General features: G+C 70.7%; 49 protein-coding genes and 1 pseudogene (1 of these 50 running past the window's edge). 18 read left to right on the top strand and 32 right to left on the bottom strand.

Annotated features, from left to right (window positions below; all coding sequences use genetic code 11):
* From VKN16_05600 to VKN16_05565, 8 genes and pseudogenes are all read right to left on the bottom strand, one after another.
* A protein-coding gene (locus VKN16_05600; GenBank protein HME93670.1) for a paraquat-inducible protein A crosses the window boundary here: on the bottom strand, positions 1–317 show its 5' portion. 325 nt of this gene lie to the left of the window's left edge; 317 of the gene's 642 nt are visible here — the first part of the coding sequence; its start codon is at positions 315–317; its stop codon lies beyond the left edge, outside the window.
* Between the two features lie 12 nt (positions 318–329).
* Positions 330–794 carry a hypothetical protein gene (locus VKN16_05595; GenBank protein ID HME93669.1) on the bottom strand — a complete coding sequence of 155 codons (465 nt, stop codon included), beginning with the start codon at positions 792–794 and terminating at the stop codon, positions 330–332.
* Between the two features lie 174 nt (positions 795–968).
* Positions 969–1,174 (bottom strand): annotated as a pseudogene (locus VKN16_05590) (sulfatase-like hydrolase/transferase).
* Between the two features lie 96 nt (positions 1,175–1,270).
* Positions 1,271–2,851 carry an arylsulfatase gene (locus VKN16_05585; GenBank protein HME93668.1) on the bottom strand — a complete coding sequence of 527 codons (1,581 nt, stop codon included), beginning with the start codon at positions 2,849–2,851 and terminating at the stop codon, positions 1,271–1,273.
* 130 nt (positions 2,852–2,981) lie between these two features.
* A complete protein-coding gene (locus tag VKN16_05580; GenBank protein ID HME93667.1) occupies positions 2,982–4,235 on the bottom strand; it encodes a hypothetical protein in 1,254 nt (417 codons plus the stop codon).
* A gap of 119 nt (positions 4,236–4,354) precedes the next feature.
* A complete protein-coding gene (locus VKN16_05575) occupies positions 4,355–4,750 on the bottom strand; it encodes a response regulator transcription factor (GenBank protein HME93666.1) in 396 nt (131 codons plus the stop codon).
* Positions 4,751–4,864: 114 nt separating this feature from the next.
* Positions 4,865–5,512 carry a response regulator transcription factor gene (locus tag VKN16_05570; protein ID HME93665.1) on the bottom strand — a complete coding sequence of 216 codons (648 nt, stop codon included), beginning with the start codon at positions 5,510–5,512 and terminating at the stop codon, positions 4,865–4,867.
* Between the two features lie 33 nt (positions 5,513–5,545).
* Positions 5,546–7,783, bottom strand: coding sequence for an ATP-binding protein (locus VKN16_05565; GenBank protein ID HME93664.1), 2,238 nt, complete (start codon positions 7,781–7,783; stop codon positions 5,546–5,548).
* A gap of 476 nt (positions 7,784–8,259) precedes the next feature.
* Between VKN16_05565 and VKN16_05560 the strand changes: the two genes are divergently transcribed.
* Positions 8,260–10,560: a tetratricopeptide repeat protein gene (locus VKN16_05560; GenBank protein HME93663.1), complete on the top strand. Its 2,301-nt coding sequence runs from the start codon at positions 8,260–8,262 to the stop codon at positions 10,558–10,560.
* 3 nt (positions 10,561–10,563) lie between these two features.
* Here the strand turns inward: VKN16_05560 and VKN16_05555 are convergent, their stop codons facing one another.
* From VKN16_05555 to VKN16_05510, 10 genes are all read right to left on the bottom strand, one after another.
* On the bottom strand, positions 10,564–11,583 hold the full coding sequence (locus VKN16_05555) for an HAD family hydrolase (GenBank protein ID HME93662.1): 1,020 nt from the start codon (positions 11,581–11,583) through the stop codon (positions 10,564–10,566).
* A 74-nt stretch (positions 11,584–11,657) separates the two neighbouring features.
* The gene (locus VKN16_05550; GenBank protein ID HME93661.1) at positions 11,658–12,728 is read right to left on the bottom strand and encodes a hypothetical protein; all 1,071 of its coding nucleotides are present in this window, start codon (positions 12,726–12,728) and stop codon (positions 11,658–11,660) included.
* Between the two features lie 72 nt (positions 12,729–12,800).
* Positions 12,801–13,217 carry a hypothetical protein gene (locus VKN16_05545; protein HME93660.1) on the bottom strand — a complete coding sequence of 139 codons (417 nt, stop codon included), beginning with the start codon at positions 13,215–13,217 and terminating at the stop codon, positions 12,801–12,803.
* A gap of 17 nt (positions 13,218–13,234) precedes the next feature.
* Positions 13,235–13,711 carry a glycine zipper family protein gene (locus VKN16_05540; protein HME93659.1) on the bottom strand — a complete coding sequence of 159 codons (477 nt, stop codon included), beginning with the start codon at positions 13,709–13,711 and terminating at the stop codon, positions 13,235–13,237.
* Positions 13,712–13,734: 23 nt separating this feature from the next.
* Positions 13,735–15,615 (bottom strand): hypothetical protein, encoded by a 1,881-nt coding sequence (locus tag VKN16_05535; GenBank protein ID HME93658.1) that lies wholly within the window; start codon positions 15,613–15,615, stop codon positions 13,735–13,737.
* Positions 15,612–16,643: a DUF4105 domain-containing protein gene (locus VKN16_05530; GenBank protein HME93657.1), complete on the bottom strand. Its 1,032-nt coding sequence runs from the start codon at positions 16,641–16,643 to the stop codon at positions 15,612–15,614. Before VKN16_05530 ends, VKN16_05535 begins: the two co-directional genes overlap by 4 nt.
* 25 nt (positions 16,644–16,668) lie before the next feature.
* Positions 16,669–18,078 carry a carbohydrate porin gene (locus VKN16_05525; protein ID HME93656.1) on the bottom strand — a complete coding sequence of 470 codons (1,410 nt, stop codon included), beginning with the start codon at positions 18,076–18,078 and terminating at the stop codon, positions 16,669–16,671.
* A gap of 127 nt (positions 18,079–18,205) precedes the next feature.
* Entirely contained in the window at positions 18,206–19,066 is an 861-nt protein-coding gene (locus VKN16_05520; protein HME93655.1) for an amino acid ABC transporter substrate-binding protein, read from the bottom strand.
* A gap of 8 nt (positions 19,067–19,074) precedes the next feature.
* Positions 19,075–19,998, bottom strand: a complete 924-nt coding sequence (locus tag VKN16_05515; GenBank protein HME93654.1) for a DUF2950 domain-containing protein — start codon at positions 19,996–19,998, stop codon at positions 19,075–19,077.
* Entirely contained in the window at positions 19,995–21,539 is a 1,545-nt protein-coding gene (locus tag VKN16_05510) for a DUF3300 domain-containing protein (protein HME93653.1), read from the bottom strand. The genes VKN16_05515 and VKN16_05510 overlap by 4 nt, the downstream gene beginning before the upstream one ends.
* Before the next feature lie 442 nt (positions 21,540–21,981).
* Between VKN16_05510 and VKN16_05505 the strand changes: the two genes are divergently transcribed.
* Positions 21,982–22,569, top strand: a complete 588-nt coding sequence (locus VKN16_05505) for a DUF308 domain-containing protein (protein HME93652.1) — start codon at positions 21,982–21,984, stop codon at positions 22,567–22,569.
* 1 nt (position 22,570) lies between these two features.
* Here VKN16_05505 and VKN16_05500 read toward each other — a convergent pair whose 3' ends face one another.
* From VKN16_05500 to VKN16_05460, 9 genes are all read right to left on the bottom strand, one after another.
* Entirely contained in the window at positions 22,571–23,398 is an 828-nt protein-coding gene (locus VKN16_05500) for an SDR family oxidoreductase (GenBank protein ID HME93651.1), read from the bottom strand.
* Positions 23,395–24,618, bottom strand: a complete 1,224-nt coding sequence (locus VKN16_05495; GenBank protein ID HME93650.1) for a GNAT family N-acetyltransferase — start codon at positions 24,616–24,618, stop codon at positions 23,395–23,397. Before VKN16_05495 ends, VKN16_05500 begins: the two co-directional genes overlap by 4 nt.
* Position 24,619: 1 nt before the next feature.
* Positions 24,620–27,169: an aminotransferase class III-fold pyridoxal phosphate-dependent enzyme gene (locus tag VKN16_05490; GenBank protein HME93649.1), complete on the bottom strand. Its 2,550-nt coding sequence runs from the start codon at positions 27,167–27,169 to the stop codon at positions 24,620–24,622.
* Positions 27,170–27,315: 146 nt separating this feature from the next.
* Positions 27,316–28,461: an N-acetyltransferase gene (locus tag VKN16_05485; GenBank protein HME93648.1), complete on the bottom strand. Its 1,146-nt coding sequence runs from the start codon at positions 28,459–28,461 to the stop codon at positions 27,316–27,318.
* Positions 28,458–29,873 carry a hypothetical protein gene (locus VKN16_05480; GenBank protein ID HME93647.1) on the bottom strand — a complete coding sequence of 472 codons (1,416 nt, stop codon included), beginning with the start codon at positions 29,871–29,873 and terminating at the stop codon, positions 28,458–28,460. The genes VKN16_05485 and VKN16_05480 overlap by 4 nt, the downstream gene beginning before the upstream one ends.
* 7 nt (positions 29,874–29,880) lie before the next feature.
* Positions 29,881–31,854: a GMC family oxidoreductase N-terminal domain-containing protein gene (locus tag VKN16_05475; protein HME93646.1), complete on the bottom strand. Its 1,974-nt coding sequence runs from the start codon at positions 31,852–31,854 to the stop codon at positions 29,881–29,883.
* Entirely contained in the window at positions 31,851–32,606 is a 756-nt protein-coding gene (locus VKN16_05470; protein ID HME93645.1) for an inositol monophosphatase family protein, read from the bottom strand. Before VKN16_05470 ends, VKN16_05475 begins: the two co-directional genes overlap by 4 nt.
* A gap of 9 nt (positions 32,607–32,615) precedes the next feature.
* Positions 32,616–33,455: an SDR family NAD(P)-dependent oxidoreductase gene (locus VKN16_05465; protein HME93644.1), complete on the bottom strand. Its 840-nt coding sequence runs from the start codon at positions 33,453–33,455 to the stop codon at positions 32,616–32,618.
* Positions 33,456–33,459: 4 nt separating this feature from the next.
* Positions 33,460–34,284 (bottom strand): hypothetical protein, encoded by an 825-nt coding sequence (locus VKN16_05460; GenBank protein HME93643.1) that lies wholly within the window; start codon positions 34,282–34,284, stop codon positions 33,460–33,462.
* A gap of 116 nt (positions 34,285–34,400) precedes the next feature.
* Here VKN16_05460 and VKN16_05455 point away from each other — a divergent pair, with 116 nt between their 5' ends.
* The 12 genes from VKN16_05455 to VKN16_05400 all read left to right on the top strand — a co-directional run bounded on the left by VKN16_05455 (position 34,401) and on the right by VKN16_05400 (position 48,293).
* A complete protein-coding gene (locus VKN16_05455; protein ID HME93642.1) occupies positions 34,401–34,982 on the top strand; it encodes a carboxymuconolactone decarboxylase family protein in 582 nt (193 codons plus the stop codon).
* A 68-nt stretch (positions 34,983–35,050) separates the two neighbouring features.
* Entirely contained in the window at positions 35,051–35,968 is a 918-nt protein-coding gene (locus tag VKN16_05450) for a xanthine dehydrogenase family protein subunit M (protein ID HME93641.1), read from the top strand.
* Positions 35,969–35,972: 4 nt separating this feature from the next.
* Positions 35,973–36,443: a (2Fe-2S)-binding protein gene (locus VKN16_05445; GenBank protein HME93640.1), complete on the top strand. Its 471-nt coding sequence runs from the start codon at positions 35,973–35,975 to the stop codon at positions 36,441–36,443.
* Positions 36,440–38,809 (top strand): aerobic carbon-monoxide dehydrogenase large subunit, encoded by a 2,370-nt coding sequence (locus VKN16_05440; protein HME93639.1) that lies wholly within the window; start codon positions 36,440–36,442, stop codon positions 38,807–38,809. Before VKN16_05445 ends, VKN16_05440 begins: the two co-directional genes overlap by 4 nt.
* Positions 38,810–38,982: 173 nt before the next feature.
* Positions 38,983–39,951, top strand: coding sequence for an XdhC family protein (locus tag VKN16_05435; protein ID HME93638.1), 969 nt, complete (start codon positions 38,983–38,985; stop codon positions 39,949–39,951).
* A 43-nt stretch (positions 39,952–39,994) separates the two neighbouring features.
* Complete coding sequence (locus VKN16_05430; protein HME93637.1) at positions 39,995–40,915, top strand: CoA-transferase; 921 nt, start codon at positions 39,995–39,997, stop codon at positions 40,913–40,915.
* Positions 40,916–40,918: 3 nt separating this feature from the next.
* Positions 40,919–42,034: a mandelate racemase/muconate lactonizing enzyme family protein gene (locus VKN16_05425; protein ID HME93636.1), complete on the top strand. Its 1,116-nt coding sequence runs from the start codon at positions 40,919–40,921 to the stop codon at positions 42,032–42,034.
* Positions 42,035–42,326: 292 nt separating this feature from the next.
* Complete coding sequence (locus VKN16_05420; protein ID HME93635.1) at positions 42,327–43,949, top strand: ABC transporter substrate-binding protein; 1,623 nt, start codon at positions 42,327–42,329, stop codon at positions 43,947–43,949.
* A gap of 9 nt (positions 43,950–43,958) precedes the next feature.
* Positions 43,959–44,915 (top strand): ABC transporter permease, encoded by a 957-nt coding sequence (locus tag VKN16_05415; protein HME93634.1) that lies wholly within the window; start codon positions 43,959–43,961, stop codon positions 44,913–44,915.
* A gap of 1 nt (position 44,916) precedes the next feature.
* On the top strand, positions 44,917–45,819 hold the full coding sequence (locus VKN16_05410) for an ABC transporter permease (GenBank protein ID HME93633.1): 903 nt from the start codon (positions 44,917–44,919) through the stop codon (positions 45,817–45,819).
* 371 nt (positions 45,820–46,190) lie between these two features.
* The gene (locus VKN16_05405) at positions 46,191–46,967 is read left to right on the top strand and encodes a CoA-transferase (protein HME93632.1); all 777 of its coding nucleotides are present in this window, start codon (positions 46,191–46,193) and stop codon (positions 46,965–46,967) included.
* 3 nt (positions 46,968–46,970) lie between these two features.
* Positions 46,971–48,293, top strand: coding sequence for an MFS transporter (locus VKN16_05400; protein HME93631.1), 1,323 nt, complete (start codon positions 46,971–46,973; stop codon positions 48,291–48,293).
* 102 nt (positions 48,294–48,395) lie between these two features.
* Here the strand turns inward: VKN16_05400 and VKN16_05395 are convergent, their stop codons facing one another.
* From VKN16_05395 to VKN16_05385, 3 genes are read right to left on the bottom strand one after another with little or no spacing between them, the layout of a single operon-like run.
* Positions 48,396–49,130: an enoyl-CoA hydratase/isomerase family protein gene (locus VKN16_05395; protein HME93630.1), complete on the bottom strand. Its 735-nt coding sequence runs from the start codon at positions 49,128–49,130 to the stop codon at positions 48,396–48,398.
* Entirely contained in the window at positions 49,127–50,662 is a 1,536-nt protein-coding gene (locus VKN16_05390) for an indolepyruvate oxidoreductase subunit beta family protein (GenBank protein HME93629.1), read from the bottom strand. The genes VKN16_05395 and VKN16_05390 overlap by 4 nt, the downstream gene beginning before the upstream one ends.
* Positions 50,662–52,761: an indolepyruvate ferredoxin oxidoreductase subunit alpha gene (locus tag VKN16_05385; protein ID HME93628.1), complete on the bottom strand. Its 2,100-nt coding sequence runs from the start codon at positions 52,759–52,761 to the stop codon at positions 50,662–50,664. The genes VKN16_05390 and VKN16_05385 overlap by 1 nt, the downstream gene beginning before the upstream one ends.
* 38 nt (positions 52,762–52,799) lie before the next feature.
* Between VKN16_05385 and VKN16_05380 the strand changes: the two genes are divergently transcribed.
* Positions 52,800–53,615, top strand: coding sequence for an alpha/beta fold hydrolase (locus tag VKN16_05380; GenBank protein ID HME93627.1), 816 nt, complete (start codon positions 52,800–52,802; stop codon positions 53,613–53,615).
* Here the strand turns inward: VKN16_05380 and VKN16_05375 are convergent.
* The gene (locus VKN16_05375; GenBank protein ID HME93626.1) at positions 53,569–54,027 is read right to left on the bottom strand and encodes a helix-turn-helix domain-containing protein; all 459 of its coding nucleotides are present in this window, start codon (positions 54,025–54,027) and stop codon (positions 53,569–53,571) included. The two genes, VKN16_05380 and VKN16_05375, sit on opposite strands and share 47 nt — an antisense overlap.
* A gap of 99 nt (positions 54,028–54,126) precedes the next feature.
* Here VKN16_05375 and VKN16_05370 point away from each other — a divergent pair, with 99 nt between their 5' ends.
* Genes VKN16_05370 through VKN16_05360 form a run of 3 tightly spaced genes read left to right on the top strand, consistent with a single transcriptional unit; the run spans position 54,127 to position 57,215 of the window.
* Entirely contained in the window at positions 54,127–54,564 is a 438-nt protein-coding gene (locus VKN16_05370) for a PaaI family thioesterase (GenBank protein HME93625.1), read from the top strand.
* Between the two features lies 1 nt (position 54,565).
* Entirely contained in the window at positions 54,566–55,972 is a 1,407-nt protein-coding gene (locus tag VKN16_05365; GenBank protein ID HME93624.1) for an MATE family efflux transporter, read from the top strand.
* A 49-nt stretch (positions 55,973–56,021) separates the two neighbouring features.
* Complete coding sequence (locus VKN16_05360) at positions 56,022–57,215, top strand: MFS transporter (GenBank protein ID HME93623.1); 1,194 nt, start codon at positions 56,022–56,024, stop codon at positions 57,213–57,215.
* Positions 57,216–57,446: 231 nt separating this feature from the next.
* Here VKN16_05360 and VKN16_05355 read toward each other — a convergent pair.
* Positions 57,447–57,671 (bottom strand): hypothetical protein (locus VKN16_05355; protein HME93622.1); only part of this gene is annotated, 225 nt, incomplete at its 5' end.

Raw genomic sequence — 57,671 nt, 5'->3', positions numbered from 1 at the left:
ACGCAGAATGCCACCGTGACCGCGGTCCCCGGAAAGCCCTTGACCCACATCTCGTAGGCGCCGCCGATCACCGTCGTGCTGGCCGAGCGCCCGACCACCGCGAGGCTCATCAACGGGATCGAATTGGCCACGACAAACGCCACCGCCGCCGCGAGGGTGAGGGCGAGCGGACGATCGAGCGGATCGGCCGGACGCGTGGCCAGCGTCTCGCCACAGCGTCGGCAGCGCGCCTTGCCGCCGGGAGGCAGCCGCGGGATGCGCTGGAGCAGATCGCAGCCGTGGCAGGCCGCCGTCTCCAGATCTTGCGCGCGGCTCACAGATGACGCCTCCTACTTCATGCGCTGAAATGACACGAGGAACGTTTGCCCCAGGGCCGCCTGAAAGTATTCCCCACCGAGCTCGTCCCGCTTCGCGTTGTAGGACAGCGTGTAGGTGCTGCCGGGGTAGCCGGGAGCGCGGAGCTCGACGAGGAGCTTCACCGTCGACCCCTGGCGCGTCGCTTCGGCCCGGGCCACGTTGATCGGGCGGGGGTTGAGATACGTCGCCTCGACCGCGCCGTCGGCTACCCGGATCTCGAGGACGTACCCACCGTCGAGACGGAGCCACCGGCCGGTCAGCGCGGCGAGTCCGGGATCGGCGCCCGCGACTCGCTGGTCTCCCCCGCGAAGCGCGAAGAGGATGGCAAGAATTGCGACCGCCAGCACGATGCCCGCCGCGACGAGAACGCCTCGGCGCCCGATCGTCGGCGAGACGGAGCGGCGGTCGGAGCGCTTCAGGACCCTGGCCCTGCTCATATCACCTTTCTATTCCAGGCCGGCATAGGTCCGGAGTGTGGTCTTGTAAGGCCAGCGGGAGCCGACGCTCAAGGACTAGGACGGTCGACTCGTCCCGGCGGCATGGTGTCAAGAACGAGGGCCACGAGCTATGGGACCAAGGTCCAATACCGTCATGCGAAGACGCTCCTCCGGGAACATCTCCTTCTTGACCGTGCCGGGCTTGATGACGCCGGGCCAGCGCACGACCAGCGGCGCGCGCATGCCGCCTTCCCAGGTGGTCAGCTTTCCGCCCTTGAAGGGCGTGGTGCCACCGGCGGGAACGTGATCACCTCGGCGCCGTTGTCGGTGGTGAACGCGGTGAGCGTGTTGTCGAGCTGGCCCATGTCCTCCAGCTTCTTCCAGGCCCTTCGTGCGGGTCCCATCGCTTGCCTCCGCACTCTTTCTCGGTTCACTGCGTTCTCGGGCTTCGCCGTGGAGCCTCGCCCCTTCCCTGCCTACTGCCCTCGGGCCCTCCTGGCCGCCTCGATCTGCGCCTTCACCGCATCGAGATTGAAGCTGGCCCCTTTCTGCATCGGCGGAAACTCGACGGCCGTCATGGCGAGCTTCTCCACCTGCTGCTGGACGAACACGAACCGCCAGAATTCGTACTTGAACCAATCGAAGTATTGCTGCGCCCCGATCTTGCTTCCGCTTTCGGGCCAGCCCGTGCGCTCGAACGGATCGAGGCGAAGGTTGGTCAGGTAGGGCACGTCGACGTGGGTCTTGGCGCCGAGCCAGCCGCCGGGCTGGTCGATGAACCGGTACTTGAAATCGTCAACGCGCACGGCGCCGAGCGTGCTCTCGCCGAAGTAGAAGATCTCGTGCCGATTCGACGGGCCCTTGCCGGTGATCATGTTCGTCTGGTCGTACCCGTCCAGGTGCACCTTGTAGGTGCGGTCACCCATCTGCTTGCCCTTCTTCAGCTCTTCGATGATGTTCGGGTTGCCGGCGGCGGCCAGGAGCGTCGGGAACCAGTCGAGCCCGGACATGATGCCGTTCTCGACCGTGCCGGCGGGCACCTTGCCCGGCCAACGGATCAGCGCCGGCGCGCGGAACCCGCCTTCCATCACGGTGCCCTTGCTTTGGGCGAACGGGGTCTGCCCGCCGTCCGGCCACGTGAAGACCTCCGTGCCGTTATCGGTGGTGAACACGACGATCGTGTTGTCGTCCACTCCCATGTCCTTGAGCTTCTTCAGCACGAGGCCGATGTCATCGTCGAGCTGCGCCATGCCGGCTTCGTGGATCGACCAGCCGTTCTTGGAGTTGCGCATCGCCTGGTATTTCGGCGACAGGTGCGTGACGATGTGCATGCGGGTCGGATTGAGCCACAGGAAGAACGGCTTGCCGTCGGCCTTGGCCTTGTCGAGGAAGGCCAGCGCCTTGTCACGGATCTCGTCGTCCACCGTTTCCATGCGCTTCGGGCACAGCTCGCCGGCGTCCGTGATCCTCTGCTTGCCGACCTTACCCCAGCGCGGATCGACGGTGGCATCGTCGACGTTGGTCGCAAAGGAGTGGAGCATGTTGCGCGGCCCCACCTGCGGTCTCAGATCCTGAGGATAGTTTGGATGGCAGGGGTCCTCCATCGCGTCGAGGTGATAGAGGTAGCCGAAGAACTCGTCGAACCCGTGCACCGTGGGCAGGAACTCGTTACGATCGCCGAGGTGGTTCTTGCCGAACTGACCGGTGGCGTAACCCATCGCCTTGAGCGCGGTCGCGATGGTGGGCGCTGCGGCGGGGAGGCCGATGGTGGCGCCGGCCTGGCCGACGGTGGTCATTCCGGTGCGTATCGGCAACTGACCGGTGATGAAGTTCGCGCGGCCGGCCGTGCAGCTCGCCTCCGCGTAGTAGTCGGTGAACAGCATGCCCTCGGCGGCGATCTTGTCGAGGTTCGGCGTGCGGCCCGCCATCATGCCGCGGTGGTAGGCGCCGATGTTCCAGATGCCGATGTCGTCGCCCATGATGAAAAGGATGTTCGGCTTGCCCTGGGCCGCGGCGACGCCGGTCGACGCGAGCACCACCGCCAGGGTCAAGACCATCATCACCGTCACGCTTCGTCTTCCGCCGTACATCATGTCTGTTGCCTCCTGTCGGATCGGCCGGGGTTCTCAGCACGCCGCGAGGCTCGAGTTCCGCCGTTGTGCGTCTCGCCGGGGCTCATGCGGGGAGCTAGCGCTCGGCCCCGATGGAGTGGCTCTCGTCCACCGACCAGCCGCGCGCACGGAATTCCCGGGCCGCAAGATGCGACATCCGCCCGGACAGCCAGGCGCTGCGCCTCGGCGCCTTCAGGTCTTCACGCTCCACGATGCGGGCGGCGCGCTCGGTCCAGGCGATGTAGTCCACGGGGGCCGGCAGCACCAGCTTGCCGCCGGCCGTCCGCCCGATGATGGGCCCCGGGGCGCTGACCAGCGTGATCGGCTCCACCGTCTCGTGGTGCCGGGCCAGCATGTTGACGGCCGCGGTCACCCCGCGGGTCTCGTCCTGTGTGCGAGCGATCGCGGCGAAGCCCACCACCGACGCGACGCCGTTGACGCCCTGCAGGCGCTGGCAGCCCTGAGCCAGCGCGGCGAGCACGCTCAGCGAGTACTGGGGATTCTTCATCAGGGCGGTGACCGCCGCGTCGCTCGCGCCGGTCGCCACGAAGGTGACCTTCGCCTTGTTGATGAGATCGGCCGCCGGCGTCTCATAGACTGTCGAGTTGGTGATGGTCACCGCGGACATGACCGTCGAGTACGGCATCACCACGGACGTGGCGGCCTGAATGCCGAAGCGCCCGGAGAAGGCGACCCACGCCATGTCGTCGAGCTTCTTGGCCAGGACCGGGTTGGTGGTATAGGGATCGACCCCGAGCCCCTTGGCGAGATCCCGCCGCTCCTTCTCGTAGCCGAGCGCGGTCACCGCGATGCCGCCGACCCGCTTCGAGACGTCCGCCACCTGCTCGCCGCCGCTCGCGCCCGGCGCGGTGGCGGCCTGGTATACCTTCTCGCTTCCCAGCTCGATGCGATCGAACAGGCGCCCGACCCCGTCGGGTAGGCCCGTGATGGTTTCCACCGGGTTGACGAGCATGTTGACGGTCGACGTCACTGGCCGCGCGATCGCGTTTCCGGCGGCCTCGGCGAACTCTTTCGTCTTGCTCATGTCCTCGAGCTGGCCGAGAGCGTAGATCTCCCGCACCCGGATCTGGAGCATGTGGATGCCGTGCGCGTCGAGCGTCCCGAAATCGGACCGGATCGCGAACCGGTAGAGGAAGCCTTTCACGGGGACGCGGCTGTCCACCGTGTAGCGCGGCCCTCGGAGGATCTCCGGCCCGACCAGGTCGGCCGCCTTCAGCACTGGCTCGGCCTCGTAATGTGTCTCCGCCCATGCCCCTGCCGCCAGCACGGTCACGGCCAGCAGCCCCAGCGCGGCCATCTTGCGCGTCATCGCAACTCCCTCCTCATGTCGGTTGGGGTCGGTTCATGGCGCGGAACCTAGCTGAGAGTCGGAGACCTCACAATTCGGAGAATCACGGAAGGGATCGGGACATTTCCGGAGGTCCTGCTTCACGTGACGCCCCCGACATCGCTCCCGATGCCCGAGCCTACGTAGCGCTCGCCCCGAAGCGCGGCACGCACCGCCGGCAGGAGCTCGCGTCCGGCGCGGTGCTTCGACACGCAGGCCAGCGCGCCCGCCGCGTAGCCGCGCTCGGCGAGCTCCGGATCGTTGTGCACCGTGGCGAGCACGACCCGGGTGGTCGGGCGGCTGGCCAGGATCGCCGCGGTGGCCGCGATGCCGTCCAGGCCCGGCATGACGATATCCGCGACCACCACGTCGGGCTGGAGAGCGTTCACGGCGCGGACCAGCGCGAGCCCGTCCGCTACCGTGGCCACGACGTCGAACTCGGTCGCGAGCAGGTTCCGCAGCTGCTCGGCGACACCCGCGTGGTCCTCTGCCAGCACGACCCGAGGTAGATCCACGAAGGCGACTGTAGGAACCGGCGCGCCGGGTGACAATTCGGAGAACCCCGGAGGCCATCCGGAAAACTTCGGAGATTCGCCGATGGGACCAAGGTCCTATGGATCCGGGCGCCCGTGAGGCGCGAGGCCCTGCACGATCGCGTAGCGGATCAGCTCGGCCGTCGTCTGGAATCCGAGTGTCTGCATGGCCTGGTACTTGTGGGTCTCGACAGTCCGTGGTGACATTCCGAGCGCGACCGCGATCTCCTTCATCGTCTTGCCCGTCGCGATGAGCGAGACGACCTCGCGCTGCCGCGGCGTGAGCGGCCCTCCGCCGGCGGCTTCGCCCTCCGACAGCGTGGCGAGGATATCGTCCGCGAGGTGCGGCGGCAGGTATCGCCCGCCCCGCAGGACGGTGCGGATGGCCGCGATGAGCTCCTTGCTGGCGGCGTGCTTCACCACGAAGCCGACCGCCCCGGCCCGGAGAGCCTGGGCCGCCGTCGCGGCGTCGGCGTGCATGGTCAGGACGATGACCTTGGCCTGGATCGCCGCGTGCTTGAGTCGGCGCAGCACCTCGATGCCGCTCAGCCCCGGCATGGTCATGTCGGTCACGATGACGTCCGGCCTGAGCCGCTGCGCTTCTGCGAGCAGGCGATCCCCATCCGGCACGGCGCCGACGAGGGAGAACTCGGTGCGGAGCAGCCCGGCGAGGCCCTCGAGGACGATCGTGTGGTCGTCGGCCAGCAGGATGGTCGGGCGGGTCACAGGGGCCAGGCCGCGCGACCGTTCACCGACCGGTCAGGCCAGCGGGACCAGCACATGAATCGTCGCACCTCGATGAGGCCCGGTGTCGATGATGAGCCGACCTCCGGCGAGGCGGACTCGCTCGTCGATGCTCAGCAGGCCCAGGCCGCCTCCGCCCCGCGCTTCCTCGAGGTCGAAGCCGCGCCCGTCGTCTCGAATGGTGAGGGCCAGATCCGGCCCCGTTCGCTCCAAGCTCACCCAGACGTGATCGGCCTTTGCATGTCGCCCCGCATTCTTCAATGCCTCCTGGGTGACCCGATACAGGCACAGGGCAATGTCGTCAGGTATCGTTCCGAGCTCATCCTTCGCGGAGCACACCACGGCGAGACCTTGCTCGCGCCGGAACTCCCGGCAATAGCTTCGCAACGCGGCGGCCAGGCCGGCGTACTGCAAGATGCCCGGATGCAGCTCGTGCGAGAGATGCCGGATCGCGCCGGCCAGCTCGACCGCGCGGCCCTGGAGCCGCGCGAATTCCTCGCGACGTCCTTCCGAGGTGCCGGCAGGGAGTCCGTCCTGGAGCGCGCTGAGCGCGATCGACAGGGCCGCCAGATCCTGGTTCACGCCGTCATGGAGCTCGCGCGCGATGCGTCGCCGCTCATCCTCCTCCGCGGTCATGAGCCGGCTCCCGAGATCCCGGATGTCCCGTGCGCTGTCACGGGCTGCGCGGTCGGCCCGCTGGCGGGCCAGGGCGCCGGCGAAGATGTCGGCCAGGAGCCGGAGACGCGGCATCAGCTCGTCCGGCCATCGCCGCTCCTCCCGCACCGTGCCGACTGACAGCGTCCCCACGACCACCCCACCATCGACTAGGGGCGCCACTGCCGTCGAGAGGGTCTGGAGCTTCTGAAGGCTCTGGAGGTCCGTTGAGGTCCCCGAGGGCGCCTCGGAGACAGGGAGCCGGACCACTTCTCCCTTGTGGATCTGCTCGAAGAGCCAGGGAAACTGACTCTGATCGGTCACCGTGACCATCGGCTGGACGCCGGGACGGCTCCATGAGTGCGTGACCCGCGCCTCGCCGGCCCGAGCATGGGACCAGAGCGTCGCCCGGTCCGTCTCCAGATCATCGACGATGCGACGGAGGCCGGCGGAAATCTCCCGATCGACCTCGGCAACCGGACAGGACGCAAGCGCCTGCGAGATGTTCGAGAGGAGGGTCTCGAACCGCAGTCGCTCCCTGAGGTTGTGTTGCGCGCGGCGGCGCTGCGCGCGCTGCACCAGCAGGGTCGTGATCAGCCCGCTCTGGAGGAGGATCAATCCCGCCGCCGCGATCACGTACCCGCGGTACCGCTGCCATAGCGATGGCTCCTGGAATCGAACGACACTTCCCGCGGGCAGAAGACGACGGTCGATGCGCCACCGCGCCAACTGCCGGTCGTCGAAAACGGGGATCGTCGTGCCGGCGGTGGTAGGCGCCGGCCGCTCCCCTGCGATCACCCTCCGCGCCAGATCCGCAGCGACCCGGCCATGAGACTCGAAGTCCATCACGTGACCGCCCACGACCCCGCTGCCGACGACTCCGTCGGTGAGCGCGTAGACCGGGACGGTGGAAGCCGCGGCAATGCGTCGAGTCGCCTCGGTGGTGACGAAATCACGCCCGGTGCCATCCCGCAAGAATGGACCGGTGAGTACGACGGTATCCTTCGAGAGCGCGGCGACGGCGTCGAGGATGTCCTCCAATCTCCAGTCGACCAGGTAGCGAATCTCGACGGCACCGCCGACGTCCGCCAGCTGCTCCCGGGCCGACTCCAGCCACAGCCGCTCGGCTACCGACGATCCCACGAGCACGATCGCGCGCCGTGTGCCGGGGTGCAGACGACGGGCCAGATCCAGAGTGTTCCGCCAGCCCCGCTGGCGCCACGTGCCGGTGACACCAGACCCGGGTGAGAGATCAGCGAACGCGGACGCCTCGACCGCGACGAGCACCACTGGCGCGCGCGGGAAGAGCCCGTCCCGTATCTGAAGGGCCAACGGAACGGTCAGCTGCCCCTGCGATACGATCACATCGATCCGACGATTCTGATACTTGAGCCGAAGAAGCTCCCATAGCTCGGACCGTGGCATGTCGCCCTGAAACGCATTCAGGTCCAGGAACTCGGTGTAGAAGTAGATCCGCTCCGGCAAGCCGGTCGCGAGCGTCGATCGGAAAGCCTGATCCACGTTCACGACCGACGGGATCAGACGGGATTCCGAGTAGAGGAGCAGGATGCGGTGGGTCGGTTCGTCCGCCGACGGCACTGCTGGTTGGCCCCACGTCGGAGACGCGGGAGCCAGCAGCGCCAGCGCCAGCCCTACCCGGAACGCCGCTCGGCCAGGAGAGACGCAGCGGGTTCCGGGCCGTATCATCACGGTCGGCCCTCTGTCGGGCGTGGTCGGCTCATCCTCGTATGCCTCTGCGCACAGTGGGGCATGGCGACTGTGCCAGCGGCTAGGTCTCCACGTCCATAGGACCTTGGTCCTACCGCGCGAAGACCGGCCCCGGCCCACGGAATTCCGGTGGCCTCCGTGATATCGTCACCGGGCATCGTGGGACCGGATCGTGACACGAGTGTGACGTAGAGGGAGAAATGGGCCGGAAGAGAAGACCGCGGAGGAGGCATGCCGGCCCAGGCGCCGCGTCCTCACCACCACCGGCCGCGCCCACGGACCGCGCCGTGTCGGCCCCGAGGTCGTACAGACCGGGACCGTTCGCTTTGCTTGCCGGGATGTCGCTCGTGCTTCTCGTGTCACTCGGAGCCTGGTGGTGGCGGTCGGCACATCCGACGCCGACGTGGCTCGGCGGAGGTGCACCGTCGGGGCCGGTCGCCGCCACCTACGTCGGGCGTCGGGTCTGCGGCCAGTGCCACGCGCAGATCGAGCAGCGCTGGCGCGGATCTCATCACGATCTGGCCATGCAGCCGCCGACCGATGCGAGTGCGGCCGGCGACTTCAACGACGCGCGCTTCACCTACGCGGGGGTCACCTCGACCTTTTCCCGGCGCGACGGCAAGCTCGTGGTGCGCACCGACGGCCCCGATGGTCGAATCGCCGACTACGAGGTCAAGTACACGTTCGGGATCTCTCCGCTCCAGCAGTACCTCGTCGAGCTGCCGGGCGGGCGCCTGCAGGCGCTCGGCATCGCCTGGGACACCCGGCCTCGGGCGCAGGGCGGGCAGCGCTGGTTTCATCTCTACCCGGGTCAGAACGTCACGTACGCAGACGAGCTGCACTGGACGCGGCCCAGCCAGAACTGGAACTACATGTGCGCCGAGTGCCACTCAACCGGTGTCCGGAAGAACTACGATCCGAAGAGTCGAAGCTTTGCCACCGCATACGCGGAGGTCAACGTCGCCTGTGAGGCCTGCCACGGGCCCGGCTCGAACCACGTCGGGTGGGCCCAGAAGGAGACGGGGCGCACGGACGAGGCGACAAAGGGGCTCATGGTCACGCTCGCCGATCGCCGTGGGGTCACGTGGACGATCAACGCGGAGACGGGGAATGCGCAACGCACCCCGGCGACCCGTGCGGGCCACGAGGTCGAGATGTGCGGCCGCTGCCATGCGCGCCGCGGTCAGTTCTCCGAGGAGGAGACGTCGCGTCATTTCCTGGGCGAGACCCACCGGGTGGCGCTGCTCGAGGATCGCCTCTACTACCCGGACGGGCAGATCCGCGACGAGGTGTACGAGTACGGCTCGTTCCGCCAGAGCAAGATGTTCCATCGCGGGGTGACGTGCTCGGACTGCCACGATCCGCACAGCGGCACGCTGCGCGCTCCCGGCAGCCAAGTATGCCTCGGCTGCCACTCAGCACAGAAGTACACGTCGACCACCCATCACTTCCACCCGCCGGGCTCGCGCGGCGCCGACTGCCTCGGCTGCCACATGCCGACCACCACCTACATGGTGGTGGACCCGCGCCACGACCACTCCTTCCGCGTGCCGCGCCCGGATCTGTCGATCACGCTCGGGGTGCCCAACGCGTGCACCCGGTGTCATGCCGATCGGGCGGCCGCGTGGGCGGCGAAGCAGGTGGAAGCGTGGTACGGCCACACCCCGCGCGGATACCAGCGCTACGCCGAGGCGCTGGGCGCGAGCGCGAGCGGCGCGCCCGGATCAGGCGGGCTGCTCGAAGCGGTCGCTCGCGACGGCGATCAGCCGGCCATCGCGCGGGCGAGCGCCATCGCGCGCCTGACGCCCGCCTCGAGCCCCGGGGCCGGCGACCTGCTTCGCTCGGCCCTGCAAGACAAGGATCCGCTCGTGCGGCGCGCGGCGGCCGGCGCCCTGGAGAGCGTCGAACCCGCGCAACGAGGCGAGCGGCTGGCTCCCCTGCTCGACGACCCCGTGCGGGCGGTGCGCATGGAGGCAGCCCGCCTGCTCGCCGGCGCTCCACGCGAGCGCCTGACCGAAGTCCAGCGCGGAGCCCTCGACCGCGCGTACGCCGAGTACGTCGCGGCCGAGCGGTTCAACGCCGATCGCCCCGAGTCGCACCTCAACCTGGCCCTCGTCTTCGCGGCCCAGCGGCGGGTGGCGGAGGCCGAGGCCGAGATGCGTACCGCCCTCGAGGTGGACCCGCGCTTCGTGCCGGCCGCGGTGAACCTCGCCGATCTCTACCGGGCGACCGGACGAGACCCGGACGGCGAGCGCGTGCTCCGCGACCTGCTCGCGCGCGACCCGCGAAGCGCGCCGGCGCACCACGCGCTCGGGCTGCTACTCGTACGGCAGAAGCGACAGGCCGACGCCCTGCGCGAGCTGGAGACGGCGGCGCGGCTGGCCCCGGATAGTTCCCGCTACGCCTACGTCTACGCGGTCGGTCTGGACGGGGCGGGACGGCGCGCGCAGGCAATCGAGGTGCTGGAGCGGAGCCTCGGCCGGCATCCGTATGACCGCGACACGCTGGCCGCGCTCGTGGCCTTCACGCGCGAGACGGGCGGCCCACGCCGCGCACTCGAGTACGCCCGCCGGCTCGCCGTGCTCGAGCCCGGCAGCGCCGAGGCGGAGCAGCTCGTCGAGCGGCTCGAGGCTGAAGCCTCGCGCTGACTCTTACTCGAACGCGAAGATCTTGTTCCAGTCGGCCTTCATGTCCACGACCGTCCAGCCGCGGCGCTTCGCCTCGTCCAGCGCCTTGTCCAGCCGGCCCACGTGGGACTGCCGGTCGTAGGCCCACTCCCGCACCGCGTCGGTGTGGTGTACCAGCCCCATGAACCGCGCGCCGTCGCCGGCCGCGGTCCACTGGAGCATCTGCTGGTCCCCGTCCGAGTTGCCGAAGGCCAGCACCGGCCGCCGGCCGATGAACTTCTGGATGCCCACCGGCTTGCCGGGGCCGTCGTCGACGAAGTCGACCTTCGGCTGGCGCAGCAAGAAGGGCTTGCCGTCAGGGCCCTGCTTGAACACGGTCTCGAAGCTCGTGCCCACTACCTGTTCGGGTGGGATTCCGTAGGTGCGCTCCGTCCACGGCCGCATGAACTCGACGGTGCCGCCGGACACGATGTAGGTCTTGAAGCCATTGGCGCGCAGGTACGCGAGCAACTCGATCATCGGCCGGTAGACCAGGTCGGTATGGGGCCGCCTGAACCGCGGATGCTGCGCGGTGGCAAACCAGTCCACGACGTTCCGGGTGAACTCCTCGGTGGTCATGCCGGTGTGCGTGGCGAGCAGGAGCTGGATCAGCCCCTTCTGGCCGCTCGCGGCCAAGGCCTTCATGTCGCCCTCGAGCACTGCCTTGAACGGCTGCTGGGTCTTCCACTCCGGGTGCTTCGGCGCCAGCGCTCGGACGCGATCGAACGCGAAGGCGAACTGAAAATAGATCGGCTGCTCGGACCAGAGCGTCCCGTCGTTGTCGAAAGTCGCGATGCGCAGATCGGGTGCCACGAATCGGGCATCGCCCCGGTCGGTGATCGCCTGGACGAAGCCGACGATGCTCTGCTTGGCCGAGCCGTCGTTCCAGGAGGGCAGCGGATCGGTCTGGGCTGAAGCGACGCCGACGAGGATCGCGAGCGCGATGAGGACGACGGCGGCCCGCACCACGGCCAACCGCGTTCGGTCGACGATGCGGCGGCGCATGTCGCCATCTTCGACCCGCTCGGGGGCCGTTGCCATAGGACTTAGGTCCTACGGACAGGGTGCTGGTGGCTCGATCAGTTGGCCGGGATGGTGAGCACCGGCGCCGGCGCCTTCTCACCGGTATCGGCCAGCGTCATCAGGATCAAGAGGAACGTGAACACACCCTTCGATCGGAGATCGCGGTTGTCGATCCAGTACCAGAAGTCCCCGTAACGGATCGCCGCGAAGGCGTCGGTCGGCTTGGACGTCCCGCTCATGATGTGCAGGAGCGGCGGAATGGTCTCCTGGTCGTTCGCCGGCGGCTGAAGCACCGGAAACGCGCGGCCGTCCTGCGCGTGCTCCGCGGGTATCGTCACGGTCGCGGACAGCTCGAGGAGAATCTGCATCCCCGAGCGGGTCTGGATCGCGATCGTATCGTCACGGTCGGTCGCTTGCCCATAGACGATCCGGAAATCGGACTTGTCTGGATTGAGGCCGAGGAGCTTCCGGACGAGAGCCCGATCGGCCAGCACTTCTGGAGGCGCGTTCTTCTTCGGAAAGCTCATGATGAGCCCCTCGGTCTTCGTCTCCCGATCCCGCTCGGCGTGAAACGCGATGGCACCGGACTCCTGGATGCGCCAGATGGCGCGGACTAGCTGCGCGAATTCGGGATCCATCAATCGTCCACGGCCGCCGGCCCGGCCATTGGAGATCCCGTTCACGGACTGGACCGCCACCGTCAGCAGGAGGTCCGCCCGGTATCCGGCTTCGATCAGCTCCATGAGGCGGATCGGCGGGATCGGCGTCATCAAGGTGCGGATGAAGCTGGAGCCGGTGAGCGGCACGTAGGTCACGGTGGGCCGGTCCGTGTACTGGCCCTGCGCGCCCAGCCCGATGCTGCTATTGGGCACGCCGGGTACGATGGTGCTGGAGTTGAAGACGCTCCCGGCGGCCGAGAACGAGCTCTGCAGCTGGTAGCTGCTCACGATCTGCCCCACGTCCACGAAGATCGGCGTGTCGGCGTAGCGGAGCTTGACGATGTTGAGCAGTGTCTGCTGCTTCCAGGAATTGGCCACCGCGGAGGTGTACTCGAGCCGGTCGCGATCCAGGGTGACCGATCCGTAGCTCGCGCAGCCGGCGAGGAGGCCCGCGCCCACCAGGAGCATCAGCGACCAGACGCGTGAGTCACCGCGTCGCGGTCGAAGCGCCTCCGGTGAGCGCAGGCGGTTCCGGCGCACCTACGGCAGCGTGCAGCGGCCGAAGATGGCGAAGAGCCCGTCGTCCTCGACCACCGAGCTGCCGAAGATGCCGCTATCCGAGGCGATCACGATATTCCACGCCTTGCCGTTCTCGGCCCCCTGGAGCATGAGCTGGTTGTCCACGATCGCGGAGGACTTGATCGGGGTCTTGCGTCCCGCGGTATCGTTGTCGGTGAGCAGCTTGCCGGGCACGTCGACCCGAACGAAGCCTGGCAGGTTGTTGCCCTCTTGCGGCGCACTACGCTCGCAGTTGCCGTCCTTGGTGCACTCGCTCACCGCGGTGACCGCGCACAGCATGGGCTTGGAGCCGTCGTACTTGCCGGCGGCCGAGGCCGGAGCCGCCAGGGCCACCCCGCCCAGCGCGAGGACCAGACCCGTCACCTGAAATCGGTTCATCGTCGATCTCCTCATGGCTAGTTGACCTGGTAGCCTTTCGCGCCGAGGCACGAGGCCAGGGCGCGCTTGTAGTTCTCGCTCTGGACCGCCTGCGCCTGCTGGTTCTGGGCCGCCACGGCCTCTTGCTGCCGCATCTGATCGCGCCGGCGCATGCCGCCGACCATGGCGCCGGTCGCCGCGCCGATGGCCGCGCCCTTGCCCGCGTCGCCACCTATCGCGCCGCCGACCGCGCCGACCGCGGCGCCGCGCGCCGCGCCGCGCCCCGCGCCGGTCGTGGGCGGGGGCGGGGCCGCCATCTGCGGGGCCGCGTTGGGCCCACCGGTCTGCTGGCTGGCCCATCCCTGACACTCGTTCGTGTCCTGAGACTGCTGCTGGGGACTCTGTCCCTTCTGCGGATACACAAAGACTTGCTGGCCCCACGCGCTGCCCGACGCGATCAGCAGCGCGCCGGTCACCATCCAGCCCTTCACCATCACGGATCTCGTCTGGATCATTGGTGCTCCTCCTGTTCGGGAATTCAGCGGTTCTCGTGCAAAGGACCACCGGGGTTCACCCCGGCGTGCAACCGGAGAATGCGCCGCACCTCCTCGATGGTGTGGGGATTCCCCTGGGTGGAGTGGCTGGACTTCACGACCAGCTCCGACTCCACCGGCTCGATGTGCGCGCTCGAGTACTTCACCACCCCGTCGTCGCCGTCCGCGACCGGGCCATCTCCCTCGACCGCCACGATGGAGTTGACGGTGACCGACGAGGCCACGGGAATCTTCTGCAGGGCCTGGATGAAGCGGTTCCGGGGGGACATGTTGTCGACGGCGGAAGGGATGACCCTCGCGGTCTGGTCATTGCGAGCCAGATCCGCCGCGGCCTCGGTGAGCACCACCGGGATGCTGAGCATTCGTCGCGTGAGGTTGGCGATGAAGTTGCGCCCGGCGACGAAGCTGCCCCGATGGGGCGTACAGATGAAGACGACCCGCGAGACCTCCGGCAGCGGCTCGACGAACAGCGCGGCGCGGAGCAGCTCGCGGGTCTTGCTGGTGAGCACCAGTCGTTCGAGCGGTGTGGCGCTCGCTTGTTTCCAGAGCTGATCGCCGCTGTTGACCGCCTGCATCTTGACCAGGAGGCCGCCCTGACTGTGCCCGATCAGCACCATTTTCCGCATCGCCGGGTCCTTCCCGTCCGGATCGAGGCGAGCGACCGCGCCGGTGAGCGCCTCGCGCAGCCGCAGCGCGGAGAGGGCGACGGGATTGCCGGAGTCGTACTGGAAGAACCAGAACTGATACCGGCTCCGGATCTCCGGGTCTGCGAGCAGGCGATTGTACATCTCGGCCCAGCGGACCACGCTGGACGCGGTGCCGTGCACGAACACGACCGGGATCAGGCCGGGCCGATACGGCGTGGTCGAAACGAGCGGCGGCCGATCCCGGAGGGCGCCCGAGAGACGCCCCAGGAACCCGAACATCTCCACTTCCATGATCGGCAACCCGGTGAACGTCAGGGCCAGGGCCGCCGACGGCTGGCTCTCGAGCGGCACCTGCTCGCCCGCGATCTCGACCGACTCGCCGTCCCAGGCCAGATGGAGCTCGAGCCGGCCCGCCAGCGGCTTGCCCGCCATCAAGGCGCGTCGCGCCTCCGAGATCCTGAGCAGGGCAGTCAGCGGAACCTGCATCCGAGGTGCGACCATGTCCCGGCCCGGCTTCGAGGCGTCGACGGGCCGGCTCAGGGCGGCCAAGGGCGCGCCCAGGCCCGGCCACCGATACCGCATCGCGAGCCCGTACAGATCCAGCTCCACGAGCGGGGTGAACTGATACAGCTCCCGATCCCCGGCTCGGAGGTTGGCGGGATCGAACGCCACGTCGATCTTGCCGAACGGCAGATCGAACGCGCCGCCGCGCGGAACGACCGTCGAGCCGTCCTCTGAGAGGAACGCGGTCATCAGGGCCCAGTTGTACAGATCCGCCGCGATGCGCAGACGCGGGTCGAAGCGCCCGGGTTCGGCTCCGCTGCCCTCGGGGAAGAGGAACGCGTACGCGTAGACGGCGGCGGCCAGCTCGTAGCTCGGCTTGCCGACCGTCTGGCCGTGCAGGAACGACAGCTCGGCCAGCGCGAAGAGCAGGTCTGGATCGCCGCCGGCCGCAACCATCGCCTTGTGAAGCGCGGCCAGAACCTCCTCGGGCCGCTCCTCGAACTCCTGGTACATGCCCTGCTCGAACAGGACGTTGCGCGTCTGCCAGGTCGGGTCGCCGGTGGTGGTGGCGCTCCGGCCAAGCTCGCGGAGCACGACCTTGGGATCGCTGCGGGTGGTGCCCACCGGGCCGGCACACGCGGCCAGCACGAGGCCAACCCCCAGGCTCATGGCCAGCCGCGAGAGCCCCGGGTGTAGGCGTGTCACGCGCGTCATGGCGACATCCTCGGCAGGCCCTCACGGATGCGCGCCGAGAACTGCAGATCGGCGTCGGCCGCCTGCGCCCGCGGGTTGATGTAACTCTTCGCCTTCAGCTCGGTGAACGGCAGGGAGTGATCGATCGCGCCGAGGTCGTAGGCCAGCTCGTCGAGATGGCCGTTCAGGAAGAGCTTCCAGCTCCACCACGAGCGCTCCTGGTACGGGCCGGCGATGCGCTGGATCGCGGTGGTGCAGTTCTCGGTGAGCGCGTTGTACCACTCCGGCTGCTCGCGCAGCCGGTTGATGGCGCGGACGTAGCTGAGCAGAAGGCGGCGGGCGTTGTCCGGGGAGGTATCGAATCGGTAGAGATAGACGTCCTCGCCCCGGCGGTCGCGGCGGTAGTTCGAGCGCAGGCGGATGACGTCACGCTCGTCGGCAACCACGTAGAACAGCTCGTACTGCCGGAAGAACCCGCGCACCGCCGAGTACTCCTCGCCCTTCTCCTTGCGGGTCTCGATGGAGATGGCCAGGTGCTGGCCGTCGTCGAAGGCCCAGCTCACGATGGTGTGGGCGATCCACGGCGAGCCCCAGTAGATGAGGAAGAGATCCAGAGCGCGCAGCTTCGAGAGGTCGAGGTCCCGGTCCTCGAGGCGCACCGTGTAGTCGGTCTCGGTGCGGTACGCCGCGTTGCGAACGTTGTGGAACAGGAGGTGGTCGCCGCGCACCTCGGCCCACGGCAGCGTGGCCACGTCGGGCTGCCAGTCCCGCGCATTGGACGGCCGGAGGGAGAGCCAGGCCAACAGCACCGCCACGAAGGCGACCGCGATCGCCAGCACCACCCGGCGGCGCGGGCGCACGAGCAGCACCGCGATCAGGGCCGCCACCGGGATGAGCAGCCCGAGCATGATTCGGAGCGAGTTCGGGCCCGGGGCGAGATCGAAGTAGGTGGCCAGAGCCATCCATCCGACCACCGCGCTGCACGCGAGCGCCAGCAGGATGCAGCCGAGCCACGAGAGGGGCCGGAAGCGCCTGGTACCGTCGGTCAACGCATCAGTCCGGTGCCGCGAGCGATCAAAACCGGACGTACATGCGTGCGCCGACCACGATGCCGGTGTCGATATCCTTCACCCCTCCGCCGCCCGAGCTGACCGTCTTCTTGATGACGGGATTGAGTATCTGCAGGTCGAGACTCGCGCTGAGCCACTGGGTCACCGCGGCATTGTAGTACATCTCCACCGTGTCCCCGGTACCCAGCCCGAGGTTGAAGGTGTCGCGCAGGAACGGCACGAAGTTCCCGCTGACCTCGGTGCGCGCCCAGCCGACTCCGAAGGAGTCATGCGGGCGTCCCGGCACCACGCCCTTGCCCCCGATGCCGGTGACGAAGCTGTACTTGATCGGGTTCGCCTTCCCGTCGGACGCGCCGAAGTTGAAGAACATCCCGATGCCACGGGTCTGATCGCCCCCGGGATGCCAGAAGTACTGATCAAACGAATAGTACACGAACCAGCTCGTGTCCTCGCGATTCGGGGGCTGAGTCGGAGTGAGCAGATCGGGCCGGAATCGCTGCAGGAATCGCGTCAGTGGAGGTCCCGGATCCGCGAGCCGGGGAAACCGCTCCTGCAACAGGAGCCTGGCGATGTTGGAGGGATCCTGCTCGAGCGAGAGGCGCGACTTGTTGCTCCACATGCCACCGAAGCCCTGATGTCCCACTAGGCCGAAGGGCTTGATCGTGAGCTTGGCGCCGGCGATGACCATCGCCCCGTCGTCGAACGCCTCGGAGATGTCGTTGTTCGTGATGGTGCCGCTCGGATCGACCGCCATCGCCGAGAGGATCAGGGCCTCCCACGGGATCACGACGACGCCCCCGCCGTAGGCCGAGAGCGGCATGAGCGCGGCCGTGATGGGAAAGGCCAGCGCCGTGTTCATGAACTGGGTGCGGTAGTTGCCCGCGAACTCGCCCTGGAAGCCGTCCACCAGGAAGATCTTGCCCGCGAACAGACCGAACTGGCGGCTCAGGAACTGCGTGAACGTCAGGTTCGTGAGGCCGCTGGTGTTGTTGTCGAGGTCGGGAATCATCGTGGCGACGTTCACCGGCACGAGAGCGCCGGAATCCTCGTTCACGCTGGTCCCGAAGCTGGTCTGGCCGGAAACCTTGAGGAAACCACCGGGCCAGAGCCCGAGCTTCTGCGTGTCCACGTTGAGGGTGTACTCGGCGTTGCCCCAGAACTCGGCCGCCGTGTTCTTGCCACCGCTCACGCCCTGCGGGGTGAGGAGCAGGTCGGTGTCGAGCACCACGCCCTTCTTGCCCAGGTCGTCGCGCAGGCCCCACCAGCTGCCGGTGAGCCGGGGCCGATCCCAGAAATCGCCGCCCCAGGTGGGCGGGATGTCGACCGGCTGCGCGCTCGAGACGCCCGGGGCGAAGGGCAAGAGCGAGCCGAGCAGCACACCCAAGGCGTGTCGCGTGGTCCGGCGGCGTCTCATCGCGCGTCTCCTCGTCCCCAGTGAATGCCCGCTCGAACCATCAGCGGCAACTCCTCGTGGTCATCGGCGAGCAAACCGGGCGGCCGGGCGAGACTGTCCGTCGATGAAGACGGGCCCGATCGCGAACCTACTCGGGCAGTCCGTTGATGATGTACATGGCGCCGATCAGATGCCCGGCGGTGCTCATGGATCCGAACCACTTCTCGAAGATCGGCACGACCTCCCGCGAGCGATACATGGCGGCGAGGGCCCGATTCACGGAGAGACGGAACGCGGGATCGCCCCGGCGCATCATGAGGCCGTAGGGCTCGTAGGAGAACATGTCGTCCACCAGCGAGAGCTTGGCCGGGTCCTTCGAGGTGCGGCCGATGCCGATCAGGATCACGCGGTCCGAGGCGTAGGCGTCGGCGGCGCCCGAATCCAGCGCGGCCACGCCGGCGGCGTGGTCCTTCACCGGCACCACCGTGGCGGTCACGGTGTGCCGCTTGAGCGCCTCGTCGAGGCTCTTCTCGGTCGTGGTGCCCGGGATGACCGCGACGCGCTTGCCGATCAGCGACATCACGCCCACGATGTTGGAGCTGTCGGTGACGAGCAGGCTCCCGCCGTCCACGAACGTCAGGAGGCTGAAGTCCACCTGCTCCTGGCGCTTCAGCGACGCGGTCGTCGAGCCGCACTCGAGATCCACCGTGCCGTTCATCACCGACGGCATCCGGTTCTCGACGGTGAGCTTGACCCATTTGGTCTGAAGACCCGGCAGCCCGAGCTCCTTGCCGACCGCCGCCGCCACTCGCGTGCAGAGATCCACCGAGTACCCGGCCGGCTTGCCGTCGTCGCCGACGAAGGAGAAGGGGCGCGAGGATTCCCGGTAGCCGAGCGCGATGGTGTTGGTGCGCTTGATCTTCTTGAGCGTCGGCTCCGGCTCGGCGGCGAGCGCGGGCGAGGCCAGCAGGAGGATCGTCAGGAGCAGGGTCAGGGCCCGGATCGTCATGGTCTCCCTCATGCCTTCTTCCAGGTGGAGTCGGGGTTGTACAGCTTCATCGCGCGCGCGACGGCGGCGGTGTCCGGGCCCAGGTCCTTCTCGTAGACGACGCCCTCGTGGTTGACGATGAACGTCATGACGCCCGAGTTGCCATACTGGGCCGGATAGGCCACCAGGGCGAAGCCGCCGATCATGTGGCCGTGCGCCACGTAGTCGTACGCCCCGTCCGACGCAGCCGGTCCCTGCGCGGTCAGGATGCGGTAGTAGTAGCCGTGGTAGGGGATCGGCGTGCGGCCGTCGGCCTTGCGATAGCCCTCACCTCGCGCCTGCGCGACCAGCGGACCCAGCGGGCTGAGCGGCTCGCCGGGCTTCGTGGGCCAGTAGAGGCCGTCCCGCTTTCCCGGCGTGCTGGCGAATCGTGCCGCGTACTCGCGCAGCCCGTCGGCATTGCGGTCCGCCGAGTAGTAGTCGCGCTGCGCGTCGACGTAGGCGAGGCACACCTGAATCACCTCCAGCTCGTTGCGCCCGATCCGGCGATTGAGGATCTCCTCCTTGCCCGCCTGGGTGTCGAAGCGCCACTCCGGCCCGTCCGGGACGAGCGGAATGGGAAACGGGAAGTCTTCCGTGCCCACGTGGAGCACCAGCTTGCCGCCGCCGGCCTCGATGCGGTGCGCCTCGTCGTACTCCGCGCCGAATCGCTGACCGGCGTTGCGATCGGCGATCGCATCCCCCGAGGACACGAGGCTTCGACCCTCCGCCCCCAGCACGTCGACCAGGGCCTTGCGATCGCCCGTCTTGATCGCATCCAGCAGCGCGGTCGTGGCCTGCTCCGGCGTCGTGAACCGCCGCTGCTTCGCATCGGCCGCGTCGCTTGGCGGCCCCGGCGACGAGGCCAGGATCAACACGAGCAGCAGACCGGCGATCCTGCCGATGTTCCTCATCGCCGTCCTCCTCCGCGACCGCCGCCGCCGCCCCCGCCGCCACGAGCGCCACCGCCGCCGCCGCCCCCGCTGAAGCCCCCCGACGGCCTCGTGGCGGCGTTGCGCGAGGAGCCCATGCTCTGGCGGCTCGACTGACCGCGATTGCTGAAGTTCTGTGCGGAGCCGCCGCCCTGCCCCATGCCCTGGAAAGCGCTGCCGCCACCGCCTCCGCCTCGGGCCTGGCCCCCACCACCGCCGCCGAATCCGCCCTCCGCTCGCCCGCCCGCGCCACCGCCTGCTCCGCCGCGATCACCACCCCCGGGCCGATCAGCCGTGGCCGGACGTTGCCCGCCCGCGCCGCCGCCCGGCCGGTCACCGCCGCCGGGTCGATCGCCACCACCGGGTCGGTCACCACCACCCGGTCGGTCAGCGGTCGCGGGACGCTCGCCACCCGCGCCGCCGCCCGGCCGGTCGCCGCCGGCGCCGCCCTGACCTCTTCCGCCGCCGACGTCCTGCCGCCCCTGGTCGGCGCGTCCGCGGAAGTCCTCCCGGGACTGGGCCGCCTGCCGATCGCCGCCGCGATTGTATTTCTGCTGGGTCGCCTGGTCCCGATACTGGGCGCCCTTGCGGTTCTCGGGGTTGTGCTGCCAGCTCTGGCTCTGCCGGTTCGTCTGCCGCTCGGTTCGCTTGGCGGCCACATCGGTCCGGTTCACGTTCTTCGTGAAGTTGTTGTTCTTGTTCACGTCGACGTCCACCTCGCCGCCGCCCCAGTTGCAATTGCCCCAGAGCGCGCCGCCCACGGCCACGCCGGCCGCGAAGGAGAACATCGCGGCGCCCGCCATGTAGCCCGGAGGATAGTAGGCGTACGGCGGATAGGCCGGATATGGCCAGGCCCCGTAGGCCGTGGTCGGGTTGTACGTGGGCACGTACACCACCTGCGGGTTGGTCGGGGCGATCGTGATGACCTGGGCCGGCTGCTGCTGCACGACCACCGTCGAGGATGAGGCCGGAGCAGGTTCCACCGTGACGGTTTGCTCGGGCGTGCTCTTGAGATTGCCCGAGGCCTGCGCGCGCTGCCGCAGGCGCTGGATCGAATCCAGCACGTCCTTCTGCTGCGCGAGGAACGCATCGCCGATCTTCTGTGTCCAGTCGAGCTTGCTGTCCATCATCGACAGCACCTGCGGGAACGTGACGAGGGACTTGACCGCGTCGTCCCAGTCGTACTGCTTGAGCGCCTCGTTCAGGGCATCGCCCTTGAGGCTCGCATTGTCCTTCATGAAGCGCGCGGCCTGCACGACCTCGAGCGGATAGGTCGCGGCCATCAGGACCTGCGCGATCAGCTGGTCCGGGTAGAGCGCGATCGGCGCCGTCAGCTGATCGAGCTGCTCGGCCGTGAACGGGTTGGCCTGCAGCGCGGGGGCGCCAGAGGGCGCGCTACCTGGCGGCGGGGCAGCGGGAGCCGGGCCGGCGGGAGGCGGCGGTGGCGTCTGAGCCGGTGCCAGCGGCGGCACGACCAGGAGAAGCACGGTCACCCAGGCAATGGTCTTGTCAGTCAGGCGCACGGCTCTCCTCCTCGGACACCCAAACCTTGTCTTTCACCGCGCGATTTTGAGGCGAGCAGCCCGGAAACGCCATAAGACTTTGGTCCCATAGCGGACCGATATGTCACCGTGCGCGGCCGGAGCGGCCATCGAAGGCGACCTCGGCGCTCTGATGACACCCCGACGGCCCCGAGAACCGTGCCACCGGCCGCGCCCCGAAACTCCCACCCTGGGCTGCCGTCCGGTGACACGGCGACCGGGCCGGAGGATCCGCAGGCGGCGGTCCCCGCGCCGGTCGAGAGCCGATTGTCGCCGGAGAAACCAGGCACCGCCATCGGACCTTGGTCTCATGACCGAGGCGCGCGCGCCTCGACAGCACCGACGAATACGTGGCCGACCGGCGCGGATTCTGTGCGACCTTGGTCCCATGGCAGTCCGACGCGGGGCGTGGTGAGATCGGCCAATGGCCTCCCGGCCGGTGCCGATGTCGAGCGGTCCGCCGAGGCTGGAGCAGCCGGTGCAGTGGGCGCTCGGCTTCCGCGCGATCCTGGCCCTGCTGTTCGGCCTGGCGGAGGGCGCGATGCTCCTCTTCGCCTTCTGGCTCCCGCGCATCACCGCGGCCCTCATGGCCACGTTCTTCGCCGGCTTCGCGCTCATCGACGGCCTCGTGGCCCTGTTTGCGGCCGCGTGGGGACTCACCCGAGGTGGCCGGTGGCGGCTGCTCGCGTGCAAGGGCCTGACGGGAGTCGTCGCGGGCGTCCTGGTGCTGTTCTTCGCGTGGTGGCTGAAGCCGCTGGTGGTTCTCGCCTGGTGGGCGATCATCACGGGCGTGCTGCAGGTGATCGAGGCCATGGTGTTACGGGGCAGCTGGCGCGGCCGGCCGCTGATCGTGGCCACCGCGGTGATCTCGCTGATCTTCGGGGTGCTGATCCTCGCGCGGCCGCCTCAGGACCTCATGACCCTGGCCCTGCACGTCGCCGCCTTCGGGCTGCTGCTGGGCATCCTGCGCGTGATCCTCGCCTTCCGCATCCAGAGCCCCGACCTGGTCTGACTCAGAACCCGACCAGGCGCTCGCTCACTCCCCACAGCCGCGCGGCCAGCGCCCGATCGTAGGACGCCGGGCTCGAGCGGCGCGCCCGCCGGCCCGCGAAGTATTGACCGGTCACCGTCGCCACCTCGGGCGCCGAGGCCAGGTACACCGACGTGGCCGCGCCGCTCGCCGGGCTGCGCAGGAGCGGGCGCGCGAGCCGCGAGAGGATGCGAATGAGGGACGGCCCACGGCTGGCGAACGCGGTGCCGACCAGGCCCGGGTGCAGGCAGTTCGCGGTCACCCCGGTGCCGTCCAGTCGTCGCGCCAGCTCGTAGGTGAACAGGACGTTGGCGAGCTTCGACTGCGCGTAGGCCTTCCAGCCGTCGTACGCCACCTCGCCCATGAGGTCGTCGAAGCGGATCGAGCCCCAGCGATGCGCCTCCGAGGAGACGTTGACCACGCGTGCGGGAGCGCTGGCCAGGAGCGTGGGCTGGAGCAGGCGCGTCAGCAGGAAGTACGCGAGGTGGTTCACCGCGAAGGTGTTCTCGAAGCCGTCCTCGGTGACGAGGCGGTCGCGCAGGGCCAGCCCGGCGTTGTTGACCAGGACGTCGATGCGCGGCAGCGCGGCCTGCAGCTCCGCGGCCACCGCCCGGATCGCCCGCTGCGACGACAGGTCGGCGACGAAGAGCGAGACCGCGTCGTGGCCGGCGCGGCGCCGGATCTCGGCGAGCGCGGCCTCGCCCCGGTCGCGCGTGCGGCAGACCATCGCGACGGTGGCGCCGCCCTTGGCGAGCGCGACCGCGGTCTCCTTGCCGATCCCCGAGGTCGCGCCGGTGACCACGCAGATCATCGGCGGAAGACGGCGTACGACGGGACCGGCGGGCGATCCGGGAACACGAGCCGGAAGGCGCGCGCCAGGGCCGCGCGCGCGGCGGGCCGGCCCCCCTTGACGTAGAAGTACCGCGAGGCCGCGCGGCACCCCAGGCGCGCCTTGAACATGTCGGCGGTCTGCCCCACCTCGATGCGCTCGGGGCCGCGGCGCAGGGCGTCGTCCAGCTGGTGGTACATCAGGTTGAAGTACAGATCGGCGTCGCGTGCGACGGAGTAGTCCATCCCGCAGAACAGGAAGTGGTGCACCCGGCCGTCCATCATCCCCCAGTTGAAGGCGACGATGCGCTCGCCGTCGGAGATCGCGGTGAGGCTGACCAGGCCGGGAAGCCGGCGCGTCAGCTCCCGGAAGAACTCGACGGGCAGCGTCTCGAGCTTCACGGTCGCCCGGGCGACGACGGCTTCGTAGAGGCGGTGCACGTCGGCGGTGTAGACGCGCCGGATCTCCTCGGGATCGCGCAGGTGGACGACGCGCAGCCCGGAGGCGCGGAACTTCCGCTCGGAGCGGCGGACGTCGCTGCGGTAGTGCGAGGTGAGCGCGGCGCAGTAGGCCGCGAAGTCGGCGAAGCGGCCGTCCAGCTCGTGCATCGGCGGGGACTCCGCGCGGCGGTAGCCCCGCGCCCGCAGCGGCGGGTCCAGGCGCGCCGCCGCCGATTCGTCGAACTCCTTCCAGACCACCAGCCAGGCTCCCTCGCGCGCGGCGGCCTGCTCGACCGCCTCGCCCAGCGCGTCGATCACCATCGCGGCGTCGGCCCCCGGCGCGATGGCGAGATGGCTCTGGCCCAGCGACACCGGGAGGCCCACGAAGAACGTCCGCAGCAGCCCGAGCCGCGGCAGCGCGAAACGAATGCCGCGCACGACGGACTGCACGCCGGGCCCGGCCAGCGTGGTGACGTCGACCGGGAACGAGCAGAGCGAGGCCCACGCCTGCGGGCGCGTCGCCTCGTCGTACACGAGCGCGTGGAAGAAGCGCGCCTGCCCGCGGAACGCGTGCTCGACCGCGCCGAGGAACCGCGAGTCCATGAACACGTGGCCCGCGATCTCACGGCCCGTCGCCCAGTCCGCCGCGGGCAGATCGCCGGCACTGTCGACGAGGCGGACGTGGTAGCGGGCCGTCCCCGCCGCGCGGGCGGGCGCATCGGGGAGCGCGGGGGCGGCCGGCCGCGCGGGCGGCGCGGCCACCTCAGGCAGTCCGCGGCCGCTGGTGCTGCGAGGACCCGAGGCCCATCAAGCGTGCGGCGGAGGTGTTCGCGCCGACGTCGCCCACCGTGAAGCCGTGCTTCTCCGCCATCGCCATCGCGTGCCGGACGCTCTCGGCGGTCACCGGTCCGATCGACGTGGCCTTCCACGTCCCCTCGAGGCCCATGAGCAGGGTCTCGGCCATGCAGGCGAACACGTGCCCGGGCGGGAGCGGGACCCCGCCGACCGAGAAGTGCGTGTCCAGCGGCAGCCGCACCACGCCGCCGGTCACCACCAGCACGTCGGGCCGCTCGGCCGCGACCGCGTCGGACACGTCGGCGGGCAGCGAGATGTCGCAGATCACCGCGGGGCCGCGGCCGAGGTGACGCGGGTGGATGAGCGGCTCCGGGGTGTTCGACGCCGACACGATGAGCGGGCAGCCGGTCAGCGCGGCGAGATCGTCCACCACCCGGACGACGCGGCCGGGGGCGGCGGCCTCCACCGCGGCCACGATGGGGGCAATCTTCGGGGAGCGCAGGTTCCGCACCACCAGCACGACCTCACGCACCTCGGGGGCCATCAGCACCGCGTAGGTGCTCGCGATGTTGCCGGCCGCCCCCACCACCGCGAGCCGGCTCGCGGCCGGATCGATGCCGCGCCGGCGCGCGGCCTCGCGCAGCGCGGCCACGCCCATGCCGACGGTCAGCGCGTTTCCGGTGGTCAGCGCGACGCCGTTCGTGCGGACGCGCCGGCAGTTCGCGGTCACGATCGAGGTGTAGCCGCCGAACCCGACCGCGCTGCAGCCGGCGTCCTTCGCGACCTGGACCGCCGCCTCGATCTTCTCGGCGATCCAGCGGGAGTTCTTCGCGTCCCGCGCGCGGGCGAACTGCCGCGACGTGATGTCGAGCCCGACGAAGCTCAGGTGGACCTCCTCGCCGGTCAGCGAGCGGACGTGGATGCGATCGAAGACCATCGGGTCCACGATGGGCGCGGTCCGATCGAGGTACTCCTCGAGCCCGGCCGGGGAGAAGGATCGATACGAGGGATCCACCATGGTCACGTGCTCGTCGAGCAGCAGATGGCCGATGAAGCCGACCCGCCGCGCGGTGCGCGGGTCCTCCTGGACATCCGGACGGGGCGCGACCGGGCCCTCCGTCGTCGCGCCGCCCATGAAGCCCACGGTGTGCCCGGCGATCGCGGCCACGTTCTCGGCGCGCAGCAGCGCGCACAGCTCCTCGACGCCCCGCACGAACCGGGCGAGCGCCTCCTCGCTGACGTAGGCCGAGGGCTCGAGCCGCAGGGTCCTCGGATCGCCGAGGGTCGGGGCCACCCGCACGCGATGGACGTTCAGCAGGTAGGCCGACGCGACGTAGCCGAGGTAGCTCTGGCGCGAGAGCATCCGCAGGCTGTACGACCTCGCGTCGGCGTGGTCGTGCAGCTCGAACCCCACCATGAGCCCGAACCCGCGAACGTCCTTCACCTGGTCGGGGAAGCGCGCCTGGACTCCACGCAGCGCGGCGAGCAGGAACGCGCCGCGGGCCCGGCAGCGGGCGGGCAGGTCGTCGCGGTCGATGAGGCGGAGGGCCTCGAGCGCGATCGCGCAGGCGTACTCGTCCTCCGCGAAGGTCGAGGTGTGGCGGAGCGAGAACTCGTTCACGAAGCGGCTCCGCCGGACGAGGAGTGCGCCGATCTTGGCGATGCCGCCGCCCAGCGACTTCGAGAGGCAGAGATAGTCCGCCGCGAGCCCGAGGGTTTCGGACGCGAGGAACGTGCCGGTGCGACCCATGCCGCTCTGGATCTCGTCGACGATGATGGGGACGCCGGCCGGAGGGCAGGTCGCCATCACCCACTCCACGAACGCCGACGGCAGCTGCCGGATGCCTCCCTCTCCGGCCACCGGCTCCAGCAGGATCGCCGAGACCGAATCGATCTCGGCCGCCGCCGCCTTCCAGTCCTCGGGATCGTGGGGATCGAGGAAGCGCACCTGCGGGCCGCGCCCCTGATAGGGCTCGCGATAGGACCACGTGAACTGGATCGATCCCAGCGTCTTGCCGTGAAACGCGCCGCGCACCGCCCACAGCGTCGGCCGCGGGCGCTCCAGCAGGGCGTGCTTGATCGCGGCCTCGACGCTCTCGGTCCCCGAGTTGGTCAGGGTCACCACGTAGTCGCCGAGCCGCCGGCAGAGCGCCTCGGCGAGGCGGGCCGCGCCGGCGCGGATCGAGGCCTGCGCCTGGAAGGGAACCTGCTGGTCGAAGCAGTGGCGGGCGGCGGCCACCAGGTCTGGATGGTGGTGGCCGAACAGGTTCGCCCCGTAGCCGCCCACCAGATCGACGACGGGGACGAGCAGCCCGTCGCGCCGCATCCAGATGGTGTCGCCCTGCGCGCGCTCGTAGACCGCATCGAGCCCGATGGCGGAGAGCAGCGGCACGACGCCGGGACGGCAGAAATGACCGTAGGCGTCGACCGGATCGCGGGAGCCCTCGTCGTGCTCGCGTTCGACGATCGCCGGATCCGGAGCCGATCCGTTCGCCGAGCCCGCGCGCGCGGAGATCACGCGCAGCTTTCCCGTCCTGCGCCGGGGCGCGGGCGTTCCGGTCACATCGGGAGGTGGCATCGCGCTCCTTGTCGCGTTCTGGGTGCCGACGTCAGGTACGAGCATGGAATATGAACGGAGTTTCCGATACTGTCAATTTTTCCAGGTCACGGTGAGAGCCGCTTCACGAAGATCCGATAGGTCTTGTAGTGGCGGCCTCCCGCCTTCTTGATCGTGCGGTTCATGAGAACGTTATCCTCCAGCACCCACGACAGCTCGGCGCGCGCGATGCCGTCCCGCGCAGCTCGCCGGTGGATCTCGCGGATGAGCACCGCCTCGAGGCCCCGCCGGCGGTACTCGGCGACAACGCCGAGCAAAATCACGCGGATGCAGCTGACGCGCCGCAATCCTCGCAGGAGCTGGAAGACGGCCAGCGGGGTGAGCCGGCCCTTGAGGCGGATGAGGATCTCGTTGACGTCCGGGACCGCCAGACCGAAGGCCACCGGCTCGAACGCCTCGCCGCGACGGGCCTCGACGAAGAGGGCGAATCGCGGGTCGATGATCTGCTTGAGCGTCCGGGCCCGCCAGGCGATCTCGGCGGGATCGAGCGGCATGAAGCCCCAGTTCCGCTCCCACGCCGAGTTGTAGATGCGCTGCACGATCAGGACCTCGTCGTCGAAGCGGCGCAGGTCCACGCGGCGAAGCCGGAAGTCGTCGCTCGCCTCGATCGCGTCGGCGATGCGGGCGATCGGCGGTCGCACCTCCTGGCTCGACAGGAACTCGTAGGCCAGCAGGTCCTGCTCCTTCCCATAGCCGGCCTGCTCCAGCAGCCGTGCGTGATACGGCGGGTTGTACGGCATCTGGACGACCGGCGGCGAGTCGAAGCCCTCCACCAGGCAGCCGCACTCGTCGTCCATGGACGGGCTGATCGGGCCGCGGATCGCGGCCAGCCCGCGCTCGCGCGCCCACCGCTCGGCGGCACCCAGCAGCGCGCCCGCGCACGCCGAATCGTCGACGGATTCGAAGAAGCCGAAGACGCCGGTCCGCTCCGGCGGCATCGGGTCCTGCCGGCGATCGTGAGCCGCGGCGATCCGCCCCACGATCTCGCGCCCGCGGCGCGCGACGAACAGGGCGATCTCGGCGTGGCGGTGCCAGGGATTGATCGCCGGATCGAGCAGCCGATGAACGTCGCGGCGCAGTGGAGGAACGTACCGGGGATCGCCGCGGTAGAGACGGGCCGGCACCGCGATGAACCGGCGACGGTGGGCGCGCCGCGACGGGTCCAGCGCGATCACCTCCACCGGTGAGGTCATGCGTGAGCCGATCCGCCCGGGGCCGAGGCGTCGAGGATCCGCATCCACGCGGGCGACGGCACGCGGTGACGATCGTAGAAGCGCTCCAGGCGCTTTCGCGCGGGTCGGCCTCTCCGGAGGCCGAGGAAGTCGGCGGCGTCGCCGCCGCGGAACGCCGAGCCGCCGCGGTCCGCGTCGACACGCTGGATCTCGCGCGCGCTCCCCTCGAGCGAGCGGCGCATCCAGTCGATGCCGTGCATGAGCGGTGCGCCGGCGCCGGACTCGGCGAAGGCGGGCGCGGCCGCGCGGCGCATCCCGAGCCGGAGACCCGGGTGACGGACGAGGAGGGCCGCCGTCCGAGCGGGCGAGGTGGCCGGCGTCACGACGGCCACCTCCTCGCGCGCGCACCAGTCGAGCAGCGCGTGGAGCGGACGATCGTTCGGGACCGCGGCGAGGGCGAGCGGCGCGGCGAGCGTCACGCCCGCGAAGCCGCGATGCTCCACCGCATCCCGGACGAAGGCGAGCGCCTCGCGCGCGTCGGCCGGCTCGCCCGGATCGACGGGAAGCAGCGGATGCAACTGCCCGCCGCACAGGCGCACGAGGCGGGCGATCGCGATCAGCTGGTCGCGCCGCGACGTCGGCGGCGCGCTGCGGCGCGGCTCGCCGTCGAACACGGCCACCGTCGGCACGACGAGATCGGCGAGGCCGGCGCCCGGCTGGAGCAGGTCCCGGACGGTCAGGTAGCGATGGTACGTGTAGCGGCGGAAGGCGGCCAGCGGGCGGATCGCGAGCAGCGCGCGCTCGGGGCCGTCGGCGCCGAGCAGGAAGTCGACATCGCGCGGCTCGAGCGCGCCCGCGCCGGCGATCCGCGCGAGACGCGCCGCGGCCTGGCCGCCCAATTCGGCGCGCGCGCGGGGCATCAGCCGATCGAGGTAGAGGCGGAAGAACTCGGTGCCCGGCAGCACGACCGGAAGCGCGTCGCGGAATCGCCGGTCGGCCGCTTCCAGATCGGCGCGGATCGGGGCGTCGTCGCGGTCCGCGAGCGCGGGCCCGCGTCGCCGCGCCAGCTCGTCCAGGCGCCAGGTCTCGTCGGCGCCGGACGGGGCCAGGGCCCACGCGAGCGCCTGGGCGAGGTCCGCGCCGGCGCGAATGAGGTCGGCGTGCTCGGGATGGGCCGGCGCGATCACCCGATCGAAGAGGCGGGCGAGCTGCACGTCCTGGCCGTTGAACAGCCGGCTGTGCACGTCGATCCGGATGCCGCCCGCCGCCTCGTCCACCGACGTCGCTCCGGGCGATCGCCGCGACGCCGGGGCCAGCCCCGGCGCGCCGAGCCCCAGCACGCTCAGGCCACCGAGACCGGCCAGGAGGAATCGGCGCCGAGACAGCGCGGCCTCGGCTCGCGGCCGGGCGCTCGAACCGGACGGGCCCGTCACGTCGGCCTCAATCGTCGGCGACGTGCCCGGCCGCGAGATCGGCCATCGCCATCACCGTCCAGTGCGGGTTCACGCCGAGGCTGGTCGGGAACACGCTGGCGTCGACCACGTAGAGATCGCGGGTGTGATGCACGCGGAAATCGGGCCGGACGACACCGCGCGCATCCGCGGACAGGCAGTTGCCACCCTGCGGGTGGGCGGTGCTGATCTGGATGTCGCCGAAGGAGTCGAGCGCCGCGATGCGCGCGCGGTAGGTCTCCGGAGTCAGACTCCAGTCGCGCAGGGTGTTGACGAGCACGCGCCGCGGCGACGGAGTGGAGGCGAAGAACAGCTCGCAGGTTCGCGTCAGGCCCCGCTTGAGCCGATCGAGGTCCTCGCTCCCCAGCCGGATCCAGATCTGCTCGGGGTCGAAGCGCGCGTCGACCTTCGAGCCCGCGGTCGAGCCGACGAGCGGCGAGGCGCACGCGTAGTGGGCGTAGCGCTCCAGGTTGGCCTGCAGGTCGTCCATCCAGCCCGGGAGGGCGAGGGACTGGGTCGCGGGCGGGCTGAACCACGTCTCGATCACGAAGCCGTCGCGGGGCAGATCCTCGACGCAGTAGTGGCCCATCTGCAGCCCGTCGAAGGCGCGCACCGGCGCCTCGTAGTCGGCGTGCACCGGGCTCACGAAGTTGAACGAGAATCGCTCGCCGATCGGCAGCTCGAGCGGGGCGAGGGCCGTCGTGCGGCCGAGCAGCGCGCTGCTGCCCACCGCGCCGGCGGCCACCACGACGCGGCGGCCGCGGATGGTCCCGCGATCGGTCCCCCCGCGGGTGGGCTCGACCCGCACGCCCTCGGCGCGGTAGGCGGTGGTGCGCACCACGAGCTCGCGCGCCCGCCGCCCCGCGAAGACGCGCAGGCGGCCGGTGGCGGCCGCGGACGGCAGCAGGGTCTGGAGCACGGTGCGCTTGCGCAGGTACGCGCACGCGAGGTTGCAGTAGCCGCAGCCGAGGCACGCTTCGATGTTGACCGAGCACGCGTGCAGCGACCCTTCGGCGCCGAGGGCCTTGGCGCCGCCGGCCAGGAAGCGCGCCGACGGATTGACCCAGCCGTCGGGCACCGCGGAGGTGACGGAGGCGATCCGCAGCTCGGCCGCGATGCGGTCGTAGGCCTCGTCCAGCGCCGGGGCGGCGGCCCAGGCCGCGCCGAACTCGCGGGCCCACTCCGCGCGCCGGTGATCGGGCATGCGGAAGCAGACCGCGTTGTTGATGACGCTCGAGCCGCCCACGCATTGTCCCTGCAGCACCACCATGCGGCAGTCGCCCGCGGCGGGCTGCAGCCCGGCGTCCTTGTAGTAGCGGAGCAGGTTGTCCAGCTCGTCGTGGGGCCGCGGCCGGCCGGCGCCGGCGCCGTCATAGCGCTCCGGCACGTAGTCGCCCGCCTCGATCAGGGCCACCGTGCGGCCGCGCGCGGTGAGCCGCTCGGCCAGCACCGAGCCCGCCGCGCCGGAGCCGACGACCACCACGTCGTAGACCTCGTCGGGAATCGGCTCGGACGGCGCGACGATCGCGGCGCGCGGGAGCCGCGGCTCGGACGGCACCGCCGCCCCGCGGCTCCGCGGCCGATCCTCGAAGACCTCGTAGCCGAGGGCCTGCGCGGCGAGCGGCCGGCCCGTCTCGTCGAGCGTGGCGTAGAGCACCACGGTGGCCAGCCGCTGGGCGAATCGCGCGAGGTCGCGAAGCGGCGGCAGGCTCGACTCCACCGCGCTCAGCCGTCGGCGGACGGGCTCGCGGCGGCCCCCGGTGCCGACCAGGAGCGCGCCGAGCACGGTCAGGCCGGTGTCGAGCAGGCTCGCGCGCGGGGAGCCGGTGGCCCGGAAGGCGGCGAGGAACTCGACCGCGCGGCGGGTGGCCGCGTCGAGGCCGATCGGACAGGCGGGCGGCCGGAAGGCGTCGATCAGCGCGCGGAGGGTCTGGGCCTCCTCGGCGCGCGCGTCCGCGCTCACGGCCGCATCGCGGCCAGCGCCTCGTCGTGGAGCAGCCCGTTGCTCGCGCAGACGGTCCTGCCGTAGATGCCGGAGCCGCCGTCGAGATCGGTGACGCGGCCGCCCGCCTCTTCCACGATGACCTTCAGCGCGGCCACGTCCCACGCCTTCACGGTGGTGGAGAGCGCGATCTCCCCCTGCCCCTCGGCCACCCAGAGGTAGGCGGAGAAATCGCCGAAGCCGCGCTGCACCTGCGTGCGGTCGCTGAGCCGCAGGAAGCCGTCCCAGTACGCGCTGCGCTTGAGGAAGTTGATCGACGAGTGGACCACCAGCGCGCGCTCGAGCGCGTCGACCGGGGACACGCGAATCCGCTGGCCGTCGCGCCACGCCCCCTGCCCGCGCCAGGCGGTGTGCAGCACGCCGGTCACCGGCTGGAACACCACCCCGGCGGTCACCGCCCCCGCCTCCTCGAGCCCGATGAGCACGGCCCAGGTGGGAATGCGCCGGACGAAGTTCCGGGTCCCGTCGATGGGATCGATGATGAAGCGGCGCGCCCGCGGGCCGGACTCGCCGAGCTCCTCGCCGAGCACGCCGTGGTCGGGACAGCGGCTCCGCAGCACCTCTGCGATGGCGCGCTCGGCCGCGCGGTCGGCCTCGGTGACCGGCGACCGATCGGCCTTCAGCGACACCGCGAAGTCCCGGCGATAGTGCTCGAGGGCCAGCGCGCCGCCCGCGCGCGCCGCCTCCACCATGACCTCGAGTCGCGGATCCACGCGGGCCGCTCAGCCTCGGCGCAGCGTCGGGTTGCGCAGCTCCAGCAGGTCCTGGGCGCGGATCGCGATGTTGCCCTTCACGTCGGGCTGGGCCGGCACGATGTAGAAGCGCCCCTCGCGGATGCCCGCGACGACCTGCTCGGCCACCTCCGACGGCGGATAGCCGCCGACCAGCCGATTCGACAGCGCCTGGCCGAAGGCCTGGGCCTGCGGGCCGGCCTTGCCGTGGTCGGCCAGGCTCTCCGGGCGGTTGCGCGACGAGCGCATGATGTTGGTGTCGATGAGGCCGGGGCAGACCACCGACACACCGATCGGGGCGCCGGTCACGGCCAGCTCCTTGTACATCGACTCCGACAGCGCGACCACGCCGTGCTTGGTCACGTCGTACACCGACATGAACGGCGCGGTGGTGAGCCCGGCCATCGACGCGGTGTTGACGATGTGGCCCTCGTCGCCGCCGGCCAGCATCCGGGGCAGGAACGCGCGCACCCCGTGGATGACGCCCCACAGGTTGACGCCGATCACCCACTGCCAGTCGGCGAGCGTGTGCTCGTGAGCCGCGCCGATCACCGCGACGCCGGCGTTGTTGCAGACCACGTGGGCCGCGCCGAACGCGCGGTAGGTCTCGACCGCGAGCCGCTCGACCTCCTCCGGACGCGAAACGTCCACTCGCGTCGCGTGGATCGGCGCCTTCTCCCGCAGGCCCTCGGACGCGGTGGCGAGCGCGGCCGCCTCGATGTCGGCCATGACCACCTTCATGCCCTCCGCCGCGAAGCGCTCGGCCAGCGCCAACCCGATACCGCTCGCCGCGCCCGTCACCACCGCCACCCGCCCCTGGAGGCTCTTCACGTCGCTAGCTCCTTTCTCCCGCCGGAAGCTTACCGTGCTCCTCGTGCGCCTTGCGCGCTTCGTCCGCCGCCGCCCGCAGCGCCGCGCTCCGCTGCTCGAGCGCCCGCAGCGTCCGACGCATCGCTTCCACCCGCTGCTCCGCGCGGGTCGCCGCCCGCGCCGCCTGCTGCGCCTTGCGCTCCAACGCCCGCGCCTGGCGCGCCGCGCTCCGCGCGGCCCGCGCGTGCTGCCGCGCGAGCCGCCGGGCGTCGGCGGGCGCGGCCGCGGGCGAGTGACCCTCGCCGCGCGCCTTCGAGCGGGCCGAGGCGGACCGCGGGCGAGCGGGTCGGGCGTCGAGGAACTCGGCCGGCACCGGCGCGCCGGTGAGCACCGCGAAGCCGGGATCGGTCAGCTCCTCGCTCAGCCGGCCCGCGCCCAGGTCGGCCCGCCGCCCTCGATCGGTCACCGCGGCCTGCAGCGTGCTGCGGATCCGGCGATCGATGGCCCCCGAGACGCCGGAGCCGGCCTCGCGCAGCGCCGCCGTCGCCGCGCGCATCAGCGGGTCGAACGCGGCCCGGTACTCGGCGGTGGCCGCGCGGAGATCGCCCCGTCCCAGCTGCGCCCGGCGCAGGCGGTCCACCGACTCGGCCAGCGCGGCCAGCTCACGCGGGTGCGTGGTCGCGGCCCGGTTGAGCGCCCACACCACCGGGCTCGGCCGCCGCAGACGCGAGACCTCGCGCGCGGCCGCGGTCTTGCCCTCGCGCGCGAGCCGCGCCGCCAGGGCCTTGCGCGCGCCCACGAACTCCCGCGGCGGCACGTTGCGGAGCGCGTCGGTCGGCGATCGCTTCACGGAAGCACTCTAGCGCATCCCGACCCGCCCGCGAGACAACCGGGCGCGCTATGCTATGGCGCGCCGCCGCCTCGCCGGGGCGGCCCCATTCCACGTGCGCGAGAGGAGAGAGCCCCATGAGCCCGTCCGAGACTGCCGACGATGGCCGCCGCTTCAAGCTGCTCACCGAGGCGACGATGACGGCCCGTCAGCGCGAGAGCTATCAGGCCATCGTGTCGGGACCGCGCAAGGGCGCGACCGGCCCGTTCAACGCGCTGCTGCGGAGCCCGGAGGTCGCCGACCGGGTGCAGAAGGTCGGCGAGTACGTACGATTCCACAGCACGATCCCCGCCGCGCTCAACGAGATGGCGATCCTCATCACCGGCCGCTTCTGGGGCGCGCAGTTCGAGTTCTGGGCGCACCGCCGCCTCGCCCGCACCGCGGGGCTGAGCGCCGCGGTCATCGACGCGATCGCGGAGGGACGCCGGCCGGAGTCGATGACCGACGACGAGCGGATCGTCCACGACTTCTGCACCGAGCTGTTCCACGACAAGGCGGTCTCCGACGCGTCGTTCGCGGCGGTGGTCGGCCGGTTCGGCGAGCAGGGCGTCATCGATCTGATCGCGGCGAGCGGCTACTACTCGATCGTGTCGATGGTGCTGAACGTGGATCGCTACCCGCTGCCCGCCGGAGAGAAGGCGCCGCTGCGCACCCCTTGACAGGGATGGTGGGCTCTCGTAACGTGCCCGCGCAACGAGGCTTTGCCGGACACCGGAAAGTCTCTTTCATGATGTTCCCGGCTCATCTCATCCAGAAGGGAGTCACCACCATGATTCCGGGCGCTTTCGAGTACCACACACCCAGCACGATCGGGGAGGCCACCGCGCTGCTCGCCCGGCTGGGCGACGACGCCAAGGTGCTCTCGGGCGGCCAGAGCCTCATCCCGATGATGAAGCTCCGGCTCGCGCAGCCGAAGCATCTCGTCGACATCAACGGCCTGCCCGGGCTGGCCTACGTCCGCGAGGACGGCGGCGCGCTGCGGATCGGCGGGCTGACGCGCGAGGCCGACCTCGAGGAGTCCGACGTGGTCCAGCGACGATACCCGCTGCTCGCGGACACCTGCCGGGCCATCGCGGATCCGCTCGTCCGCAACCTGGCGACGGTGGGAGGCAACCTCGCCCACGGCGATCCCGCCAACGACCATCCGGCCACCATGCTGGCCCTGGGCGCCGAGGTCGTCGCGGTCGGGTCGGGCGGCGAGCGGAAGATCCCGATCGACTCGTTCTTCACCGGGCCGTTCACCACCGCGCTCCGGCCCGACGAGATCGTGGTGGAGGTCCGCGTGCCCGTCCCGAAGGGGGGCAGCGGCGGCGCGTACGTGAAGATGGAGCGGAAGGTCGGTGACTTCGCCACCGCGGCGGTGGCGGTGCAGATCACCCTGGGTGCGGGCGGCGTCTGCGAGCGGGCCGGGATCGGGCTCACCAACGTCGGGTCCGTGCCGATCAAGGCCACGAAGGCGGAGGCCGCGCTCGTGGGCAAGCGGCCCGACGAGGCCGCCATCAAGCGCGCGGCCCAGCTCGCCGCGGAGGCCGCAGAGCCCCAGGAGGACCTGCGAGGATCGGTCGCGTACAAGAAGGATCTGGTGCGGGTCCTGACCGCCCGGGCGCTCGCCAAGGCGATCGAGCGCGCGCAGAAGGGAGGCTGAGACGATGCTCGTCAAGGTCGCGATCAACGGCGAGAAGCACGAGGCGGACGTCGAGCCGCGCCTCCTGCTGGTGCACCTCATCCGGGAGACGCTGCGGCTGACCGGCACCCACATCGGGTGCGACACCACGCACTGCGGGGCCTGCACCGTCTTGCTGGACGGGCGCCCGATCAAGTCGTGCACGATGTTCGCGGTGCAGGCCCACGGGCGCGAGATCACCACCGTCGAGGGCCTCGAGCAGGACGGCAAGCTTCACCCGCTGCAGGAGTCGTTCATGTCCGAGCACGGGCTGCAGTGCGGCTACTGCACGCCGGGCATGCTCATGACCAGCGTGGCCTTCTTGAAGAAGAACCCCAAGCCCACCGAGGACGAGATCCGCTGGGCGATCTCCGGCAACCTGTGCCGGTGCACCGGTTACGTGAACATCGTCAAGGCCATCCAGCACGCGGCGGCCACGATGCAGGGAGGCGCATGATGGCACCCAGGACGACGCCCGAAGTCGGCGGGATGGGGCATTCGATCAAGCGCAAGGAAGACCCGCGCTTCATCCGGGGCAAGGGCACCTACGTCGACGACGTCGTGCTGCCCGGCATGCTCTATCTCGACATCGTGCGAAGCCCGTTCGCGCACGCGAAGATCAAGAAGATCGACACCGCGAAGGCCACCGCGATCCCCGGCGTCCTCGCGGTCATCACCGGTAAAGATCTCGAGAAGTACAACCTGCACTGGATGCCGACGCTCATGTCGGACACCCAGATGGTGCTGCCGGTCGAGAAGGTGATGTACCAGGCGCAGGAGGTGGCCGCGGTGCTGGCCACCAGCCGCTACGCGGCCGCCGACGGCGCCGCCGCGGTCGAGGTCGAGTACGAGCCGCTGCCGGTGGTGGTCGATCCGAAGAAGGCGCTCGAGCCGGGCGCCCCGGTGCTGCGGACCGACAAGAAGGACAAGAAGGACAACCACATCTGGCACTGGGAGTGGGGCAACAAGGCAGAGACCGAGCGCGCCTTCGCCGAGGCCGACGTGACGGTGAAGGAGGACATCTACATCCCGCGCATCCACGTGGCGTCGATCGAGACCTGCGGCTGCGTGGCCCATTTCGACAAGGTCAACGACAAGCTCACGGTGTGGATGACCACGCAGGCCCCCCACGCGATCCGGACCGTGTTCGCGCTGGTGGCCGGGCACGTCGGGCTGGCCGAGCACAAGATCCGCATCATCTCCCCGGACATCGGCGGCGGCTTCGGCGGCAAGGTGCCGGTGTACCCCGGCTATGTCATCGCGGTGGCCGCCTCGGTGCTGACCGGCAAGCCGGTGAAGTGGATCGAGGACCGCATGGAGAATCTCCAGGCGGACTCCTTCGCCCGCGACTACCACATCACCGCGGAATTGGCCGCGAAGAAGGACGGCACCCTGACCGCGCTGCGGATCAAGACGCTGGCCGACCACGGCTACACCGACGCGGCGGCCAACCCGTCCAAGTTCCCCGCCGGCCTCTTCCACGTCTGCACCGGGTCCTATGATCTGAAGGCCGCGCACGTCGAGGTCGACGGCGCCTACACCAACAAACCGCCGGGCGGCATCGCCTATCGCTGCTCGTTCCGGGTCACCGAGGCGGTGCACACCATCGAGCGGATGGTCGACATCATGGCCCACCAGCTCGGCACCGATCCGGCCGAGTTCCGGATGAAGAACTTCGTCAAGCCCGAGCAGTTCCCCTACAAGTCGGCGCTGGGCTGGGAGTACGACAGCGGCAACTACGCGGGCGCGCTGCAGAAGGCGATGGAGCGCATCGGCTACGCCGAGCTGCGCCGCGAGCAGGCCGAGAAGCGCAAGCGCGGTCAGCTGATGGGCATCGGGATCTCGAGCTTCACCGAGATCGTGGGCGCGGGGCCATCGAAGCACTTCGACATCCTCGGGCTCAAGATGTTCGACAGCTGCGAGATCCGCATCCATCCCACCGGCAAGGCGATCGCCCGCTTCGGCACCAAGTCGCAGGGCCAGGGACACGAGACCACCTACGCGCAGATCCTGGCCGAGGAGCTGGGCATCCCGGCCAAGGACATCCAGGTCGAAGAGGGGGATACTGACACCGCGCCCTACGGCCTGGGCACCTACGCGAGCCGCTCCACCCCGGTGGCGGGCGCCGCGGCCGCCATCGCTTCCAGAAAAGTCCTGGACAAGGCGCGCAAGATCGCCGCGTACCTGCTGGAGGCCGCGCCCGAGGACCTCGTGTACGAGCCGGGCAAGTTCTCGGTCAAGGGCGCGCCCAACCGCGTGAAGACCATCCAGGACATCGCCTTCGCGGCCTACACCAATCACCCGCAAGGCATGGAGGCCGGGCTCGAGGCGGTGAGCTACTACGACCCGCCGAATCTCACCTACCCGTTCGGCAGCTACATCTGCGTGGTGGACATCGACACCGGCACCGGCGACGTGAAGGTGCGCCGGTTCGTGGCCATCGACGACTGCGGCAACATCATCAACCCCATGATCGTGGAGGGGCAGATCCACGGCGGGCTCACCATGGGCCTCGCCCCCGCCCTGCTCGAGGAGATCTCCTACGACGAGTACGGCAACGTGCAGGGCGGCAGCTTCATCGACTACCTGCTGCCCACCGCGGTCGAGACGCCGAAGTGGGAGACCGGCAACACGGTGACGCCGTCGCCGCATCACCCACTCGGCGCCAAGGGCGTCGGCGAGTCCGCGACGGTGGGCGCGCCCGCGGCCATCGCCAACGCGGTGGTCGACGCGCTCTGGCATCTCGGCGTGCGTCACATCGACATCCCGATCACGCCGCCCAAGATCTGGAAGCTCCTGCGCGCCAAGGGCATCACGGACTAGATCCACGAGAAACAGCCACACGGTGCAATCAGGCGCGCAGCGCTCGATGAGTGCGGTGGGGGGGCATGGGGGAGGAGCGCCGCCGCTCCCCCTTCAGATCAAGAAGTCAGGGCTGCGGCCCCAGCGGCACTTCCCCGACCGCGCAACCTGCACCCCCTGGCCGGGCGCCCGGCATGCCTGAAGACCTGCTGATACTCGCGGCCGATCTGCGACGCCGCGGCGAGGCGTTCGCGCTCGCGACGGTGGTGCGCTGCGAGCGGCCGACGTCGGCGAAGCCGGGGGCGAAGGCGCTGATCCGGCCGGACGGCAGCATGACAGGCTGGGTCGGCGGGGCGTGCGCCGAGCCGGTGGTCGCGCGCGAGGCGCTCGCGGCGTTGCGCGACGGCCGGCCGCGTCTGGTGGTGCTGGTCGGCGAGGGCGGTCGGAATCCCGCCCGCACCGAGGGCATCGTGCACCTTCCGATGACGTGCCACAGCGGAGGCACGCTGGAGATCTATGTGGAGCCGTTCTTGCCGAAGGCGCAGCTGGTCCTGGTGGGTCACGGACCCGTGATCGAGACGCTCGCCTCGCTCGCCGGCATCGCGGGCTACCAGGTCGTGGTGGTGCGTGGCGACGCGCTGGCCACCGCGCTGGGCGACGTCGCGCTCGGGCCGGACACGTCGGTGGTGGTCGCCACCCACGGCGACTTCGACGAGGACGCGCTGACCCGCGTGCTGGCGAGCCCGGTCGGCTACGTCAGCCTCGTGGCGAGCCGCAAGCGGGCCGGGGCGATCGTGGAGACGCTCGAGGGCCGCGGCGTACGCGCCGAGTACCTCGATCGGCTCAAGGCGCCGGCCGGCCTGGACATCGGCGCGGTCGCGCCCGAGGAGATCGCGGTGAGCATCCTGGCCGAGATCATCCACACGCGGCACGCCGGGAAGACCGAGCCGCTCGTCACCGTCTCCGCCGGGAGCGCACCGGGCGCCGCCGCCACCCAAGCGCCCACCGAGGCGCGAGACCCGATCTGCGGCATGCAGGTCGAGATGGCGACGGCGCGGTACCAGTCGGACTGGGCGGGCCGCTCCGTCTACTTCTGCTGCCGCCGCTGCCAGGAGACCTTCGACGCCGATCCGCAGCGGTACGCGGCGGTGCTCTCCGACTGACCCGGCGGCGGGTGCGCCGGCTCCGTGGAGTAAGATAGCCGGCGTGCCTCGACCCAAGCTCATGTCCATGCGGGACGCGGTCGCCCACTTCGTTCCCGACGGCGCCTCGATCTGCATGGGCACCGCGCTCGAGGCGCTCATCCCGTTCGCGGCCGGCCACGAGCTGATCCGGCAGCGCCGTCGCGATCTCACGCTGATCGGGCCGATCTCCGACATGCTGTTCGACCAGCTGATCGGCGCGGGCTGCGTGCGGCGCGTGATCGCGGCGTGGGTCGGCAACGTGAGCGCGGGGCTCGGCCACAACTACCGGCGCGCGGTGGAGCAGCGGGTGCCGGCGCCGCTCGAGGTGCTGGACCACTCCAATCTCACCATCGCCTTCGCGCTCCAGGCCGCCGCGCTCGGCGTGCCCTACCTGCCCGCGCGCTCGCTGCTGGGCACGGACCTGCCGCGCGCCAATCCAACCTTCAAGCAGGCGCCCGATCCGTGGTCGGGCGCGCCGTTGCTGCTGGTGCCCGCGATCGTGCCCGACGTGGCGATCGTGCACGTGCAGCGCGCGGACGAGGAGGGCCACGCGCACGTCTGGGGCACGCTCGGCGTCACGCGCCAGGCCGCATTCGCGGCGCGACACGTGATCCTGGTCGCGGAGGAGATGCGCCCGCGCGGGCGCATCCTGAGCGATCCCGGCCTCGTGCTCACGCCCGCCCTGAAGGTGGCCGCGGTCGTCCACGAGCCGTTCGGTGCGTTCCCCTCGCCGGTGCAGGGCTACTACGGGCGGCAGCACGATTTCTACCATCGCTTCCACGACGAGAGCCGGACGGTGGAAGGATTCCAGCAGTGGCTCGCCCACTGGGTGCACGGGGTGGAGGACTGGCCCGGCTTTCTCTCCCGGCTCGAGCCCGGCGTCCTGGACGCCCTGCGCGTGAAGCGTCCGCAACCATCCGAGCCGCTCGACTACGGAGCCTGAGCGATGAAAATCACCGCGATCGAGGCCATCCCGCTGGCGATTCCCCTCAAGCCGATGGACCCGCCGTCGCCGTGGACGGGCGGCACCCGCAAGCAGATCGTCGTACGGGTGCGCACCGACGAGGGCTGGACCGGGCTGGGCGAGGCCTTCGCCTACGGCGCGCCGCTCGCGGTGGTGAGCGTCATCGAGGAGAGCCTCGCCCCCCTGATCGTCGGCCAGGACCCGCTGCGCATCGAGGCGGTGGTGGACCTCATGCACCGCGGCACGATGATCTACGGCCGTCGCGGGCTCGGCATGTTCGCGATCAGCGGCATCGAGATCGCCCTGTGGGACCTGCTCGGCAAGGTGCGCGGCGCACCGGTGTACGAGCTGCTGGGCGGCGCGGTGCGGCCGCGGCTGCCCGCCTACGCGAGCCTGCTGCGCTACGAGACGCCGGACGCGGTCGCGGGCGCGTGCCGGCACTTCGTCGCCCAGGGCTTCCGGATGCTGAAGCTGCACCAGACCGACGTGGCCTCGGTGCGGGCGGCCCGCGAGGCGGTGGGCCCCGACGTGGAGCTGATGCTCGACACCAACTGCCCGTGGACGCCCTTCGAGGCCATCGCCATGGCGCGCGCGCTCGCTCCGTACCGTCTCTTCTGGTTGGAGGAGCCGGTGTGGCCGCCCGAGGACTACGAGGGGCTCGCGCGCGTCGCCGCGGCCACCGAGACGCCGATCGCGCTCGGCGAGAACGAGTCCACCGTGCACGGCTTCGCCGAGATCGTGCGCCAGCGAGCGGGCGACATCCTGCAGCCGAGCATCACCAAGGTGGGCGGCATCTCCGAGTTCCGGAAGATCGCGGTCCTGGCCCAGGTCGCCAACCTCCCGATCGCGCCCCACTCGTTCTACTTCGGCCCGGGCCTCGCCGCCACCCTCCACGTCGCGGCCACCTTCGGCAGCCCGCTGCCGGTGGAGTTCCCCACCGGCGAGCAGGAGACCCCGTTCCTCACCCGCCCCATCCAGGCGCGCGACGGCTGGCTCGATCTGCCGGCCGGCCCGGGCCTGGGCGTCGAGCTGAACGAGGAGGCCCTGCGCCGCCACCCCTTCGTCAAGAACTCCGCCCAGCCCTTCGTCCTGCGCTGACGCGACCCGTCTGGGGTCCGCGCACCAGGCACCACGGATCGGCGGAACGTTGATGCGAGGCTGCGGTTGACACGCGGTCCCGGCGCCTGTTACGGTCCGCGTTGTCCGAGCGTCCGAACCGTCCGAGACCACTTCGGTCCCCCCTGACGACGGCGCTGGCTCACGTCGTCCTCTGGTGGGTCATCCGAGGTGGACGGGCCCGATCACGGCCCGGGGAGCGCCTATGCCTCGAAGACGAGGTCCCCTCCATCCCAGCCTCTCTTCCCAACCCGAACCGCACGGAGGTCGTCCCATGATGGCCCCGATTCGCCACCGTCCGCTCCTCGTGCTCCTCCTCGCCACGCTCACGTTGCTGACCGGCGCCCTGCTCGCGCTGGTCCCGACCCCGGCGCCGGCTGCCGACACCCCCCGCCGCGGGGGCGTCCTGCTCGCGGTCATCGGCGCCGACCCTCCGAGCCTCGATCCGCACCAGGAGAGCACGTTCGCCAACATCGAGCTGGTCGCCCCGCTCTACAGCACGCTGCTCGAGCTCGACCCGTACAGCTACCCGAAGATCATCGGCGACCTGGCCACCGAGTGGAAGATCTCACCGGACGGCCTCACCTACGCGTTCAAGATCCACCCGGGCGTCAAGTTCCACGACGGGTCGCCACTCACCTCGGCCGACGTCAAGGCCAGCTACGACAAGATCATCTTCCCGCCGCAGGGGGTCCGTAGCGTGCGAAAGAACGCCTACACCGCGGTCGCGGCCGTCGAGGCCCCCGACGCCACCACGGTGGTCTTCAAGCTCAAGTTCCCATCGGCCTCGCTGCTCGCGAATCTGGCCTCGCCGTGGAACGTCATCTTCCCGAAGAAGTATCTCGACCAGGACCCCAACTACTTCAAGACCCACGTGATCGGATCGGGGCCCTTCAAGTTCAAGAGCTACACCCGCGGCTCGACCTTCGAGGGCGAGCGCAATCCCAGCTACTTCGTCAAGGACCGGCCGTACCTCGACGGCTACAAGTTCTACATCAGCCCGGAGACCTCGGTGCGGGCGGCCGCGGTCCGCTCCGGCCGCGCCTACATCGAGTTCCGGAACCTGCCCGACGCCGAGGTGGACGCCATCCGGAAGCAGCTCGGCGACAAGGTCTCCGTCCAGGAAACGCCGATGACCGGCCAGTGGGGCATCGCGATCAACAACACCAAGAAGCCGTTCGACGATGTGCGCGTGCGCCGAGCGCTCACCCTGGCCATCGACCGGTACACGATGGGCAAGGTGCTGGCCCCCCTCACCGGGCTCAAATTCGTCGGAGGCCTGATGCGACCGGGCTCGGAGTGGGGGATGCCGCCGGCCGAGCTGGAGAAGCTGCCCGGGTTCGGGCGCGACATCGAGAAGAACCGGGCGGAAGCCCGGAAGCTCCTGGCCGAGGCGGGCTACCCGAACGGGTTCAAGGTCGTGCTCAAGAACCGCAACGTGAAGCTGCCCTACCAGGACTTCGCGGTGTTCCTGATCGGGGAGTGGAAGAAGGTCGGGATCGAGGTGGAGAACCGGCCGCTCGAGACGGCGGCCTGGTTCTCGGACGGCCAGGACACCGGCAACTTCGAGCTGATCGTGGCGCCGACCGTCGAGTTCTCGGACGATCCCGACCAGTTCCTCGGCCGCTACGCGACCGGAAGCACCCAGAACTGGGGCCGCTTCTCGGATCCGCAGGTCGACGATCTGTTCTCCCGCCAGGCCCGGTCGCTCGATCCGGCCGAGCGCAAGAAGCTCATCACCCGGATGGAGCAGCGGGTGCTGGAGAACGCCTACTCCATGCCGGGTCTCTGGTGGTCGCGGAACCTGGTCCACTGGACCAAGGTGAAGAACTACATCGCGCCGCCCAACCACTACACCAACCAGAAGCTGCAGGACGTCTGGCTCTCGGAGGACTGAGGCCGGGGTGTGCGCACCTATCTCACCAAGCGCCTCCTGCTGATCATCCCCACGCTCTTCGGGGTTGCCGCGGTGGTGTTCGTCATCATGCGCGTGATCCCGGGGGACGTGACCCTGCTGATACTGGGCGGAGACCAGACCGGGCGCATCGATCCGCAGCAGCTCGCGGCCATGCGCCACCAGCTCGGGCTGGACCAGTCGATCCCGGTGCAGTTCGCCCAGTGGCTGTGGGGCGTGCTGCGGCTCGACTTCGGCAAGTCCCTCTGGACGGGACAGCCGGTGATCGAGGAGGTGCTGATCCGCCTGCCCCTGAGCCTGGAGGTGGCGATCCTGGCCACGATCGTCTCGGTGCTGCTGGCCATCCCGCTCGGCATGCTCGCGGCCGTGCGCCAGGACACCTGGGTCGACTACGTCATCCGGGTGGGCAGCATCGGGGGCCAGGCGATCCCGTCGTTCTGGGTCGGCATCCTCGTCATCCTCTTCCTGGTCATCTACTTCGGCTGGGGGCCGCCGCTCGAGTTCACGCCGCCCTGGGTGGACCCCTGGGCGAACTTCCAGCAGCTGGTCTGGCCCGTGGTCACGGTGGGCTACCGGTACGCCGCGGTCACGACACGCATGACGCGCTCGACGGTGCTGGAGGTGCTGCGCGAGGACTACATCCGCACCGCGTGGGCCAAGGGGCTGCGCGAGCGCGCGGTGGTGATCCGCCACGCGCTCAAGAATGCGATGCTCCCGGTGATCACGCTGATCGGGACCGAGTTCGCCTTCCTCATCGGCGGCCTCGTGGTCACCGAGACCGTCTTCACCCTGAACGGGGTCGGCCGCTTCGTGGTGGACGCGGTGGCCCACCGCGACTACCCGGTGGTGCAGGCCCTGGTCTTCCTCATCGCCTTCTGCTTCGTGATCGTGAACCTCCTGATCGACCTGGCCTACGCGTGGCTCGACCCGCGCATCCGCTACCACTGAGATGAGCGTCGACGTCTCGCTGATCGAGACGGCGGCTTCGGCGCCCCTGGCCCCGCAGCTCGGCTGGCTCGGCCACGTGGTGACCTTCGTCCGCACCCAGCCGCTGGGCGCGGTCGGCGCCTTCATCATCCTGGCCATGCTGGTCGTCGCGCTCACCGCCCCCTGGCTGGCGCCCTACGATCCCTACCAGCCCGACTATGCGGCCCAGTTCGTGCGGCCCGTCGCCGAGCACTGGTTCGGAACCGACGAGTTCGGGCGTGACGTGCTGAGCCGAGTCATGTACGGGGCGCGCATCGCCCTGTTCGTCGGCTTCGCCGCCTCGCTCGCCGGCTGCTCGATCGGCGCCACGCTGGGCGTCGTGAGCGCCTACTGCGGCGGGACCGCCGATCTCCTGCTCGAGCGGATGATGGACATCCTGCTCGCGTTCCCCCAGCTGATCCTGGCCCTCGCGGTGGCCTCGATCCTGGGCCCGGCGGTGCCCAACGTGGTGATCGCGGTGTCCATCCCGATCATCCCGCGGGCGGCCCGGGTGGTGCGGGCCACCGCGCTCTCGATCAAGCAGAACCAGTACGTGGAAGCGGCCCACGGCCTCGGGGCCTCGCACGCGCGCGTGGTGGCGCAGCACATCCTGCCCAACGTGCTCGCGCCCTACCTGATCATGCTCACCGCGCAGCTCGGCACCGCGATCCTCGCCGAGGCCGCGCTCTCCTACCTGGGCCTCGGCGCCGCGGAGCCGACGCCGTCGTGGGGGCTGATGCTCTCCGGCTCGGCGCCGGCGTACGCCGAGAAGGCTCCGTGGATCGGCCTGTTCCCCGGGGTCGCCATCAGCCTGGCCGTCTTCGGCTTCAGCCTCTTCGGCGACTCCCTGCGCGACGCGCTCGACCCGAAGCTGCGCGGCCGCTAGCCCCCGCGGTCAGCCGCCGCGGGCGGTGTGCTAAGCTCCGCAGCACGATGCCGATGGCGCGCGAGCTCTCGATCCGCGGCGCACCCATCCACATGCTCCAGGAAGGCAGGGGCCCGGATCTCCTCGTCCGGCACGGCCCGCGCGGAGCGGGCCGGTGGCGTCCGTTCCAGGAGCATCTCGCCAGGGCGCACGTGGACGAGACCGCCGGCGTCCGCCGCCAGTCCAGGAGCGTGTCTGAGTAATCTTCGTTCGCGCGCGGGCTTGGCCCGCGCAATCCTGCTCCTGGGGCGGCACGTCCGGTCGTCGCAGGCAATGACCGGCCAGAAATCCTCGACCGGGATGCTCGGACGAACCCTCCCCCACGACGGGCGATGAAAGAGCCGCGAGAGTCGGGCTTCACGGATCGCGAGCTCATGGTCATCGCCGCCGCGCGTGAGATCCGTGACGACGACGTCGTGTTCGTCGGCATGCGCTTGCCCCTCATCGCCTTCGCGTACGCCAAGCGGACGCACGCCCCCGGCGCGGTCGGCCTCTTCGAGAACGGAATCGTCCGCGATCAGCCGTCGCCCGAGACGCTCTTGACCATGAGCGACCCGCCCAACATCTCGGGCGCGCTCTGGTGCACGGGCACCATCGAGATCATGGCCTTGCTCCAGCAGGGTCTGGTGGACCTGGGCTTCATCGGGGGAGCCGAGATCGACCGATTCGGCAACCTGAACACCTCGTACATCGGCGACTGGCATCGGCCGAAGGTCCGGCTGCCCGGCAGCGGCGGCGGGGCCGACATCGCGAGCCTGGCCCGCCGCTTCGTGGTCATCATGCCGCAGGAGAAGCACCGCTTCCGGGAGCGCGTGGACTTCATCACCTCGCCCGGCTTCGGCGACGGCCCCGGCTGGCGCGAGCGCGTCGGCCTCGCCGGCGGCGGGCCCGCGGCGGTCGTCACCACGCTCGGCGTCTTCCGCTTCGATGCGGCCACGTGCGCGATGTACCTGGCCTCGTACCACCCGGGGCAGAGCGTGGAGAGCGTGCGCGCCGCCACCGGGTTCGACCTCGCGGCCGCGGCCGACGTCGGACCGACCCCGACGCCGACCCCGGCCGAGCTGGCCATCGTGCGCGAGTGCGATCCGGCCGGGTTCTGGACCCGCTGAGCGATGGCCGCCGACCGGGGACAGCGCTGGCGGATGTGGGGCATCCCCGCCCTGGTCTTCCTGATCGCGTTCCTGCACCGGGCGGCGCCCGGCGTCATCGCGAAGGACCTGATGCAGGCCTTCGGCATGACCGGCACCGAGCTGGGCCTGCTCTCCGCGATGTACTTCTACTCCTACGCGGGCTTCATGGTGCCGGGCGGCGTCCTCATCGACAGCCTCGGCCCGCGCCGGGTCATCACCGCGGGCGGGGCGGTGATGGGCCTGGGCTCCCTCGCGATGGGGCTCGCGGCGAGCCCGCTCGTGCTCTTCACGGGTCGGCTGCTGGTCGGCCTGGGCGCCGCGGTCACCTTCACGGGCGCGCTGAAGATCGCGGCCTCGTGGTTTCCGCCCACGCAGTTCGGCATGATGTCGGCGCTGACCGCCACCGTCGGCGTCCTCGGCGCGCTGATCGGCAACGCCCCGCTCGCCGCGCTGGCCGCGCATCTCTCCTGGCGCGGCGCGCTGGTCATCATCGGCGCGGTCACGATCGCGGGCGCGCTGCTCTGCCTGGCGCTGGTGCGCGACCAGCCCGCGGCCGCGCGGCACCGGGCGGGGCGCGGCCCGTCGTTTCGCGAGGTCATGACCGGCACGCTGGCCGTGGTGCGCAATCGGTATACCTGGCCGCCGTTCCTGTGCTTCTTCTTCCTCTACGCCGCGATGGGGAATTTCTTCCTCTGGAGCGTGCCCTTCCTCCGTGACGTCTACGGGCTCGGCTCCACCCAGGCGGCGCTCTACGCCTCGCTGCCCTCGATGGCGCTGCTCGTCTCTGCCCCGCTCACCGGCTATCTCTCCGACCGGGTTCTCCACCGACGCAAGCTGCCCTACACGATCCTCGCCACCGGCCAGTTCGTGGTCTGGCTCGGGTTCCTGGTGACGCTGGGCACCCTGCCGCTGTCCTTGGTCTGCCTGCTGTTCCTGCTCCTGGGCGTGGTCGGCGGCGGCTTCGTGCTCACCTGGCCGCTCGGCGCCGAGGTGAACCCGCCGCGGCTGGCCGGCATCGCGGTCGCGGTGACCAATCTGGGCGGCTTCGTCGGCGCCGCGTTGACCCAGGGGCCGGTCGGCGCGGTCCTCGACGCGCGCTGGACGGGCGCGCTGCTCGACGGGGCACGGTTGTACCCGGTCGCGGCCTACTGCGGCGCCTTCGCGGTGTGCGCGCTGCTGGTGCTGGTGGGCGCCGGGATCAGCTTCCTGCTCGAGGAGACCCGGGGGCAGAACGTGTACCAGCGGCTCCGGCCGTCGCGCTCGCGCCGGGAAGCCGCGCCCCGCATGTCTCCGGGGGGATCCTGAGCGCGTCGATACCGCGACGGCGACGGCTCACGCCGCTCGGGCGCGAGCCGATCGATCACGTCCGGCCGCTGGTCGCGTGGTCGAGCCGGTGGACCGCCGCGGTCACTCGCGGTCGAGGAAGCCCTCGGTCATCGCGTTGACCTCGGGAATGCCGGTGCGGGCGATCGCGTTGATGCGGGCCTTCACCTCGGCCAGCGGCTTCGTGGGCTTGGCCGCGAGGCGCTCGGCGTACTCGCGCGTGGCCTTGGCCAGCTCGACCCCGGGCACCACGCGATGCACGAGGCCCCAGGCCTGCGCCTCGGCCGCGGAGTAGCGCGCGCAGCCCATGATGATCTCCTTGGCCCGGGCGGGGCCGACCAGCCGCACGAAACGGGTCGTGGTGCCGATGCCGAGCGGCACGCCCAGGTCCACCTCCGGGATCCAGAACTGCGCCTCCGCGGCGGCCAGCCGGAAGTCACAGGCCAGCGCGAGCCCCCAGCCGCCCCCGACCGCGTGACCGTTCATCGCGGCGATGGTGGCCTGCTCGAGGTTCTCCAGCGTGGTGTTGGCGCGCTCGAAGAGCCGGCGGAACTGGCTCTTGCGCGAGGCGAAGAGGCGCCGCCGCTCCTCGGCGGTGGTGGCCTTGGCGTGACCGGCGTCGGCCCCGGCGGAGAACACCGGCGGCGCGCCGGTCACGATCACCACGCGGATCGATCGATCGTCGCGCAGCTCGATGAAGGCCGCGCCCAGGTCGGTCAGCATCTCGTCGCTCAGCGAGTTGCGGCGGTCGGGGCGATTGAGCGTGACGGTGGCGATGACTCCGTCGCGGGTGAGCGTGATGTTCGCGGTCGTGGTCATGGGGTTCTCGAGGGGAGCGGGAGGCGGGTGGCGTTCTCATCGGCGAGGAGGCGGTGGCGGCCCTCGCGGATGCTCGCGGTGGATCGGCCGTAGCCGCGGGCGGACTGGCGATCGTGCTCGATCGCGGGCAGCACGGTCTCGTCGAGGAAGCGCCGCGCGGCGAGCGAGAGGCGCCGCCGCACCTCGCCGTAGCCGCGCACCACGGTGGCCAGCTCGGCCACCTCGCAGGCCAGCGACTCGTCGAGCCGCGCCGCGGTCAGCACCGCCTCCTCCCATCGGCCCAGCAGCGCGAACTCGCCCTGGCGACGCAGCGACGAGGGGCGCAGCCATCGCAGCCGGGCCAGCAGCCACACGCGGAGGAACCCGAGGACCGCCGTGGTCTTCACGTGCTGGCCGATGGTCGGCCGGCCTTCGGGCCACCGCCGCTCCGCCCACCGGGCGATCGGCCCGCCGATCGAGGCAGGCAGCAACCCGTACAGCTCGTCGAGGTCCGGCTTCAGATAGTCGGTCACCACGAGCACCGCGTCCTCGGGAGCGCCCTGCTCGCGCCGGATGCGCTCGAAGCGGTCGCGCCGCGTCTTCAGGTCCGCGACGCGGATGGCGTCCTCGTACGTCATCCAGACCGCGAGGCGCTTCGCGAAGATCTGCGTGAGCCGCGTGCCCCGGTCGAGCGCGCGGACCCGCCGCACCCTCTCCAGGAACGACTCGGCGTAGCGCGCGTCCTGGTAGTCGATCAGCCGCGCCAGCGCTTCGCCGAGCACGGCGAGCAGCGCCTCGGGGAACTCGGACTCGGTCCGGGCCGCGAGGGCCAGGAACTCCGTGCCCCGAGCTCCGAGCGCGGCGGCCCGCTCGGCGCGAACCTCGGGCCACGGCCGGTCGCGCCGCGGCGCGGGCGCGCTTGCCTCTCCCGCGGCCACCAGCTCGATGCCGGCCTTGAGCCCGCGCACGTTGCGCTCCACCGCGACACCGCCCTCGCGGATGGCCGCCTCGAAATCGGCCGCGGTCATCGGCACCACCTCGCTGGCCGCGAGGGCGCCCAGCAGCAGGGCGTTGACCTCGGTCTGGTGCTGGCGCGCGAGGGCGAGGGCGTCGAAGCCGACGAACCGCCGGGCGAGGGCGCGGATCGCCGCCTCCAGGCCTTCCCGCGGAACGATCCCGTCGCCCGGCACCGACTTCTCGGCGATCGAGAAGAGCCGGTGCGTGCTCGCAACCACCGTGGTGCGCACCGGCGAGGCGTAGTCCGTCTCGACCGCGCGCGCGGCCTCCAGCAGCTCGGAGGCCACGATCACGTCGACGTCGCCCGGCGTCGGGTAGAGCGAGAAGATCGGCTCCGGCCCCGACCCGGCGCGCTCCGGGAAGATCTCGACGTAGTAGGTGGTGGCGCCGGTGCGCTGGGCCACGCCGGGGATCGAGGTGGACTGCGCCGGGTACCCGGCATGCGCGGCCGCGCCGACGATCCACTCGGTGAGCACGCCGCCGCCGTGCCCGCCCAGCGCGCCGATGAGGATCGAGACGGGCCGGCGCGCCACCATCACGCGGGCTGGAGCCAGCCGATGACGCGGCGCCGGGTGCGGGCCAGCCCGCGGGCCACCGCGCCCGGGTTGTGCACGACCCGGGCCTCGTAGAAGGACGGGCACAGCACCGCCGCGTGGGCGACCTCGCCGCAGAGCCCGCAGCCCACGCAGCTCTGGTCCACGTGGGCCACCGGGTCGTCGCGCAGCGGGTCCGGGTTCTCCTTCAAGGTGAGCGACGGGCAGCCGTTGAAGCGCATGCACGACTTGTCGCCGGTGCACACGTCGGGGTCCACCCCGAAGCGCGGCGTCTCCACCCGCTCGCCGGCTCGGAGCCGCTTCGCGGTCTGAGGCTTCACGCGACGCTGGCGCTCGAGCTGGCACTCCGCGCGCGCGATGATGACCTTGAGCCCGCCCGCGGCGGTGGTCATCGCCTCGCGGATCACCTTCAAGGTGTCGGCCACCCGGTAGGGGTTCACCGTCTTGATCCAGGAGACGCCGAGGCTCCGGATGGTGTCGGCGATCGACATCGTCACGCGATCCCCGCGCGGGTTCTTCCCCGAGGAGGGATTGGCCTGCTGGCCGGTCGCGGAGGTGTAGAAGTTCTCCAGCACCACCACGATGGAGTCCTGCTTGTTGTAGACCGCGTTGGCCACTCCGGCGGTCAGCCCCGAGTGCCAGAAGCCGCCGTCGCCCAGGATCGAGATCACCCGCCGGTCGAAGTTCGGCGCGACCGCGCTCGCCGAGGCCACGCTCATGCCGTAGCCCAGGATGGTGTTGCCCTGGTTGAACGGAGGCAGCGTGGCGAAGGCGTGGCAGCCGATGTCGGCGGCCACGTGGGTCTCCCCCAGCTCGCGCTGCGCGATCTTGAGCGCGCTGAACACCGGTCGCTCCGGGCAGCCGGTGCAGAAGGCGGGCGGGCGCTTGGGCAGCGGCGTCCGCAGCGCGGCCCGCCCGCGGCCCACGTGCTCGGTGAGGACCCGGCGCCGCCGCTCCGCGTCCTCGCCGAGGAAGCGGGCGAGCGCGGCCAGCACCACCTCCGGCACGTACTCGCCCTGCGCGGCCACCACGTCCTTGCCGTGGATGCGCGTGGTGAGCCCGTGATCGTGGGCCAGCGCCTTCAGCTCCTGCTCGATGAAGCTCGGCATGCCTTCCTCGAGCACGAGCACGCGCGCCTTGCCCTCGAGGAAGCTCAGGAGCTGGTCGGGCACCAGCGGGTGGATCACGTTGAGCACGAGCATCGGCACACGACTCTGGCCGAACGGGTCGGCCATGCCGAGCAGCTCGAGCGCGCGCAGCGCGGTGGGGGTCAGCCCGCCCTGGAGGATGATGCCGACGGTCTTGTCCTCGCCGGGGATCGTCTCGTTCAGCCCGCGCTCGACGACGTAGCGGCGGGCCGCGGGCAGCCGCCGCTCGAACTTCTGCGCCTCCTGTGCGTAGGTGGACGGCGGATGGCTCAGGCGACCGTAGTCGAAGGAGTGGCGCTCCAGGCGCGCGTTCATCCCGATCGCGGGCGTCACGTTGTCGCGGCACACCATGCTCCCCCGCATGTGCGCGGCCCGTATCCGGAGACTGATCACCGCGGGCAGATTGGAGGCCTCCGACATGCCGAAGGCCTCCTCGACCATGCGGGCCAGCGAGGGCAGCGTCGGGCGCGGGTCGATGAGGAGCAGCGACGACTTCAGCGCGAAGGCGTGCGTGCGCTCCTGGATGACGCTGGCCCCCGCGCCGTAGTCCTCGCCGACCACGATGAGGGCACCGCCGATGACGCCGGCCGAGGACAGGTTCGACAGCGCGTCCGCGGCCACGTTGGTGCCCACGATGGACTTCCACGTCACCGCCCCGCGCATCGGGTAGTTGATGGAGGCGCCCAGGAGGGCGGCGGCCGCCGCCTCGTTGGCCGAGGCGTCGAGATAGACCCCCATCGGCTTCAGCAGCGACTCGTTGGCGTCGGCCAGGACGTCCAGCAGATGCGAGACCGGCGCGCCCGGGTAGCCGCCGACGTAGGACACGCCGGACTGGAGCAGGGCCTTGGTGATGGCCAGGATGCCCTCACCCCGGAGGATCTGGCCCTCCCCGAGCGTCAGCTGCTTGACTTCCGCGGCGAAGGACCGTTCCATAGGATCCTCTTGTACCACAACCCCGGGGGGAGGGACCCGTGGCGCACTTCACCACTTCCGACGGCGTCCGCATCTACTACGAATCCCACGGCGACGGCGATCCGGTGCTCCTGGCCTACGGCATCGGCGGCAACGCGGGCATGTGGCGGCCGAACATCCATGCCCTCTCGGCGCGGAACCGGCTGATCCTCTGGGAGCCGCGCGGTCACGCCCGCTCCGAGAGCCCCGCCGATCCGGCCAAGGTCACCTTCGGCCACTGGGTGCTCGATCTCCACGACCTGCTGAATCACCTGCAGCTGGACCGCGCGGTGGTGGGCGGGCTCTCGCTGGGCGCGGGCATCGCCACTCGCCTCACCCTCGCGCACCCGCAGCGCGTCCGGGCCCTCCTCGTGGTCGACTCGTCCTCCGCGGTCGGCCTGCCGCTCTCCGTCGACAACCTGGTGATGCGCGCCCGCTCGATCAAGGTCACCCTCGAGGGCGGCATGGACGCGATGGCCGAGTTCGCGATCGCCTCGAACCCCAACGTGTCGGGGCGGATCAAGCTCGATCCGGGCGCGCGCCAGGAGATCTTCGAGTACTACCGGATGCTGACCCCGATCGGCTACGCCAACGCGCTCCGCGCGCTCCTGCAGATGGACTACATCACGGACCGGCTGCCCGAGATCGCGGTGCCGACGCTGCTGGTGTGCGGCGACGAGGACCCGTCGCTCCAGCCGATGCGGGTGATGGAGAAGAAGGTGAAGCAGGCGCGCTTCGTGCTGCTCTCGGCGGCCGGCCACTTCGGCAACCGCGACCAGCCCGAGGCCTTCAACCGCGCGGTGATCGAGTTCCTGGACGAGATCGGGCCCGCGTGACGGTCACGTCGGCGCCCCGCACCCCTTCCCCGCAGTCCTCACAGTAGTAGCCGACCGAGACCGGGTGCCCGCACCCGGCGTGCACCAGCTGGGTCTCCCGGTGCACGTGCCGACCCCCCCAGGCCGCGAGCGCTCCGACCACCATGCCCAGCTCCCGCCCCCGGTCGGTGAGGGCGTACTCGGCGCGGGGCGGGTGATCCGAGTAGAGCTGCCGCCGGATCAGGCCGTGCTCCTCCATGAGCTTGAGCCGCGCGGACAGGATGTTGGGGGCGATGCCCGGCAGCGTGCCCAGCAGATCCTGGAACCGCCGCGTCCCGCCCAGCAGGTCCCGCACCACGAGCAGGGTCCAGCGGTCGCCCACGACCTCGAGGGTCTTGGCCACCGGGCACGACTGGTTGTAGCGCTTCGGCATGGGTGGAGTATAGCAGATCCGCTTGACACGAAAGCAAGTGACTACTATTTTACTAGTCACTGAGTCGTCAACAGGCGGCTGCCCCATGAGGAGGCTCCGATGTCCAAGGCGATCGACACCATCCGGAAGATCCAAACCGGCGAGCTGCCCCCGCCGCCGGTGGCCACCCTGATCGGATTCACCCTCACCGAGGTCGAGCCCGGACGCGCGGTGATCGAGTTCCAGGCGGACCGGCGCCACGCCAATCCGATGGGCACCCTGCACGGCGGCGTGCTGTGCGACATCGCGGACGCCGCGATGGGCATCGCCTACGCGGCCACCCTGGACGAGGACGAGACCTTCACCACGCTCGAGCTCAAGATCAACTTCCTCAAGCCGGTGAGGACCGGGCCGCTGGTGGCCACCGGCCACGTGGTGAAGGGCGGGCGCTCGATCGGCCTGGTCGAGTGCGACGTGGTCGACGACAAGGAGCGCCTCGTCGCGCGCGCCTCCAGCACCTGCATGACGCTCCGGGGCGAGCAGGCGGCGGGCCGCTGAGATGAGCGCGACCGCGGCCTCGGTGGCCGTCCCGGCATCCGCCGCGCTCTCGCCGCGCACGCGGCTGCTGCTGGAGGGCCCGGTCGCGCGGACGCTGCTCCGGCTGGCCGCCCCGAACGTGCTGGTCATGGTGCTGCAGGCGATGGTGAGCACGCTCGACGGCGTCTTCGTGGGCTGGCTCGGGACGGACGCCCTCGCGGGCGTGTCGCTGGTCTTCCCGCTCGTCATGCTGATGCAGACCATGTCCGCCGGCGGCATGGGCGGCGGCGTCGCCTCCGCGGTGGCCCGCGCGATCGGCGGCGGCCGACGCGCGGATGCCGACGCGCTGGTGGTCCACGCGATCGTGATCGCGCTGGCCATGGCCGTCGCCTTCACCCTGCTCCTCGAGCTCGGCGGTCCCGCGCTCTACCACGCGATGGGCGGGCGCGGCGCGGGGCTCGACTCCGCGGTCCTCTACTCGCGCGTGCTGTTCGGCGGCGCGCTGGCCTACTGGCTCTTCAACACGCTCGGGAGCGCGATCCGGGGCAGCGGGAACATGGCGCTGCCCGCGTCGGTGATGGTCGCCGGCAGCGCGATCTACCTCGCGCTCTCTCCGGCCCTCATCCTCGGCTGGGGTCCCCTGCCCCGCCTCGGGATCGCGGGGGCCGCCGCCGCGAGTGTCGTCTCGTTCGCGCTCGGGAGCGGCGCGCTGCTCGTGTTCCTCGGCTCGGGGCGATCCCTCGTCCGGCCCGCGCTGCACGGCCGAGGGCTCCGGCTTTCGCTGTTCCGCGAGATCCTGCGGGTGGGCGCGCCCGGCTCGCTCAACACCATCCTCACCAATCTCACGGTGGTGCTGCTGACCTCGCTCGTCGGACCGTTCGGAGACAAGGCATTGGCCGGCTACGGCATGGGAGCGCGGCTCGAGTACCTGCAGATTCCGATCGTGTTCGGGCTGGGCTCGGGCCTCGTGACCATGGTCGGGACCAGCATGGGCGCGGGCGACCGGGCGCGCGCGCTGCGGGTCGCGTGGGTGGGAACGGCGTTGGCGGCCGCGGTCACCGGGGCCATCGGGGCGGTCGCCGCGTTGTGTCCGTGGGTGTGGCTCGGCCTCTTCACGGCCGATCCCGAGGTGCTGGCGGCGGGCAGCCGGTATCTGCAGATCGTCGGACCGTGCTACGGGTTCTTCGGCGCCGGGCTCTCGCTCTACTTCGCCTCGCAGGGCGCGGGCCGGCTGCTGTGGCCGCTCCTGGCCGGCTTCACGCGGCTCGCGGTCGCGGCCGCCGGCGGCTGGCTCGTCACCACCTGGCTCGGCGCGGGCCTCTCGGGACTCTTCGCGGCGATGGCGCTCGCGCTCGTGATCTTCGGCGGCATCAACGTGGCCGCGGTGAGCCTCGGACGCTGGCGCGCGGCCGGTCGGACGACGTGGTGAGCCGCCCGCATTTGCCCGCGCCGTCACACATGTGAAACAATCGCGGGCGATGAGCCGTCGCGCCCGCGCCGTCCTCGCCACCGCCTGCGGGGCGCACTTCATCCACGACGGCTTCTCCGACATCCTCTACATCCTGCTACCGGTGTGGGCCACCGAGTTCGGGCTGAGCTTCGCCCAGGTCGGACTGCTCAAGACGCTCTATACCGGCGGCATGGCGAGCTTCCAGCTGCCCGCCGGCCTGCTCGCCGAGCGCCGCGGCGAGGCGCGTCTGCTCGCCGCCGGGACGGCGGTGACCGCGCTGGGATTCCTGGCCGCGGGGCTGACCGGCGGATTCCTCGCCCTGATCCTCTGCCTCGCGGTGGCCGGGCTGGGCTCGGGCTGCCAGCACCCGCTCTCCTCGTCGCTGGTGTCGAAGGCCTACGAGACCGGGCCGCGTCGCACCGCGCTCGGCACCTACAACTTCTCCGGCGACCTCGGCAAGGTGGCGGTGCCCGCCGGGGTGGCGCTGACGCTGCCCTGGATCGGCTGGCGCCACGCGGTAGAGATCTACGCGGTCGTCGGCCTCTTCGCGGCCGCGACGATTCTCGTGCTGCTCGCGCGCCTGCAGGCCGGGCGCGCCGAGCCAGTGACGCGGGCGGCGACGACGGCGAGCCGCCGCGGCGGCTGGGGCATTCGCGATCCGCGCGCCTACACCGCGCTGTCGACCATCCACGTGATCGACAACTCCACGCGGACCGGCTTCCTCACCTTCCTGCCCTTCCTGCTGATCGCGAAGGGGGCGAGCGTGCAGTCGGTGGGCCTCGCCCTCATGCTCGTCTTCATGGGCGGGGCCATCGGCAAGTTCGCGTGCGGCGCGCTCGCCGACCGCGTCGGGGTGATCCGCACCGTGGTGATCACGGAAGCGGCCACCGGGGCCGGTATCCTCGTGCTGCTGAGCCTGCCGCTCGGGGCCTGCCTCGTCGCGCTCCCCCCGCTCGGGATCGCGCTGAACGGCACCTCGTCGGTGCTCTACGGCACCGTCGCCGACCTGGTCTCGACCGACCGGCGCGCCCGCAGCTACGCGATCTTCTACACGCTCGGGATCGGCGCCTCCGCGCTGTCGCCGTTCGCCTACGGGCTGCTCAGCGACTGGGGCGGCGTGCGGCTCACGCTGACCGTCGTCGGCCTCGTCGTGTTCCTCACGCTGCCCTTCACGTTGCCGCTTCGCCAGCCCGCTTCCGTCGCCGCCCCGCACTCCGTGTAGCCTCGCGCGTGGTGCTGCCCGGTGGGGCGGCCGCGGCGGGGGGAGGGCACGGGGTCGACTGACCACGAGGCGCGATGCTTCGATTGCGCCGGTAGCAGTTCCCATTCTGGTAGAGGGGGGCTTCGTCAGGGGTTGGCAGGAACGGGTCAGTTCGACCCCGTGCCCTCCCCCCGCCGCGGCCGCCCCACCTCCCGTTCCCCCGGTGTAACCACGCGTCCGCCGCGCTCCTGTTCAGCGCGCGAAGCTCGGGATGGAGAGGCGTTCGGTGACCGGGGTGCGGTCGGGGCCTTTGAGCCAGGTGATCGTGAGGCGGCCGTCCGGGTCGAAGTGCAGTGCGGTGAGGGCGGACTCGAGGGGGCCGGGGGCCCAGTCGCGGTCGATGCGGGCGACCTCGCGGCCGGAGAAGATCTGGCGGACCGCGACCGAGCGGCCGTCGGCCTGGGCGAGGAGGAGCCG

Source organism: Candidatus Methylomirabilota bacterium (genome assembly GCA_035315345.1).
Taxonomy (GTDB): Bacteria; Methylomirabilota; Methylomirabilia; order Rokubacteriales; family CSP1-6; genus CAMLFJ01.
The sequence above is the reverse complement of the archived record's forward strand: the minus strand, read 5'-3'. Positions and strand labels throughout refer to the sequence as shown.

Coding starts and splice junctions, on each gene's coding strand:
- VKN16_05580 (HME93667.1), bottom strand. CDS start 4,235: ATGACGCGCAAGATGGCCGCGCTGGGGCTGCTGGCCGTGACCGTGCTG.
- VKN16_05365 (HME93624.1), top strand. CDS start 54,566: ATGAGCGCGACCGCGGCCTCGGTGGCCGTCCCGGCATCCGCCGCGCTC.
- VKN16_05420 (HME93635.1), top strand. CDS start 42,327: ATGATGGCCCCGATTCGCCACCGTCCGCTCCTCGTGCTCCTCCTCGCC.
- VKN16_05505 (HME93652.1), top strand. CDS start 21,982: ATGGCCTCCCGGCCGGTGCCGATGTCGAGCGGTCCGCCGAGGCTGGAG.
- VKN16_05555 (HME93662.1), bottom strand. CDS start 11,583: ATGCGCCGCCGCATCGTCGACCGAACGCGGTTGGCCGTGGTGCGGGCC.
- VKN16_05550 (HME93661.1), bottom strand. CDS start 12,728: ATGCTCCTGGTGGGCGCGGGCCTCCTCGCCGGCTGCGCGAGCTACGGA.
- VKN16_05385 (HME93628.1), bottom strand. CDS start 52,761: ATGGAACGGTCCTTCGCCGCGGAAGTCAAGCAGCTGACGCTCGGGGAG.
- VKN16_05515 (HME93654.1), bottom strand. CDS start 19,998: ATGAGGAACATCGGCAGGATCGCCGGTCTGCTGCTCGTGTTGATCCTG.
- VKN16_05520 (HME93655.1), bottom strand. CDS start 19,066: ATGACGATCCGGGCCCTGACCCTGCTCCTGACGATCCTCCTGCTGGCC.
- VKN16_05425 (HME93636.1), top strand. CDS start 40,919: ATGAAAATCACCGCGATCGAGGCCATCCCGCTGGCGATTCCCCTCAAG.
- VKN16_05390 (HME93629.1), bottom strand. CDS start 50,662: ATGGTGGCGCGCCGGCCCGTCTCGATCCTCATCGGCGCGCTGGGCGGG.
- VKN16_05395 (HME93630.1), bottom strand. CDS start 49,130: ATGACCACGACCGCGAACATCACGCTCACCCGCGACGGAGTCATCGCC.
- VKN16_05405 (HME93632.1), top strand. CDS start 46,191: ATGAAAGAGCCGCGAGAGTCGGGCTTCACGGATCGCGAGCTCATGGTC.
- VKN16_05540 (HME93659.1), bottom strand. CDS start 13,711: ATGATCCAGACGAGATCCGTGATGGTGAAGGGCTGGATGGTGACCGGC.
- VKN16_05500 (HME93651.1), bottom strand. CDS start 23,398: ATGATCTGCGTGGTCACCGGCGCGACCTCGGGGATCGGCAAGGAGACC.
- VKN16_05450 (HME93641.1), top strand. CDS start 35,051: ATGATGTTCCCGGCTCATCTCATCCAGAAGGGAGTCACCACCATGATT.
- VKN16_05370 (HME93625.1), top strand. CDS start 54,127: ATGTCCAAGGCGATCGACACCATCCGGAAGATCCAAACCGGCGAGCTG.
- VKN16_05360 (HME93623.1), top strand. CDS start 56,022: ATGAGCCGTCGCGCCCGCGCCGTCCTCGCCACCGCCTGCGGGGCGCAC.
- VKN16_05485 (HME93648.1), bottom strand. CDS start 28,461: ATGACCTCACCGGTGGAGGTGATCGCGCTGGACCCGTCGCGGCGCGCC.
- VKN16_05525 (HME93656.1), bottom strand. CDS start 18,078: ATGAGACGCCGCCGGACCACGCGACACGCCTTGGGTGTGCTGCTCGGC.
- VKN16_05595 (HME93669.1), bottom strand. CDS start 794: ATGAGCAGGGCCAGGGTCCTGAAGCGCTCCGACCGCCGCTCCGTCTCG.
- VKN16_05400 (HME93631.1), top strand. CDS start 46,971: ATGGCCGCCGACCGGGGACAGCGCTGGCGGATGTGGGGCATCCCCGCC.
- VKN16_05545 (HME93660.1), bottom strand. CDS start 13,217: ATGAACCGATTTCAGGTGACGGGTCTGGTCCTCGCGCTGGGCGGGGTG.
- VKN16_05445 (HME93640.1), top strand. CDS start 35,973: ATGCTCGTCAAGGTCGCGATCAACGGCGAGAAGCACGAGGCGGACGTC.
- VKN16_05435 (HME93638.1), top strand. CDS start 38,983: ATGCCTGAAGACCTGCTGATACTCGCGGCCGATCTGCGACGCCGCGGC.
- VKN16_05535 (HME93658.1), bottom strand. CDS start 15,615: ATGACGCGCGTGACACGCCTACACCCGGGGCTCTCGCGGCTGGCCATG.
- VKN16_05585 (HME93668.1), bottom strand. CDS start 2,851: ATGGTCTTGACCCTGGCGGTGGTGCTCGCGTCGACCGGCGTCGCCGCG.
- VKN16_05410 (HME93633.1), top strand. CDS start 44,917: ATGAGCGTCGACGTCTCGCTGATCGAGACGGCGGCTTCGGCGCCCCTG.
- VKN16_05455 (HME93642.1), top strand. CDS start 34,401: ATGAGCCCGTCCGAGACTGCCGACGATGGCCGCCGCTTCAAGCTGCTC.
- VKN16_05375 (HME93626.1), bottom strand. CDS start 54,027: ATGCCGAAGCGCTACAACCAGTCGTGCCCGGTGGCCAAGACCCTCGAG.
- VKN16_05440 (HME93639.1), top strand. CDS start 36,440: ATGATGGCACCCAGGACGACGCCCGAAGTCGGCGGGATGGGGCATTCG.